Annotated in this window: 50 protein-coding genes (1 of these 50 cut by a window edge); 23 read left to right on the top strand and 27 right to left on the bottom strand. The window is 74.0% G+C overall.

Annotation, left to right across the window (positions count from 1 at the left end; translation table 11 throughout):
* Nucleotides 1–2,638: the 3' portion of a TIR domain-containing protein gene (locus ACIP4P_RS28695; protein WP_400923277.1), read on the top strand. Its footprint begins 3,389 nt before the window's first position; 2,638 of the gene's 6,027 nt are visible here — the last part of the coding sequence; the start codon falls outside the window, past its left edge; its stop codon occupies nt 2,636–2,638.
* Between the two features lie 25 nt (nt 2,639–2,663).
* Here the strand turns inward: ACIP4P_RS28695 and ACIP4P_RS28690 are convergent, their stop codons facing one another.
* Nucleotides 2,664–3,428 (bottom strand): SDR family oxidoreductase, encoded by a 765-nt coding sequence (locus ACIP4P_RS28690; protein WP_400923276.1) that lies wholly within the window; start codon nt 3,426–3,428, stop codon nt 2,664–2,666.
* Between the two features lie 152 nt (nt 3,429–3,580).
* A complete protein-coding gene (locus tag ACIP4P_RS28685; RefSeq protein WP_400923274.1) occupies nt 3,581–5,674 on the bottom strand; it encodes an alkyl/aryl-sulfatase in 2,094 nt (697 codons plus the stop codon).
* A gap of 416 nt (nt 5,675–6,090) precedes the next feature.
* Here ACIP4P_RS28685 and ACIP4P_RS28680 point away from each other — a divergent pair, with 416 nt between their 5' ends.
* Entirely contained in the window at nt 6,091–7,437 is a 1,347-nt protein-coding gene (locus tag ACIP4P_RS28680; protein WP_400923272.1) for an FAD-dependent oxidoreductase, read from the top strand.
* Between the two features lie 52 nt (nt 7,438–7,489).
* Here ACIP4P_RS28680 and ACIP4P_RS28675 read toward each other — a convergent pair whose 3' ends face one another.
* Complete coding sequence (locus ACIP4P_RS28675; protein WP_400923270.1) at nt 7,490–7,909, bottom strand: VOC family protein; 420 nt, start codon at nt 7,907–7,909, stop codon at nt 7,490–7,492.
* Nucleotides 7,910–7,964: 55 nt separating this feature from the next.
* On the opposite strand from ACIP4P_RS28675, the gene ACIP4P_RS28670 reads away from it, so the two are divergent.
* Nucleotides 7,965–8,567, top strand: coding sequence for a TetR/AcrR family transcriptional regulator (locus ACIP4P_RS28670; protein ID WP_400923268.1), 603 nt, complete (start codon nt 7,965–7,967; stop codon nt 8,565–8,567).
* 216 nt (nt 8,568–8,783) lie between these two features.
* Here the strand turns inward: ACIP4P_RS28670 and ACIP4P_RS28665 are convergent, their stop codons facing one another.
* From ACIP4P_RS28665 to ACIP4P_RS28620, 10 genes are all read right to left on the bottom strand, one after another.
* Nucleotides 8,784–9,443 carry a hypothetical protein gene (locus tag ACIP4P_RS28665; RefSeq protein ID WP_400923266.1) on the bottom strand — a complete coding sequence of 220 codons (660 nt, stop codon included), beginning with the start codon at nt 9,441–9,443 and terminating at the stop codon, nt 8,784–8,786.
* 190 nt (nt 9,444–9,633) lie between these two features.
* Nucleotides 9,634–10,629: a sigma-70 family RNA polymerase sigma factor gene (locus ACIP4P_RS28660; protein ID WP_400923264.1), complete on the bottom strand. Its 996-nt coding sequence runs from the start codon at nt 10,627–10,629 to the stop codon at nt 9,634–9,636.
* Nucleotides 10,630–10,642: 13 nt separating this feature from the next.
* Nucleotides 10,643–11,383 (bottom strand): SDR family oxidoreductase, encoded by a 741-nt coding sequence (locus ACIP4P_RS28655; protein ID WP_400923262.1) that lies wholly within the window; start codon nt 11,381–11,383, stop codon nt 10,643–10,645.
* A gap of 142 nt (nt 11,384–11,525) precedes the next feature.
* Entirely contained in the window at nt 11,526–13,019 is a 1,494-nt protein-coding gene (locus tag ACIP4P_RS28650; RefSeq protein ID WP_400923261.1) for an SDR family oxidoreductase, read from the bottom strand.
* A 28-nt stretch (nt 13,020–13,047) separates the two neighbouring features.
* Nucleotides 13,048–13,863 carry a DUF1295 domain-containing protein gene (locus ACIP4P_RS28645; protein WP_400923259.1) on the bottom strand — a complete coding sequence of 272 codons (816 nt, stop codon included), beginning with the start codon at nt 13,861–13,863 and terminating at the stop codon, nt 13,048–13,050.
* On the bottom strand, nt 13,860–15,143 hold the full coding sequence (locus tag ACIP4P_RS28640) for a class I SAM-dependent methyltransferase (protein ID WP_400923257.1): 1,284 nt from the start codon (nt 15,141–15,143) through the stop codon (nt 13,860–13,862). The genes ACIP4P_RS28645 and ACIP4P_RS28640 overlap by 4 nt, the downstream gene beginning before the upstream one ends.
* The gene (locus ACIP4P_RS28635) at nt 15,140–15,922 is read right to left on the bottom strand and encodes a DUF1365 domain-containing protein (RefSeq protein WP_400923504.1); all 783 of its coding nucleotides are present in this window, start codon (nt 15,920–15,922) and stop codon (nt 15,140–15,142) included. Before ACIP4P_RS28635 ends, ACIP4P_RS28640 begins: the two co-directional genes overlap by 4 nt.
* Before the next feature lie 5 nt (nt 15,923–15,927).
* Nucleotides 15,928–17,268 carry an NAD(P)/FAD-dependent oxidoreductase gene (locus ACIP4P_RS28630; RefSeq protein ID WP_400923502.1) on the bottom strand — a complete coding sequence of 447 codons (1,341 nt, stop codon included), beginning with the start codon at nt 17,266–17,268 and terminating at the stop codon, nt 15,928–15,930.
* A gap of 2 nt (nt 17,269–17,270) precedes the next feature.
* Entirely contained in the window at nt 17,271–18,416 is a 1,146-nt protein-coding gene (locus ACIP4P_RS28625) for a MerR family transcriptional regulator (protein ID WP_400923500.1), read from the bottom strand.
* A complete protein-coding gene (locus ACIP4P_RS28620) occupies nt 18,413–19,105 on the bottom strand; it encodes a sigma-70 family RNA polymerase sigma factor (RefSeq protein ID WP_400923255.1) in 693 nt (230 codons plus the stop codon). The genes ACIP4P_RS28625 and ACIP4P_RS28620 overlap by 4 nt, the downstream gene beginning before the upstream one ends.
* Nucleotides 19,106–19,279: 174 nt before the next feature.
* Here ACIP4P_RS28620 and ACIP4P_RS28615 point away from each other — a divergent pair, with 174 nt between their 5' ends.
* The 3 genes from ACIP4P_RS28615 (at nt 19,280) to ACIP4P_RS28605 (ending at nt 22,975) form a co-directional block, all read left to right on the top strand.
* Nucleotides 19,280–19,987, top strand: coding sequence for a type III effector protein (locus tag ACIP4P_RS28615; protein WP_400923253.1), 708 nt, complete (start codon nt 19,280–19,282; stop codon nt 19,985–19,987).
* Nucleotides 19,988–20,061: 74 nt separating this feature from the next.
* Nucleotides 20,062–22,011, top strand: coding sequence for a molecular chaperone HtpG (gene htpG, locus ACIP4P_RS28610; RefSeq protein WP_400923251.1), 1,950 nt, complete (start codon nt 20,062–20,064; stop codon nt 22,009–22,011).
* 202 nt (nt 22,012–22,213) lie between these two features.
* On the top strand, nt 22,214–22,975 hold the full coding sequence (locus ACIP4P_RS28605; protein WP_400923249.1) for an MgtC/SapB family protein: 762 nt from the start codon (nt 22,214–22,216) through the stop codon (nt 22,973–22,975).
* Between the two features lie 82 nt (nt 22,976–23,057).
* On the opposite strand, the gene ACIP4P_RS28600 is transcribed toward ACIP4P_RS28605, so the two are convergent.
* The 3 genes from ACIP4P_RS28600 to ACIP4P_RS28590 form a co-directional block, all read right to left on the bottom strand.
* Nucleotides 23,058–23,222 carry a hypothetical protein gene (locus ACIP4P_RS28600; protein WP_400923247.1) on the bottom strand — a complete coding sequence of 55 codons (165 nt, stop codon included), beginning with the start codon at nt 23,220–23,222 and terminating at the stop codon, nt 23,058–23,060.
* Nucleotides 23,223–23,272: 50 nt separating this feature from the next.
* Nucleotides 23,273–23,476, bottom strand: coding sequence for a CsbD family protein (locus tag ACIP4P_RS28595; protein ID WP_400923245.1), 204 nt, complete (start codon nt 23,474–23,476; stop codon nt 23,273–23,275).
* A gap of 74 nt (nt 23,477–23,550) precedes the next feature.
* Nucleotides 23,551–24,564 carry an SDR family NAD(P)-dependent oxidoreductase gene (locus tag ACIP4P_RS28590; RefSeq protein WP_400923243.1) on the bottom strand — a complete coding sequence of 338 codons (1,014 nt, stop codon included), beginning with the start codon at nt 24,562–24,564 and terminating at the stop codon, nt 23,551–23,553.
* A gap of 66 nt (nt 24,565–24,630) precedes the next feature.
* Between ACIP4P_RS28590 and ACIP4P_RS28585 the strand changes: the two genes are divergently transcribed.
* Nucleotides 24,631–25,212: a TetR/AcrR family transcriptional regulator gene (locus ACIP4P_RS28585; protein WP_400923241.1), complete on the top strand. Its 582-nt coding sequence runs from the start codon at nt 24,631–24,633 to the stop codon at nt 25,210–25,212.
* A gap of 78 nt (nt 25,213–25,290) precedes the next feature.
* On the opposite strand, the gene ACIP4P_RS28580 is transcribed toward ACIP4P_RS28585, so the two are convergent.
* From ACIP4P_RS28580 to ACIP4P_RS28565, 4 genes are read right to left on the bottom strand one after another with little or no spacing between them, the layout of a single operon-like run.
* A complete protein-coding gene (locus tag ACIP4P_RS28580) occupies nt 25,291–26,127 on the bottom strand; it encodes a ketose-bisphosphate aldolase (protein WP_400923239.1) in 837 nt (278 codons plus the stop codon).
* Nucleotides 26,115–27,074 carry a 1-phosphofructokinase family hexose kinase gene (locus ACIP4P_RS28575; RefSeq protein WP_400923237.1) on the bottom strand — a complete coding sequence of 320 codons (960 nt, stop codon included), beginning with the start codon at nt 27,072–27,074 and terminating at the stop codon, nt 26,115–26,117. Before ACIP4P_RS28575 ends, ACIP4P_RS28580 begins: the two co-directional genes overlap by 13 nt.
* The gene (locus ACIP4P_RS28570; protein ID WP_400923234.1) at nt 27,071–28,027 is read right to left on the bottom strand and encodes an ROK family protein; all 957 of its coding nucleotides are present in this window, start codon (nt 28,025–28,027) and stop codon (nt 27,071–27,073) included. The genes ACIP4P_RS28575 and ACIP4P_RS28570 overlap by 4 nt, the downstream gene beginning before the upstream one ends.
* On the bottom strand, nt 28,024–28,899 hold the full coding sequence (locus ACIP4P_RS28565) for an SIS domain-containing protein (protein ID WP_400923232.1): 876 nt from the start codon (nt 28,897–28,899) through the stop codon (nt 28,024–28,026). The genes ACIP4P_RS28570 and ACIP4P_RS28565 overlap by 4 nt, the downstream gene beginning before the upstream one ends.
* A gap of 228 nt (nt 28,900–29,127) precedes the next feature.
* Here ACIP4P_RS28565 and ACIP4P_RS28560 point away from each other — a divergent pair, with 228 nt between their 5' ends.
* On the top strand, nt 29,128–30,210 hold the full coding sequence (locus tag ACIP4P_RS28560) for a substrate-binding domain-containing protein (protein ID WP_400923230.1): 1,083 nt from the start codon (nt 29,128–29,130) through the stop codon (nt 30,208–30,210).
* 31 nt (nt 30,211–30,241) lie between these two features.
* Here ACIP4P_RS28560 and ACIP4P_RS28555 read toward each other — a convergent pair whose 3' ends face one another.
* Nucleotides 30,242–30,640 (bottom strand): VOC family protein, encoded by a 399-nt coding sequence (locus ACIP4P_RS28555; RefSeq protein WP_400923228.1) that lies wholly within the window; start codon nt 30,638–30,640, stop codon nt 30,242–30,244.
* A 343-nt stretch (nt 30,641–30,983) separates the two neighbouring features.
* Between ACIP4P_RS28555 and ACIP4P_RS28550 the strand changes: the two genes are divergently transcribed.
* Complete coding sequence (locus tag ACIP4P_RS28550; RefSeq protein ID WP_400923226.1) at nt 30,984–31,541, top strand: DUF3291 domain-containing protein; 558 nt, start codon at nt 30,984–30,986, stop codon at nt 31,539–31,541.
* 31 nt (nt 31,542–31,572) lie between these two features.
* Here the strand turns inward: ACIP4P_RS28550 and ACIP4P_RS28545 are convergent, their stop codons facing one another.
* Together ACIP4P_RS28545 and ACIP4P_RS28540 are read right to left on the bottom strand one after the other, a co-directional pair.
* Nucleotides 31,573–32,373 carry a sugar phosphate isomerase/epimerase family protein gene (locus ACIP4P_RS28545; RefSeq protein WP_400923224.1) on the bottom strand — a complete coding sequence of 267 codons (801 nt, stop codon included), beginning with the start codon at nt 32,371–32,373 and terminating at the stop codon, nt 31,573–31,575.
* A gap of 11 nt (nt 32,374–32,384) precedes the next feature.
* Entirely contained in the window at nt 32,385–34,298 is a 1,914-nt protein-coding gene (locus ACIP4P_RS28540; RefSeq protein ID WP_400923222.1) for a DUF2264 domain-containing protein, read from the bottom strand.
* Nucleotides 34,299–34,620: 322 nt separating this feature from the next.
* On the opposite strand from ACIP4P_RS28540, the gene ACIP4P_RS28535 reads away from it, so the two are divergent.
* The 12 genes from ACIP4P_RS28535 to ACIP4P_RS28480 all read left to right on the top strand — a co-directional run bounded on the left by ACIP4P_RS28535 (nt 34,621) and on the right by ACIP4P_RS28480 (nt 48,559).
* A complete protein-coding gene (locus tag ACIP4P_RS28535; protein ID WP_400923220.1) occupies nt 34,621–35,952 on the top strand; it encodes an ABC transporter substrate-binding protein in 1,332 nt (443 codons plus the stop codon).
* Nucleotides 35,949–36,908, top strand: coding sequence for a carbohydrate ABC transporter permease (locus ACIP4P_RS28530; RefSeq protein WP_400923218.1), 960 nt, complete (start codon nt 35,949–35,951; stop codon nt 36,906–36,908). Before ACIP4P_RS28535 ends, ACIP4P_RS28530 begins: the two co-directional genes overlap by 4 nt.
* Nucleotides 36,905–37,789, top strand: coding sequence for a carbohydrate ABC transporter permease (locus tag ACIP4P_RS28525; protein WP_400923216.1), 885 nt, complete (start codon nt 36,905–36,907; stop codon nt 37,787–37,789). The genes ACIP4P_RS28530 and ACIP4P_RS28525 overlap by 4 nt, the downstream gene beginning before the upstream one ends.
* A gap of 116 nt (nt 37,790–37,905) precedes the next feature.
* Nucleotides 37,906–38,886 (top strand): hydroxyacid dehydrogenase, encoded by a 981-nt coding sequence (locus ACIP4P_RS28520; protein ID WP_400923498.1) that lies wholly within the window; start codon nt 37,906–37,908, stop codon nt 38,884–38,886.
* 52 nt (nt 38,887–38,938) lie between these two features.
* Nucleotides 38,939–40,090: a Gfo/Idh/MocA family protein gene (locus tag ACIP4P_RS28515; RefSeq protein WP_400923214.1), complete on the top strand. Its 1,152-nt coding sequence runs from the start codon at nt 38,939–38,941 to the stop codon at nt 40,088–40,090.
* Nucleotides 40,090–41,238 (top strand): dihydrodipicolinate synthase family protein, encoded by a 1,149-nt coding sequence (locus ACIP4P_RS28510; protein ID WP_400923212.1) that lies wholly within the window; start codon nt 40,090–40,092, stop codon nt 41,236–41,238. The genes ACIP4P_RS28515 and ACIP4P_RS28510 overlap by 1 nt, the downstream gene beginning before the upstream one ends.
* A complete protein-coding gene (locus ACIP4P_RS28505) occupies nt 41,235–42,113 on the top strand; it encodes a sugar phosphate isomerase/epimerase family protein (protein ID WP_400923210.1) in 879 nt (292 codons plus the stop codon). Before ACIP4P_RS28510 ends, ACIP4P_RS28505 begins: the two co-directional genes overlap by 4 nt.
* Nucleotides 42,110–43,210, top strand: a complete 1,101-nt coding sequence (locus tag ACIP4P_RS28500) for a glycerate kinase (protein ID WP_400923208.1) — start codon at nt 42,110–42,112, stop codon at nt 43,208–43,210. Before ACIP4P_RS28505 ends, ACIP4P_RS28500 begins: the two co-directional genes overlap by 4 nt.
* A gap of 59 nt (nt 43,211–43,269) precedes the next feature.
* A complete protein-coding gene (locus ACIP4P_RS28495; protein ID WP_400923206.1) occupies nt 43,270–45,174 on the top strand; it encodes a glycoside hydrolase family 27 protein in 1,905 nt (634 codons plus the stop codon).
* 286 nt (nt 45,175–45,460) lie between these two features.
* The gene (locus ACIP4P_RS28490; protein WP_400923204.1) at nt 45,461–46,828 is read left to right on the top strand and encodes a Dyp-type peroxidase; all 1,368 of its coding nucleotides are present in this window, start codon (nt 45,461–45,463) and stop codon (nt 46,826–46,828) included.
* The gene (locus ACIP4P_RS28485; protein WP_400923202.1) at nt 46,825–47,973 is read left to right on the top strand and encodes a catalase family protein; all 1,149 of its coding nucleotides are present in this window, start codon (nt 46,825–46,827) and stop codon (nt 47,971–47,973) included. The genes ACIP4P_RS28490 and ACIP4P_RS28485 overlap by 4 nt, the downstream gene beginning before the upstream one ends.
* A gap of 28 nt (nt 47,974–48,001) precedes the next feature.
* Nucleotides 48,002–48,559 (top strand): hypothetical protein, encoded by a 558-nt coding sequence (locus ACIP4P_RS28480; RefSeq protein WP_400923200.1) that lies wholly within the window; start codon nt 48,002–48,004, stop codon nt 48,557–48,559.
* A 19-nt stretch (nt 48,560–48,578) separates the two neighbouring features.
* On the opposite strand, the gene ACIP4P_RS28475 is transcribed toward ACIP4P_RS28480, so the two are convergent.
* Entirely contained in the window at nt 48,579–51,467 is a 2,889-nt protein-coding gene (locus ACIP4P_RS28475; RefSeq protein WP_400923198.1) for an ATP-binding protein, read from the bottom strand.
* An 80-nt stretch (nt 51,468–51,547) separates the two neighbouring features.
* Nucleotides 51,548–52,036: an ATP-binding protein gene (locus tag ACIP4P_RS28470; protein ID WP_400923196.1), complete on the bottom strand. Its 489-nt coding sequence runs from the start codon at nt 52,034–52,036 to the stop codon at nt 51,548–51,550.
* A 293-nt stretch (nt 52,037–52,329) separates the two neighbouring features.
* On the opposite strand from ACIP4P_RS28470, the gene ACIP4P_RS28465 reads away from it, so the two are divergent.
* Complete coding sequence (locus ACIP4P_RS28465) at nt 52,330–53,592, top strand: alpha/beta hydrolase family protein (RefSeq protein ID WP_400923194.1); 1,263 nt, start codon at nt 52,330–52,332, stop codon at nt 53,590–53,592.
* Nucleotides 53,593–53,790: 198 nt separating this feature from the next.
* A complete protein-coding gene (locus tag ACIP4P_RS28460) occupies nt 53,791–54,771 on the top strand; it encodes an NADPH:quinone reductase (protein WP_400923192.1) in 981 nt (326 codons plus the stop codon).
* Nucleotides 54,772–54,953: 182 nt separating this feature from the next.
* Here ACIP4P_RS28460 and ACIP4P_RS28455 read toward each other — a convergent pair whose 3' ends face one another.
* Complete coding sequence (locus ACIP4P_RS28455) at nt 54,954–56,348, bottom strand: cytochrome P450 (RefSeq protein ID WP_400923190.1); 1,395 nt, start codon at nt 56,346–56,348, stop codon at nt 54,954–54,956.
* Nucleotides 56,349–56,501: 153 nt separating this feature from the next.
* Nucleotides 56,502–56,881 (bottom strand): amidohydrolase family protein (locus tag ACIP4P_RS28450; protein ID WP_400923188.1); only part of this gene is annotated, 380 nt, incomplete at its 5' end.

Here is a 56,881-nt window from a genome sequence, read left to right as displayed (position 1 = left end):
CAACGCGCTGCGGATCCTCGCCCGGCTCCGGGTGCCCTCCCGCACCGACCTGCGCGGCGCCCTGCTGGTCGGCGAGGACCTCTCCCACCGGGACCTCTCCGGCGTCGACCTCAGCCACGCCGACCTCACCGACGCCCGACTGGTCGGCACCGACCTGTCCGGCGCCGTGCTGCGCGGCGCCCGGCTGGTCGGCGCCCGGCTCTCCGCCGCGAACCTGTCCGACGCCGACCTGTCCGACGCCGACCTGCGGCGCGCCCGCCTCATCCGCACCGACCTGCGCGGCGCCCGCGTCACCGGCGGCCACTGGCAGCGCGCCGCCGTCATCTCCGCCGACACCGACCCCGCGCTGCTCGCCACCCCCGAACTGCGCGTCGCGGCCGTCGCCCCCGGCCTGCCCGTCGAGGCCGGCTTCCGGCCCTCCGAGGTCGGCGTGCCGTACGGTTTCAGTGCCCGGACCAGCCGGCTGCCCGAGCCCGTCGCGTTCAGCACGGACGGCCAGTTGCTCGCCGTCGGCAGCGACGACGGGACGGTGCTGGTCTGCGACGCCCTCACCGGCACCGCGCTGCGCACCCTGCGCGACCACGTCGGCCGGGTGTACGCGGTGAAGTTCGCCGACGGGGTGCTCGCCACGGGCAGTGCCGACGGCACCGTCCGGCTGTGGGACCCGGTCTCGGGCGCCTGCCGCCACCGGCTGGAGGTGCACCCGGACGGCGTGTGGCCGGTCTCGCTGCGCCCGGACGGCCGACTGCTCGCCACCGGCGACGCCGAGGGCACGGTGACGCTCTGGGACCCGGCCGGGGGCCGCCCCCTGCACCGGCTGCCCGGCCACACCGCCCCGGTGTACACCGCCGTGTACAGCCCCGACGGCACCCTGCTGGTCACCGGCGACGCCGCCGGGGACGTCCGGATCTGGGAGGTCGGCACCGGGCGGCTCGTCACCTCCCTCAGCCGCCACCACGGCCCGGTCTACCGCGCCCAGTTCAGCCCCGACGGCACCCTCCTGGCCACCGGCGACGGCGGCGACCCGACCGGCGGCACCCCGCTCGGCGGCGGACCGGCCGTCGGCGGGCGGCACCCCACCACCGGCGGCGCCGTCCGGCTGTGGAACACCGCCGGCTGGCACCTGCGCCGCACCCTCACCGGCCACACCGGCCGCGTCTACACCCTCGCCTTCCACCCCGAACAGCCGCTGCTGGCCAGCGGCGACACCACCGGTCAGGTCCGGCTCTGGGACACCGCCGCCGACGCCCCGGCCGGGCGGCTCACCGGCTGCGACGGCGCGGTGTACCAGGTCGCCTTCCACACCGGGCCGGAGGGAGCCGGGCCCGGCGGCCTGCTCGCCGCCGGGGACAGCTCGGGGGCGGTCCGGGTCTGGCAGCTCGGCACCGGCGGCGGCGACGGCGAGCCCGCCGTCCTGCTGCGCCGCCAGCCGCAGGAGCACCACGGGTCCGTCTGGGCCTGCCAGTTCCGCCCGCACGGCGGTCCCGAGGGCTCCGACTCCGGGACCCTGCTGGTCACCGGCGGCAACGACGGCGCGGTCCGGCTCTGGGACGCCGCCACCGGGCAGAGCCGGCGGCTGTTGCGCGGACACGGCCGCCGGGTCGGCGCGCTGTCCTTCAACAGCACGGGGAACCTGCTCGCGGCGGCCGGCAACGACGGGACGGTCCGCCTCTGGGACCCGGCCACCGGCCGCCGGGTCCGGGAGATCACCGGCCGAAGCAACCGGCTGGTCTCGGCCGAGTTCGGCCCGTCCGGGCCGGTCCTCGCGACCGCCAGCAACGACGGCGACATGTTCCTGTGGAACGCGGCGACCGGCGAGTACCAGCGGCGCCTGGACGTCGAGACCGAGCACGTCTGGGCCGAGGCCTTCAGCCCCGACGCCACCCTGCTGGCCACCGCCAACGACGACGACACCGTCCGGATCTGGTACCGCTCCACCGGCGCCCACGTCGTGACCCTCGCCGAACACCGGGGCCGGGTGCGCTCGATCGCGTTCGGCGCCGACGGCGAGAAGCTCGCCACCGCGTGCGACGACGGCAGGGTCCGGCTCTGGACCCTCGCGGACGGCCGCCTGCACAGCACCCTGGAGGGCCACACCGACCGCGTCTACGCCGTCGCCTTCGCCCCGGACGGCTCCTGGCTGGCCAGCGCCTCCTGGGACGGCCGCGCCCTGGTCTGGGCCGACGGCCGACCCCGGCACGAACTGACCGGGCACACCGGCCGGCTGTGGACCGCCGCCGCCCACCCCGGCGGCGGCCTGCTCGCCACCGCCGGGGACGACCGGGTGATCCGGCTGTGGGACCCGCGCACCGGCGCCGGGGCGGGCCTGCTCTCCGGCCACACCGGCCGTGTCCTGGCGCTGGAGTTCAGCCCGGACGGCACCCTGCTGGCCAGCGGCTCGGAGGACGGCACCGTCCGGCTCTGGACCGTCCCCGCCGCCGGCTCCCCCGCCCTCCGGGCCACCCTGCTCGCCACCCCCACTGGCTGGGCCGCGATCGGCCCGGACGGCGGCTACAAGTACGAGGGCGACCTCGCCGGGGAGTTCTGGCACGCCGTCGGCATGTGCCGCTTCGAGCCCGGCGAACTCGACACCGACCTGCCCGGCATCCGCCGGCTCCCGCTGGACGCGCCGCTCTGACCACCGACCGTACGGGTCCCGGCCGTCACCAGGGCAGCGGGCCGTCCTCCCCGAAGAAGCCGCCGCTCGGGCCGTCCGGGCCCAGGGTGGCCAGCCGCACGATGACGGCCGCGCCCTGGGCGGCAGTGCGGTCCACCTTGAACCCGGCGTCCTGCAAGTCCCTGGTCAGGTCGGTGTCGCAGGGGCCGGGCGTCACGGCGTTGACCAGGATGCCGTGCGGGCGCAGCTCGTGGGCGTACTGGACGGTCAGCGCGTTGAGCGCGGACTTGGACGCCGGGTAGGCGGCGGTGGGGGGCACCCGGTACAGGGGGCTGTCCGGGGAGCTCTGCATGGTCAACGAGCCCAGTCCGCTGGACACGTTGACGATGCGTGCGGCGGCGGAGCGGTGCAGCAGCGGGAGCAGCGCGTTGGTGACCGTCAGCACACCGAAGACGTTGGTCTCGAAGATCCCGCGGACCGCGTCGAGGTCGGCGGCGCTGGGCAGGTGCCCCGGGTCGTCGCCCTGGCCGGCGTTGTTGACCAGCACGTCCAGCCGCCCGAACCGTTCACCGATCCACCCGGCGGCCTGCCGCACGGTCTCCGGGTCGGTGACGTCCAGCGTCACCTGGTGCACGTCGGCCCCGGCGGCCAGCAGCTCGTCGGCGGCGGCCCGGCCGCGCTCGGGGTCGCGGGCGCCCACCACCACGGTCAGCCCGCGTTCGGCCAGTTGAAGGGCTATCTGGTAGCCGATGCCCTTGTTCGCCCCGGTCACCAGTGCCACCGCACCGGCCCGGCTTGCAGTCTCCGTCATGGTGACAGCCCATCACACCGCACGTGGCACTGGTCAAGACCAGGACGGCGGCGCGGCCTCCGTCCCGGTCCGGTGCGCGGCGGAGGTGGGACCGGGGCGGTCGCCCCGGCCCCACCCTGTTCCCGTCCTACTCCCGTCCTGTTTTTCGTCCGTCAGTTGTGCGCGGGGTCGGGCCGCGGGGTGACCAGCGGGAAGACCGGGTCCGGGAAGGTCAGGTAGCCGAAGACGGTGTCCGGTGCGGTCGGGTCGCCGGTGATCTGGATGCCGGAGTCGCCCTTGTTCACGGCCGCGTCGAAGTTGGCCTTGAAGTCCATGCCCGCCAGCACCAGGCCGTTGAAGGTGTCACGGGTCATGGTGATGGTCGCCGCGGGCTCACCGGCCAGCTCGTACGTGCCGTCCGCGTAGACCAGTACGCCGTTGCGCAGCACCGTGGTGCCCACGTCGGTGCCGCCGCCCTGGGCCGGGTCGTCGGTCACGTTCCAGCGCAGCACGATCGGGGCGAGCTGCCGGGCGCCGGCGGTGGGGCCGTCGATGCTCTTGGCCATCGCGGCGAAGAACAGCGAGAGGTCCATGCTGCGGACCAGGTCGGACGCGCCGGTCGAGGTGGGCCGCTGGGCGTGGCCCATCTGCAGCTCCCAGGCGCCGGTGAGGTAGGCGTTGCGCCAGGTCCCGTTCTCCGCGCCGTAGCCCAGCTGGGTGAGGGTCTGCGCCTGGAGGGCCTTGGCCTGCGTCAGCACGTCGGCGGGCACCGGGGCGCCGGCGTCACCGGCGGCGAAGACGACGTGGTTGAGCAGTTCGGCGGCCCAGCGGTAGTCGTTCGTGTCGTAGGCCTGCTGGGCCAGCTCCACCACCGTGGCGGCGCCGCCCATGGCCCGGAGGTAGTTGACGGCCGCCGGGGTGGGCGGGAGCTTCCACAGGTTGGCCGGGTTGCCGTCGTACCAGCCCATGTACCGCTGGTACACGGCCTTGAAGTTGTGGCTCAGCGAGCCGTAGTAGCCCTGGGTGTACCACTGGGCGGCGAGGTTCGGCGGCAGCGCCTGGAGCTTCTCGGCGATCTCGATGCCGGTGTAGCCGGCGTCGATCATCCGCAGCGTCTGGTCGTTGAGGTAGCCGTACATGTCGCGCTGGTTGCTGAGGAACCCGACGATGTTCTCGGACACCCAGTGCGGCCAGTGGTGGGAGGCGAACTCGACGTCGCTGTACGGGGCGAAGGCCTGGATCGCCTCGGTGAGGTAGGTCGACCAGACGTGCGCGTCGCGCACCTGGGCGCCGCGGATGCTCAGGATGTTGTGCAGGTTGTGGGTGGCGTTCTCCGCCATGCACAGGGCCCGGGGCTCGGGGAAGTAGAAGTTCATCTCGGCCGGCGCCTCGGTGCCGGGCGTCAGCTGGAAGATCATCGGGACGCCGTCGACGGCCCGCGCGTACAGGCCCTGCCGCCACGGGATCACATAGCCGGACGTCCACTCCCGCTGCGGGGTGGCCGGGCCGTCGCCGATGGTGTCGGTCGGGGCTATCAGGGTCACCTCGCCGGTGGAGACGGTCTGCCCGAGGCCGGTGCCGATCTGCCCGCCGGGGCCCTTGTCCAGGGCCGCCGCGTACATGTACTCGGCGCGCCGGGCCATCGCCGGGCCCGCGTAGACGTTCTCGCTGATCGCGTGCTCCAGGAACCCCGTCGGCGCGTACACCTTGAGGGTGGCCGGCACCTGGTCGCCGAGCTCGGCGAACAGGCCGCGCGAGCCGCCGAAGTGGTCGACGTGGCTGTGGGTGTAGATGAGGGTGGAGATCGGGCTCCGGTCGCCGGTGGTCTTCCGGTAGAGCGCCAGGGCGGCCTGGGCGGTCTCGTAACAGGCCAGCGGGTCGATCACGATCAGCCCGGTGTCGCCGTTGAGGATCGTCATGTTGGACAGGTCGTAGCCGCGCACCTGGTAGATCGTCCGGCCGCCCGCACTGATGACCTGGAACAGCCCCGCCTGGGCGGCCAGTTGACCCTGGCGCCAGAGCAGCGGGTTGGCGGTCGGCGGCGCCTGGTTCCACTCGGTGTCGGAGAGGAACTCATAGGCCGTGAAGTCCCACACGACCTTGGCCGGGTCGGTGCGCGAGACGATGACGGAGACGTCCGGGACGGCGATCAGGCCGCGGCTGGTGTCCTCGAAGTCGCTGTTCGGGGACGGCGCGGAGGCGACGGCGGCACGGTTCCGGGCCGCGATGTACGGAGTCGGCTGGATCGGCTCAGCAGTGCTGGTCATTCACGGCTCCTTCGAGGGTGGTGGATGCGCAACGTGAGCGCCGGGTCACGCTAGGCACCCGAACAAGTGCTCCGCAAGACTGCGATCGAGCCAGCACGGCGCGAACGGAGCCTCCGATCCACGTCGTTCGAAGGCGAGTTGGACGCGTGCGGACACCACCACGAGCGCCGTTTCCGCCGGTGCCCGCGCTACGTACAGTGCACGGCTGGTCACCCAAGCGAACACGACCGTTCGATTCCGCGCCCCATGAAACGGCTGTCGAAGCCGAGACGGTCACTTCACGCCTCGGGCATTGCATCTTCGATCGGAACTCGCACCGTTCCGTACACGGAGCGCCTTCCGGCAGGACATCGGCCGGCCGGGCTGGGAATTCGACCACGAACAGGGAACGCTGGCCCGTGACACGAGGGGGCACTATGCCTGACGGCACCCAGATCGGGCGCGCAGTGGTGATCGGAGCGGGCGTGGCGGGTCTCACCGCCGCCCGGGTCCTGGCGGACCACGTCGAGACCGTGACCGTCATCGAGCGGGACACACTTCCGAGCGGTCCAGCGCCACGGCCCGGAGTGCCGCAGGCGCACCATGTCCACGCCCTCCTCGCCCTGGGGGCCGAAGTGCTGGAGGGCCACTTCCCCGAGCTGCGTGCGGAGTTGGAGCAGGCCGGCGCACCGGTGTGGGACTGGGGCGAGCGACTGTTCGCCGCGCTGCCCGGGGGCACTCCGGCGCCGCTGCGCATGGGGTTGCCGATCCAGACCTTCTCCCGCCCTCTGCTGGAGCACGTCCTGCGCGGGCGGGTGACGGAGTTGAAGCCCGTCACGGTCATGGACGGACTGACCGTCACGAGTCTGCGGACGGCCGGCCCCGGCCGGGTCACCGGGGTTCGCGTCACGGGCGACGACGGCGAGGAGGAGATCGCCGCGGATCTCGTCGTGGACGCCTCGGGCCGTTCCTCGCACCTGCCGCGGTGGCTCGTCGGCCTCGGCCTGCCCAGTCCTCGCGCCACGGTGGTCGACGCGCGGATCGGTTACGCCTCCCGCACCTACACCTACCCCGAAGAACGGTCCCGGCCCTCGTGGATGGGCCTTCTGCAGCCCCTGCGGGCCCCCGACTTCCCCAAGGGCTGCTACGCCATCCAGATCGAGGACAACGCGCTCCACGTCACCCTGCACGGCGCCGGCGGCACCCGACTGCCCCGCGACGAGGACGAGTTCCTCGCCTACGCCCGTACCCTGCGCAGCCCGATCGGCGACACCATCGCCTCCCTCACCCCCGCCTCCCCGATCCGCCGCTACGCCCGCACCTTCAACTCCAGGACGGCCTACCACCGACTGCCCCGCTGGCCCCACGGGCTGATCGCCCTGGGGGACGCGGTGTGCGCCTTCAACCCCGCCTACGGCCAGGGCATGACCGTCGCCGCACTGGAGGCCCGGCTCCTGGACCGGACGCTCCGCCGCCGCGGGGCCCTCCTCGACGGACACGGCTTCCAGCGGGCACTGGCCCGCGTCACCGCCTTCCCGTGGCTGATGGCGACCGTCCCGGACCGGGCCTGGGAGCGGTCGGGGACGGCCTGGGCGGTCAAGTCCGCCAACTGGTTCATGAACCGGCTGATCGACACCGTCCCCCACGACCCGCGGACCTACACCACGTTCTCCCAGCTGTTCCACATGACGGGGAGCCCGCTGGCACTGGCGGACCCCCGCCTGCTGTCCCGCGTCCTCGCCCCGTCCCGCCCGGGCGGCACCCTGCGGACGCCCACGCCCTGAGGCCCTCCGGCCATGGTCCCGCGCTTCGAACGGCGCGGGCCTGTCCGGTGCGTCAGGGGCGCGAAGTCTCGATCAGCTCAAGGAGGTTGCCCTCCGGGTCGGCGACGTACGCGTAGCGCATGCCTGCGGTGACGCCGGGACCGGGGGGCGACACCGGGGCCGCGCCGCATTCACCGGTCAGCCGGGCGAACGCGGCGTCGAGGTCGGGGACCTGCAGGGCGAGGTGGGTGAAGGTCTGCACGGCCGTGGCGGTGAAGGGGTCGGCAGGCGCGACCGGGCTCGAACCGGGCCGTTGGACGAACTCCACCCGCAGGCCGGACGCATTGCTCAGCACGACGGTGCGGACGCCCGCCTCGGGCAGCTCCAGGCGCTCGTCCACGCGGGTGAGTTCGAAAGCGCTGCCGTACCAGGCCTCCTGGGCGGAGAGGTCGGCGACCGAGAGGCTGACGTGGTGGAAACGGGCGGAGATCATGGCCACTCCCGTGGTTAATGCCATTCACCTGGTAAGTGGTGTTAACTTTAGCGGCATGAGCCCGCCCGTCAACCGCCGCCCCACCGGCCGCCACCACGGAGACCTGCGCAACGCCCTGCTGCGCGCAGCCCTCGAACTGGTCGGCGAACGAGGGCCGCACGGCTTCACCCTGGCCGAGGCGAGCCGCCGGGCGGGCGTGAGCGTCGCGGCCCCCTACAAGCACTTCGCCGACCGGGAGACCCTGCTGGCCGAACTCGCCACACAGGGATACCGCGAGCAGCTGACCCGCTTCGCCGAAGCCGTCGGCGGCAGCGACGACCCCGGGGAACAGCTGGCCTGCTTCGCCGCCGCCTACGTCCGGTTCGCCGCCGAGGAGCCGGCGCTGTTCGACATCACCTTCCACGCGGGCCTCGACAAGTCCCGCTTCCCCGCGCTGGCTTCGGCCGGTGACGAGGTCAGCGCTCTCCTGCTGCCCGTCGCCCGACGACTGTCCCCGGACCCGGACGACGCGTTCGACCTGCTGCTCCGCGTCGCCGGCGCCGCCCACGGCCTCGCCGTCTTCCTCCGCCAGGGCCTGTTCGGAGCGGGAGACGCGGCCCTCGCCGACACGGCGGAGAGGGCGGCCCGCACCGCCAGGGCGATCACGGGACAGCTGTAGGGCCCTTCTCGCGGCAGCCCGAGCCGGGGTCGGCCCGGGCCGCCGTGTCATCGGGCTGCCGCGTGCGCCTGCCGATCCCGTCGGGACCGCTTCCTCCGGCGGCGGTCCGTGACCTCGCCCCGCGACCCCGGGCTCAATCGGCGATGCCCCGGAGGTGTCCACCCGCCGCGATGAGCGGGTGGGCACCTCCGGGGCGGACGGTCGGCCGCGCCGGCGCTACACCTCGTTGTGGACGTACGCGTTCGCGCAGTCGAGCAGGGCCTTCAGCCCGGCGCCCGCGCCGGCCCGGTTCTTGGCCGCCCGCATCTTGATCCGGCAGTCGTGCACCTGGTTCGACATGAACTTCAGGTCGGCGTACCGGATGACCGGGTCGGACTTGAGGTCGGGCCGCGGGTACCGCGCGGTGGCGACGGCGGAGAAGTAGCTGAAGTCGTCCGCCAGCAGCTTCTTCCCGCAGTAGGCGTGCAGGGAGGTGAAGCTGTCGTGGACCGGGGTCCGGGCGGCGGCGCGGATGTTGTAGGTGTGGATCCCGGTCTCCCTCCTGTGCAGTGCGCCCTGCCCGTCGTGTTCGGTCGCGGTGTAGTCCGAGAGGAAGTGGTCGGTGCAGAGCTCCACGTTCTCCAGTTCCGCGGCGATCGCGTCGATGTCCTCGACGTGGACGTTGCCGATGAACCGGTTGTTGCCCACGAAGATCGCGTCGCGTCCTTCGATGACGATCTTGTCCCCGACGATCGTGTTGCCCTCGAAGATCCCGCCCCTGATGCGGAGCGTTCCGCCGAGGACGCGGAGGTCGTTGCCGAGGAACCTCGCGTTCCGCCTGAGCACGTCCCCGGTCGCGTTGTAGGCGGCCCGCCCGACACCGCAGAACGGGACCACGTCGGGGTCGATCGTGATGTTGGTGGCGCGCAGACAGTTCCCGATGAAGAACGACGATCCGCTGGGGCCGTCACCGGGGTTGGGACCGGGCGGGCCGTCCTGCGGGGCGGCCTGGGCGGTGCCGGCGAAGGCGCCCAGGACGGTCAGCAGCAGGACCCGGCCTCCGATGGGGCTGCGGCAGCTGCTCGGCTCAGGTCACGGGCGCGGGCGCTGGTCCGAACGTCCGCACGAGGCCCGGGTCGTTGAACGCCGTGATGCGGGCGATCCGGTCCCCGCTCACGGTCAGGACCTGGATGCCGTAGGGCGCGTACCGGCCGTCGTCCGTGCGCTTGTGGACGACGAGGGCGGGCTGGCCGTTGGCCCGGGTGGGCACCATCCGCCACCGGTCCCGGCGCAGGACCCGGGCGGCCAGGAAACCGACGACGGCCGGCCGCCCGGTGAACCAGGTCGGGATCGGCGGCATCTCCAGCTCGACGTCGGCCCGCAGCAGGCTCACCAGCGCGTCGGGATCGGCCCGCGTGAACGCGTCCACGTAGCCGTCGAGGAGGGCCCGCCGGGTCCTCTCGTCCGGCTCGGCCAACTCGTCCTCGACCGGTCCGGCTTCGGCCAGGCGGGCGCGGGCACGGCGGAGTGCGCTGTCGACGGCCGCGGTCGTGGTGCCCAGCATCTCGGCGACCTCGGCCGTCCGGAACGCCAGCACGTCGCGCAGGGTCAGCACGGCCCGCTGCCGGGCGGACAGGAACTGGAGTGCGGCGATGAAGGCGAGCCGTACCCCTGTCCGCCCGGCCACGATCGCCGCGGGGTCGGCGGCCCGGAAGAGTGCGTCGGGCGCGGGCTGGAGCCACGGCACGGACGGCTCGCGGTCGGCCACCGCCACCCGGTGATCGTCCGAAGGCGCGCCCAGTCCCGACGGAAGCGGCCGCCGGGAGCGCGCCTCCAAGGCCGTCAGGCAGGCCATGGTGGCGATCTTGTAGAGCCACCGCCGCACCGAGGAACGGCCCTCGAACCGGTCGAACCCGCGCCACGCCCGCACATAGGTCTCCTGCACCAGGTCCTCGGCGTCGTGGATCGATCCCAGCATCCGGTAGCAGTGCGCGAGCAGCTCCGGCCGGAACGGCTCGGCAAGGGCGGTGAACTCGGTGTCGGACGGCATCGCGACGTTCTCCCGGGGGGCGGTGAGGTCCACTGTAGGCGGCGGCTCAGCCGATCGGGCGCAGTCCGGCACCACTGACCCGGTACTCCGCGGCGCTGCCGGGGTCCGCCGCGACGTCCACGACGGCCTCGGCGACCTGCTCCGGCGTGAGGACCGGCTGAAGGCCCTCGACGAAGGCGTCCCGCTCCACGCCCTGCCGCGCGGCGTAGCCCGCGACCCCGACCGACCCGAGGCCGGTGGCCGGGGTCAGGTGCGGGAGCAGCGTGACGAACCGGATGTCCAGCCCGGCCCGCTCCGACTCCTCGGCCGCGTACCCGCGGATGTACCGGATGGCGGCCTTGGCGCTGGCGTACCCGCCGCTGAGCGGGGATCCGGCCAGGGCGGCTCCACTGGACATCGCGACGACCACGGAGCCCGGTGCCAGCGGCTCCCGCAGCGCCGCTCGGGTCCAGCCGAACACGTGCCGCGTGTCGACGTCCCAGTTGCGGCTGAAGGTTTCCCAGCTCTGCTCGTGCACGGGCGCCATGTGCGGCGTGGCCCCGGCGTTGAGGACGAGCAGACCGGGGCGGTGGGTACGGATCACGTCGCGCGCGAGCGCTTCGTCGGTGGCGTCGCCGACGACGGCCGTGAAGCCCTCGCCGAGTTCGTCGCGTACGGCGCGCAGCTCCTGCTCGTCGCGGGCGATGCCGATGACGCCGGCCCCCTTGGCGACGAGCGCGGCGGCGATCGCGCGCCCGAAGCCGCGGCTGGCACCGGTGACGACGGCGGTCTGGAAGGTACTGGACATCGGACGCTCCACGGTGGTGGTCGGATTCGGTCGATATCCAGACCAGCCGCCGGAGGAAAAACCGTCGCCGCACCCGCCACGTCGTGGATCGCCCGGTGATCGGGATCGGGTCGGACCGGGTTCGCCGACCGGGACGGCCGGGTCACGGCTCCCGGCGGGCGCGCTCGGTGATGTTGCGGGCCATGCCGCCGAACACCACCGTGTGGAACGGCGCGACGGACCACCAGTAGGCGTGGCCCGCCAGGCCGTGGGGGTGGAAGAGCGCCCGCTGCCGGTAGCGCGTGCGGTGGTCGCCGTCCGGGGTGACGGACAGCTCCAGCCAGGCCAGGCCGGGCAGCCGCATCTCGGCGCGCAGCCGGAGCAGCCGGCCCGGCTCGATCTCCTCGACGCGCCAGAAGTCGAGGGAGTCGCCGACCCGTAGCCGGGCGGGGTCGCGGCGGCCCCGGCGCAGGCCGACGCCGCCGACCAGGCGGTCGAGCCAGCCGCGCAGGGCCCAGGCGAGCGGGAAGGAGTACCAGCCGTTGTCGCCGCCGATGCCCTCGATGACCTGCCAGACGGCGGCGGGTGAGGCGGTCACGGTGCGTTCCTGGAGGTCCTGGTAGAGGCTGCCGCCGGCCCAGTCGGGGTCGCTCGGCAGGGGGTCGCTGGGGGCGCCGGGCAGGGAGGCGGAGGACCAGCGGGTGGCGACGTCGGCGTCCTTGATGCGGCGCAGGGCGAGGGTCACGGCCCGGTCGAAGCCGGTCAGTCCCTCCGGCGGGTCGGGCACCCACCGGGCGAGGTCGTGCTCGCCGCAGACGACCTCGTGGCGGAGCGACTCGACGAGCGGGCGGGCGATGGAGTTCGGCACCGGGGTCACCAGGCCGACCCAGTGACCGGAGAGCCGGGGGGTGAGGACCGGCACGGGGACGATGAGGCGCCGTGGCAGTCCGGCGATCCGTGCGTAGCGGTGCATCATCTGCGCGTAGGTCAGGACGTCGGGGCCGCCGATGTCGAAGGTGCGGTTCACCTCCGGCGGCAGCTCGGCGGCGCCGGCCAGGTAGCGCAGGACGTCCCGGACGGCGATCGGCTGGATCCGGGTGGCGACCCAGCGCGGCGTGACCATGGCGGGCAGCCGTTCGGTGAGGTGGCGGAGCATCTCGAACGAGGCGCTGCCGGAGCCGATGATCACGGCCGCCCGCAGTTCGGCCGTGGGTACGCCGCTGTCCCGCAGGATGCGGCCGACCTCGGCACGGGAGCGCAGATGGGGTGAGAGCTCCGCCGCGGGCACACCGACGGGGGCGAGTCCGCCGAGGTAGACGATCCGGGTGACGCCGGCGGCCGCGGCGGCGGCCCCGAAGGCGTGGGCGGCCGCGCGGTCGGTGGCCTCGAAGGCCGGTCCGGTACCGAGCGAGTGGACCAGGTAGTAGGCGACGTCGATGCCGTCGAAGGCCGCCGTGAGGGTCTCGGGGCGGCTCACGTCGCCGGCGGCGATCTCGACCTCGGCCCGCCAGGGCTGGTCCCGCAGCCGGCCGGGACTGCGCACCAGGCAGCGGACGGCGTGCCCCCGGGCCAGCAGCTCGGGCACCAGCCGGCCGCCGATGTAGCCGCTCGCACCGGTCACCAGGCAGCGCTTCGGGTCGGGTCTCCGTGGGTTCATGTCGACTCCTCGTCCTCGATCCGGGTCCTCAATCCGGTGCGGCCCGCTGCCGGCGCGGCGGCCGGGGCAGGAAGCCGCTGGTCCGGGCGGCGTACTCGGCCCAGCCCGGCCGGTGCGCGGCCAGCCGCCGTTCCAGCATCGGTTTGCCGCTGCCGAACGCGAGCAGCCAGGTCATCAGGAGCGGGCTCAGGACGAAGGCCCAGCCCACCGGCGTGTCGGCGCCGAGCAGGAACAGGCCCCACCAGACGCAGGCGTCGCCGAAATAGTTGGGGTGGCGGGTGTAGCGCCACAGGCCGCGGTCCATCACCCGGCCGCGGTTGGCCGGGTCGGCCTGGAAGCGGGCGAGCTGCCGGTCCCCCACCGCCTCGAAGAACAGGCCCACCGCCCACAGCGCGGTGCCGGCCCAGGCGAGCGGGCCGGGCGGACGGGGCCCGTACTGGGCGGCCTGGACCGGCAGGGAGACGAACCACACCAGGGCGGCCTGGAGCAGGTAGACGATGCGCAGCGCGTACCGGGTGCGGGGCGGGCCTTCGGGGGCGCGGGAGAGCATCCGGGCGTAGCGCGGGTCCTCGGGGGCGCCCCGGGAGCGCCACCGGAGGTGGGCCGACAGCCGCAGGCCCCAGAGGGTGACGAGCGCGGTGGCCAGCAGCCGGCGCCCGGGGTCGCCGTGCCCGTCGGAGAGTGCGTAGCCGGTGAGCGCGACGGCGGTGAACGCGAGCCCCCAGGCGACGTCCACGCCGCGGTGGCGCCCGGTGCGCACCCCGACGGCGAAGGCCGCGAGCAGGACGGCGAGGGCGACGGCCGCGGTGACCGCGAGGTTGACGGCGAGGGCGGCGGCGTTCACGGCGCCCCCTGCTCCCGCGCCAGCAGCACCTGGTGGACGTCCAGGTAGCCGCTGCGGAAACCGGCCTCGGAGTAGCCGAGGTAGAGCTCCCACGTGCGCCGGAAGACGTCGTCGAAGCCGAGGGCCGCGACCTGTGACGACCGTTCGGTGAAGCGTTCGCGCCACAGCCGCAGGGTCTCGGCGTAGTGCGGCCCGTAGGCGTCCGCCCCGACCACCCGGAGCCGCGTACGGCGGGCGGCCGTCTCCTCGATCGCCCGCAGGGACGGGATGAGTCCGCCGGGGAAGACGTACTTGAGGATCCAGGTGTAGGTGCGGCTGCTGGCCAGCATCCGGGCGTGGGGCATGGTGATCGCCTGGAGGGCGACCCGTCCGCCGGGGGCCAGGACGCGGTCGAGGGTGGCGAAGTAGGCGGGCCAGAAGGGCCGTCCCACGGCCTCGATCATCTCGACGCTGACCACGGCGTCGTACCGGCCTTCGACGGCGCGGTAGTCGCAGAGCCGGACGTCGGCCCGGTCCGTGTGCCCGGCCTCGGCGATCCGGCGCCGGGCGAGGGTGGCCTGCTCCTCGGAGAGGGTGAGGCTGACGACGTGGGCGCCGCGGGCGGCGGCGCGCAGGGCGAGTTCGCCCCAGCCGGTGCCGATCTCCAGCAGCCGGGTGCCGGGGCCGACGCGGGCGAGGTCGAGAAGGCGGTCGATCTTGCGGTGCTGGGCGGCGGCCAGGCCGTTCCAGGCGGCGAGCGGTCGATGGCCCGGGCCGGTCGGGAAGATCGCCGAGGAGTAGCTCATCGTCGGGTCGAGGAACACCGCGAACAGGTCGTTGGACAGGTCGTAGTGCCGGTGGACGTTGCTCCGCGCGTTGACGGTGGTGGCCAGTTCCTCCACCGGCGGGCGCTGGACGTAGAGCCGGCGCAGCCACTGCGCGCCCGTCGGCACCAAGGTCTCGGGGGCGGTGGCGAGTTCGGTGAGGAGGGCGACCAGGTCGGGGCTGTCCCAGTCGCCGGCCTGGTAGGCCTCGCCGAAGCCGATCAGGCCGCTCTCGCCGACGCGGTGGAGGAAGGCCCCGGGACGGTGCAGCCGCAGGACGGGCGCGCCGGGCGGGGCCGGGCGCAGGATCCGGCCACCGGGGAGTTCGACCCGCAGGCCGCGCCGCGAGGCGACCCGGCGCAGCAGGCGTGCGGCGACGGCCGCGCGCAGCGGCACGTCGGGCACCCGGGCGACGTCGGGCCAGCGTGCGGGGTCGACGCCGGGCGCCGGCCGGGTCGGGGGAAGCGTGGTGGTCATGGGGTGGGCACCTCGGTGGTGGGCGGCGCGGGCTTCGGGACGGATCGGGACGGGCGGGCGCCCGGGCGGGGGTGGACGGGCAGTCCGTCGAGCCACAGGCGGATGCCGCGGTAGCGGATGTGCAGGCTGACGGCCCAGGTGGCGAACGGGTGGGTGAGTGCGGCACGCAGCAGGGCCGCGGGCCCGGCCGGCCGGGCCGTGCCGAGCACGGTGGCGGTGAAGGCCGGGTGGCCCCCGCGCTCCAGGTGGACGGTCAGCCGGAGCCGCTCGCCCGGCTCGGGCAGCACCATCCGGTAGCGGCCGTCGACGGGGAAGAACGGTGAGACGGGGAAGTCCTTGGCGGTCTCGCCCCGGCCCTCCGGATCGGGGGGTAGAAGGTAGCGGTGGCGGCCGCCGTAGGTGTTGTGGACCTCGGCGACCGTGCACAGCGGGCGGCCGGATGCGTCGCGGCACCAGTACACGGTGAGCGGGTTGAAGACGTACCCGAGCGAGCGGGCCTGGGTGAGCATCAGCACCTGTCCGTCGCCGAGCCGGATGCCGTGGCCGTCGAGGTAGCGGGCCAGTTCCTGACGGATCGTCAACTCACCGTTCGACCTGCTCAGTTCGTGGTCGCGCGGTCGGAAGCGGGCCAGCGGCCGGAGCGGGCGCGGCAGCGCCGGCAGGTGGTCGAGGTCCACCAGCCACAGGTAGCCGCGGTGCCGGAACGGCGGCCTGCGGGGCGAAGTGCGCACATGGGTGGTGACGGTGTCGTAGAGGACCGCGCCCCAGGGCCCGGGCAGGGTGGTCACGGCGCGCTCACCCCCAGCAGGGAACAGGCCGCCCGCACCCCGGAGCGGCAGCCGTCCTCGTGGAAGCCCCAACCGTGGTACGCGCCGGCGAACGCCGTCCGGCCCGTGGTGAGTTCGGGCAGCCGGCGCTGGGCGGCGACCGTGCGCGCGGTGTAGACGGGGTGCTCGTACACGGTGCGGGAGATCACCAGGTCCTCGGGGACCGGCCGCCCGCTGTCCTCGTTGAGGGTGACGAGGTAGTCCTCGGCGGTGTCCAGCCTCAGCAGCCGGTTGAGGTGGTAGCTGACCCGCACCCGGTCGCTGGGCACGGTGCAGTGCGGCATCCGGTAGTTCCACGAGCCGCGCGCCCGGGGCGCCGTGGGCAGCGCGGACGGATCGCGGTGCAGGACCACGGGGTTGCGCGAGTAGCCGAAGGCGCCGAGCACCTCCAGCTCGGCGTCGGTCGGGTCGGCGAGCAGGTTCAACGCCTGGTCGGCGTGGGTGGCGATGACCACCGCGTCGGCCTCGGTGCGGCGCCCGTCCCCGGTGACCACCGTGACCCCGTCCGGGTGGCGGCGCACCACGCGCACCGGGGCGGACCGGTGGACGGCCGTCAGCCGCTCGGCGATCTTCTCCACGTAGCTGCGCGAGCCGCCGACGACGGTGCGCCAGGTCGGCGAGCCGGTCACGGAGAGCAGGCCGTGGTTGTCGAGGAACGTGAACAGGTAGCGGGCCGGGTAGTCGCCCGCCAGGTCGGGGGCGCAGGACCAGACGGCGGAGACCACCGGGGTCATGAAGTGGCCCACGAAGTACGGCGAGAAGCCCTCGGCGGCGAGGAACTCCCGCAGGCTCGGGTCGCCCGCCCCGGGGTCGACGAGCAGGCGGCGGGCGAGCCGGTGGAAGCGCGGCACCTCGGCGAGCATCCGCAGGTACCGGCCGCGGACCAGGGTGTCGGGTCGGGCGAACAGGCCGACCGGCCCCCTCGCCCCGACGTACTCCAGGCCGCAGCCGTCACAGCGCACGGACATGCTCATCTCGCTGTCCCGGGTGCGGACGCCGAGTTCGGTGAAGAGTCCGACCAGGTGGGGGTAGGTGCGCTCGTTGTGGACCAGGAACCCGGTGTCCAGCGCCACCGGCCGCCCGTCCCGTCCGACGGCGTCCTGGGTGTGGGCGTGACCGCCGAGCCGCCCGTCGGCCTCGAACAGCTCGACCTCGACCCCGGCCCGGGACAGCCCGTACGCCGCGGTGAGCCCGGCGACGCCGGAGCCCACCACCGCCACCCGGCGCGGACGTGCGCCGCCCTCCGCGCCGACGGCGGCCCGGGCGGCGGGTACGGTCCCGGTCACGGTGTCGAACATGGTCACGAAAACCCCTCCCGACGGGGCCGCGACGCGGCCCGCACTCTCCTTGCACCCGGGTCTTCGGAACCGGGTCCCGGCTCGGATTGGCCCGGCTTCCGGTAATCGGTTCCGAGGACCGCACGTTCGAGCGTGACCGCCCGTTCAAGGAGGTCGACGGCGTCGGCGAGGGTACGGGGGCTCGCCGTACCGGCCGGGGGCCCGCCAAGGGCCCAGCCCGGACCGGCGGCGACGACCACCGCCCCGCCGCGGGAGCCGCGCGGGCCCCACCTGCTGGCGCCGATCCGGCCCACCAGGTCCCGGTCCGCGCTGCGCCGGTCCTGGCACCAGATCATCACGGCCCCCGGACCGAGCCGGTGGACGGCGTCGAGCAGGGCCCGGGGCGGGACGGCCGCTCCCAGCATGCGGAACGGAAGTGCGCGTTCGGTCAGCGCCGCGGCCGTGGCCTCCAGCGGGAGCGTGTGCTGTTCGGCCGGGGTCGCGGCCAGCAGGACGGGCGGTACCGGCCGGGTGGCGGCCGTGGCGACCGCGACGCCCCGCAGGACGCTGGAGACGTGCCAGGACAGCAGGTGCTCCACCTCGACGTACTGCTCACCGCCCGCCGCCCACTTGCGGCCGGCCGCGCGCAGCGCGGGCATCATGACCTCCGTCCACGCTTCGACCACCCCGAACTCCTCGACCGCCTCCCGCAGGATCCTGGCGACCTCCGGTGCGTCGAGGCGCACCGCCGCCCGGGCCAGGCCACGGCACTCGGGCCGCACCGTGCCGACCCGCAGGGCCCGGCTTCCTCCCGGCCCGGGGGCGGGCCGGGCGCCGTCGCGGTGCTCCGGTTCCGGCGGGCCGGGCACCGGACTCGGGTGGTCCTCGTAGGCGGCCGGGCTCCGCTCCGCCAGGGCCGCGCGGGCGGCCTCGCCCGGTGGCACCCCGCGGGCGGTCAGCCGGCACATGGCCTCCAGGACGGCGATGTCCTCCCGGCTCCAGCGGCGGTGGTGGCCGGCCTCCCGGCGGGCGGGGCCGATGCCGTACCGGCGTTCCCAGGAGCGGACCGTGGTGGGCGAGACGCCGAGTCGCTGGGCCACGCTCCCGGTCGGCAGGCCGACCTCCTCCAGCGGGTCGGGGCCGGCGGCAGCCGGGTACGCCGTCGTCATCGCCACGCCCCGGCCACCCGGCCCGACCCGGAGGCCACCCCGGTCCGCGGTCGGCCCGGTGCGCCCGGTGCGCCCGGTGCGGGACGGTCGCCCTCGGGCGTGATCGCCGTCCGCAGCCGGATCAGGCCGTCGCGGATGCGGGTCTTGACCGTGCCCAGCGGCACGCCCACCCGGTGCGCGATCTCCCGCTGGGTGTAGCCCCCGTAGTAGGCCAGCACCACCGCCTCCCGCTGGGCCGCGCTGAGGTGCGCGAGGGCGGACCGGACCAGCTGCCCTTCGAGCGAACGGACCGCCTGCTCCTCCGGCGGATCGCCCTGCGACCGCTCCCGGGAACCGGCCTGCCGGTCGCGCTCGGCGGACGCCCGGGCGGAGCGCACGCGGTCCACCGTCCGGTGGTGCGCGATGGTCAGCACCCACGTCAGCACCGACCCGCGGTCGGGGCGGTAGGCGGCGGCGGTGCGCCACACCTCCAGCAGGACCTCCTGGGTGACCTCCTCGGCGTGCGCCGGGCTGCGCAGCATCCGCAGCGCCACCCCGTACACCGGCCCGGCCACCCCGCGGTACACCGCTTCGAAGGCGGTCTCGTCGCCGCGGGCCACCCGTGGCAGGAGACGGGGCAGATCTTCCACCGCCGACCCGGGGCCGCCGGCGAAGCCCGTACCGCTGTCGGTCCTGGTTCGCGAGGTCACGCCTCCACCGTGCAGCGATTCATGCCCGGAGGCCCAGTCGAAGCGTTTTTGCAGCGTTTCACCGGAGCAGCCGCAGGTCCCGGAGAGTGTTCACACCGGTGCGGCGCGACACGAATCACCGTAGGGTGTCATCCAGACGATGACAGGGGCGCGGGTCAGCGGGAGGGGGACGACATGGATGCGCACGACAACGCCGTGAACGCGCGGGACACCGGCGCCGCCGGGGCGGGTCCGGACTCGTTCCTGGCCGCGGCCGCCGCGCTGGGCGCGATGGCGGCCGCCGCCCGCACCGCCCGGCAGGCACCGCCGGACGACGCGGCGCAGCGCGACCCGCAGCAGGCCCTGGCCGCGCTGGTGATCCTGCACCGGCTGCGCGAGGAACTCGCCGACTGGGAGACCGGCCTGATCGAGACCGCCCGCGACGCCGGTGCGACCTGGGCCGACCTCGCCGAGTCGCTCGGAGTCCGGAGCCGGCAGGCCGCCGAGCGCCGCTACCTGCGCCTGCGGCCCGACGCGGACGCCGGCACCGAGCAGGGCAGCACCGGTGAGCAGCGCGTCCAGGCCGTCCGCGGCCGGCGCGCGGCCGACCGCGCGGTGACCGCCTGGGCCCGCGACCACGCCGCGGAGCTGCGCCGCCTCGCCGGACGGATCGGCGCCCTGGACGACCTGAGCGCCTCGGCCGCGCCCGCCCTGGAGCGCCTCATGGAGGCGCTCGGCCACCACGACCCCGCGCGCCTGCTCGCCCCGCTCGCCGAGACCCGGCCGCTGCTCGCCGCGGACCACCCGGCGATCGCCGATCGTCTCGACGAACTCACCGCCCGGACCGACCGGTTGCGCGCCGACAGCGACCTGCGCAGACGCACACCCCCGGCCCGGCCGTGACCGGTCGGGCCGTTCCCGACCCATTGCCGACCCGTTCCCGAAACCCTTACCACCTCTTGAAGGAGACGCCCTCCGTGGCCAGTTCGACCCAGACGCTGGAGTTCCAGGCGGAGACCCGCCAGTTGCTGCAGCTGGTGATCCACTCGATCTACTCGAACAAGGACATCTTCCTGCGCGAGCTGATCTCCAACGGTTCCGACGCCCTCGACAAGCTCCGCCTGGAGTCCCTCAGCGACTCCGACCTCGACGCCGACACCTCCGATCTGCACATCGTGCTGGACGTCGACCGGGAGGCCCGCACCCTGACGGTGCGGGACAACGGCATCGGCATGACCCGTGAGGACGTCGTCGACCTCATCGGCACCATCGCCAAGTCCGGCACCGCCGCGCTGCTGGCGAAGATCAAGGAGGCCAAGGACGCGGCCGCGGCGCAGAGCCTGATCGGGCAGTTCGGCGTCGGCTTCTACTCGGCGTTCATGGTCGCCGACAAGGTCACCCTGCGCACCCGGCGGGCGGGCACCGAGCAGGGGACCCTGTGGGAGTCCGACGGCGAGGGCACCTACACCATCGCGGAGGCCGAGGGCCTGCCGGTGGGCACCTCGGTGACGCTGCACCTCAAGCCGGCGGACGGCGAGGACGGGCTCGGCGACTACCTGGCCGGGTGGAAGATCCGCCAGATCGTCAAGCAGTACTCGGACTTCATCCGCTGGCCGATCCGGATGGCCGCCGAGTCCGTTGCCGAGTCCGCCGGTACGGACGCCGACGCCGAGGCCGCGCCGGAACCGGAGGCGCTGGAGACCCTGAACTCGATGAAGGCCCTGTGGGCCCGCCCCCGCAGCGAGGTCACCGAGGCGGAGTACCACGAGTTCTACCAGCAGATCAGCCACGACTGGCAGCCCCCGGCCGAGACCGTCCACATGCGCGCCGAGGGCACCTTCGAGTACGAGGCGCTGCTGTTCATCCCCTCGCACGCCCCCTTCGACCTGTTCTCCCGCGACACCAAGCGGGGCGTGCAGCTGTACGTCAAGCGCGTGTTCATCATGGACGACTGCGACGCGCTGATGCCGAACTACCTGCGGTTCGTCAAGGGAGTCGTCGACGCCCACGACCTGTCGCTGAACGTCTCCCGCGAGATCCTGCAGCACGACCGCCAGATCAGCGCCGTGCGCCGGCGTCTCGTCAAGAAGGTCCTCGGCGCCCTCAAGGACGTGAAGACCAACAAGGCCGAGGCCTACACCACGCTGTGGGAGCAGTTCGGCCGGGTCCTCAAGGAGGGCCTGCTGGAGGACCGCGACAACACCGACGCGCTGCTGGACCTGGTCTGCGCCGCCTCGACCAACGACCCGGAGAAGCCGACCACGCTGTGCGAGTACGTGGAGCGGATGAAGGACGGCCAGGAGACCATCTACTACCTGAGCGGCGAGAACCGCGCGATGGTGGAGAACTCCCCGCACATGGAGGCCTTCACCGCCAAGGGCTTCGAGGTCCTGATCCTCACCGACCCGGTCGACGAGGTGTGGACCGACCAGGTCCCCGCCTTCGACGGCCACCGCTTCCAGTCCATCGCCAAGGGGCAGGTCGACCTCGACGGCGATGCCGACGGGGAGGGCGGTGACGAGGCGAAGGCCGAAAAGGCCCAGCGTGAGCAGGACTTCGCCCCGCTGGTGTCCTGGCTCCAGACCGCCCTGGCCGACCACGTCAAGCAGGTCCGCCTCTCCACCCGCCTCACCACCTCCGCCGCCTGCCTGGTCGGCGACGCCCACGACCTGACCCCCACCCTGGAGAAGATGTACCGGGCCATGGGCCAGGAACTCCCGGCGGTCAAGCGGATCCTCGAACTCAACCCCACCCACCCCCTCGTCACCGCCCTGCGCAAGGCGCACGAGACCAACGCCGACGACCCGGCGCTCGTCGACACCGCCGAACTCGTCCACGGCAGCGCCCTGCTCGCCGAGGGCGGCGACCTGCCCGACCCGGCCCGCTTCACCCGTCTGCTGACCGACCGCCTCACCCACACCCTGTAGCCCCACCCGCCGGGGGTGCGGCCGGCCCGGCCGGCCGCACCCCGCCGCCGTTCGCGTGCGCACCCACCCCGCCGGGTATGCATCGGTGCGCCGGACGAACCTCCGACCGACAGAGCACTTACCCTCCTGAGCGGCAGCCCGTGGGCCACGGACCCCGCGGTGCCGCGCGGGTGAGGCCGCCGACGACGCGAAGGAGCCATGGGTGCTGGGCATCAACGAACCCTCGGGTCAAGGCTGGCCCCAGTTCGCCGAGTTCGTGATCGCGCTGGTGCTGTCCAGCGCGATCGGCCTGGAGCGGGAGATCCGGCAGAAGGCCGCCGGCCTGCGCACCTACACCGTCGTCGGCCTGGGCGCGGCGCTGTTCACCCTGGTCAGCAAGTACGGGTTCAGCGACGTGCTGCGCACCGGGCAGGTCGAGCTCGACCCGTCCCGGATGGCGGCCCAGATCGTGTCCGGCCTCGGCTTCATCGGCGCCGGGGTGATCTTCGTCCACCGCGGCTCGGTCCGCGGCCTCACCACCGCGGCCACCATCTGGCTCACCGCCGCCATCGGCTCGGCGGCCGCGGCCGGCCTGCCGATACTGGCCACCGTCGCGACGGCCGCCTACTTCCTCGTCGCCTCCGTGCTGCGCCCGCTGACCCACCGCCTGCCCCAGCTGCGGGCCCGCCCCGCCACCTGCCGCATCACCTACGTCCAGGGGAGCGGCCTGCTGCGGGTCCTGATCGCCGGGATCACCGAGGAGGGCTTCTCGGTGACCGAACTGACCACCGTCGTCCCCTCCAACAGCGGGCAGGGCCTGCTCGGACCATCCCCCGAGCAACCGCCGGCGGTGCCGGACGACGACGGCCGGATCACGGTGGTGTCCGTCACGGTCGAAGGCCGCTCCGACCTCGCCGCCCTCACCGAACGGCTGTCCCGCATCCCCGGCGTCCTGACCTGCTCGGTCAGCCGCCCGGAGGACTGACGCCCTCGCGCCGCCCCCGGACGTGGGCACGGCGGGCCGCCGACGAGCGACCCGCCGTGCCGACCGGAGCCACTCCGGCCCCCTACCTGCCTCCGCCCCGGCCGCGGCCCAGCCGCACCCCGCCGAACAGCAGGGCCGCGACGAACAGGACGACGCCGATGACGAGGAGCCACAGCAGGCCCTTCACCAGGACTCCGACGAAGCCGAACACCACCGCGAGGAGCAGGATCCCCAGGATCAGTGCCATGTCCGCTCTCCTCCTTCCGCTCCATCCACTCCTTCCGCGAGCGTTTCCCGTCAGTCGTGACGCTTCAGGGCGCCCTTCACCTGGTCCGCGGCGCCCTTCACGGCGTCCTTGACGTCGTCGGCGGCCCGCTTGACCTTCGACTCCACCTGGTCGGCCTGCCCCTCGCCCTTGAGTTCCCGGTTCCCGGTCAGGTCGCCGGCCTTCTCCTTCGCCTTGCCGGCCAGTTCCTGCGCCTTGTTCGACAGGTCACCCATCGCTTCCTCCAGTTCTCGGTCCGACGGTGCGGCGGCACCGCACTCCCAACACCGTTTGCCCGGTTCTGGGGCTTTCATTCCCCTTCGATCGCTCTCCAGTGCGAGGAACCGGACGGCGGGATGCGGAGCAGATCGGTCGAGACCGCCCAGAGGTGCTCGGCGATGGCGGGGTCGAGTGCCCATTCCTTGACACCGTGCGGGTGGTGCGCGAGGTCCGCGTCGTTCGGCACGGTGTAGGCCTCCTGCGAGTCGTCGAGGTAGTGGCCTCCGGAGTGGGCGAACTGCGGGGCGACGGCCGCGACCAGGGTGGTGGCGGCTCCCTGCTGGACCGTCTTGTACGTGAAGACTCCGGCGGCCTCGGCCGCGTCGAGTGACGCCTTCTGCCGCGCGGTGAAGTTCCGCTGCAGGCCCGTCGCGACGCCGCCGGGGTTGACCGCGTTGGCGACGATGCCGTCGGAGGCCCACAGCCTGGTCGCCTCCACGGCGAACAGGGAGTTCGCCGTCTTCGACTGGGCGTAGGCGATCTGCGGGTCGTAGGCGCGCCGCTCGAAGTGGAGGTCGTCGAAGTCGACACCGGAGCGCATGTGCGCCGTGGAGCTGACCGAGACGATCCGCGCCCCGTCGCGCTCGGACGCGCCGAGGGCCAGCGCGCCGTGCAGGCCGAGGGCGAGGGCGAGGTGCCCCAGGTGGTTCGTCGCGAACTGCAACTCCCAGCCCTCACCGGTTCGTTCGAGGCCGCCGGTGACCACGCCCGCGTTGTTGACCAACAGGTGGAGCGGGCCGCTCCAGGCGGCGGCGAACGACGCGACGGAGGCCCGGTCGGCGAGGTCCAGCCGGACGACCCGGGGGCGGATCCCTCCGGTCGAGCTCTCGATCGTTCCGGCCACGACGTCACCCGCGTCCGTGTTCCGCACAGCGAGCGTCACCTGCGCCCCGGCCGCGGTCAACGCCCGGGCCGTCTCGACCCCGATCCCGGAGGAGGCTCCCGTCACGATCGCCCGGACGCCGGCGAGGTCGACGCCCCGGACCACCTCCTCAGCCGTACTGGACGCGGTGAAGGACGTGGAGAGGGGCACGTGAGCCGTCATGACGGCGAGGCTATACACACTGGACCGAACTTGTATAGTACGACTTCCCGCTCCTATGCTCGCCTCATGAGCAGCCCCGAGGCCGACCCCCTGCCATCGCCCACCACCACCGCCACCACCACCGACCGTCGGACCGTCGTGCTGGACTCCGCTCTGGCCACGTTCGCGCGATACGGCTATCGCAAGACGTCGATGGAGGAGGTGGCGCGGGTGGCGCGCATCTCCCGCCCAGGGCTCTACTTCCTCTTCTCCTCGAAGGAGGCCCTGTTCCGCGCCGCGGTCACCCAGACCCTGTCGCGCGACCTCACGGCGGTCGAACACGTCCTGGCCGACACCGGCCGTCCCCTGGCGACCCGCCTCCTCGAAGCCTTCGACCGGTGGGCGGGCCGCTACGTCGGCCCGCTGGCGCGCGATGTCGTGGTGCTGATCGAGGACAACCCCGACCTCCTCGGGGAGATCGCGGAGACCGCTCCGCGACGCTTCGAGGAACTGATCACCGACGCGATCGCCGCCGAGTCGGGGCGCGGGACGGCCACCGCCGTCGCACAGACGGTGATCAGCGCATCGATCGGCCTGAAGTACCAGGCCGCGTCGCGGGAGTTCTACCTCGAACGCCTGAAGGTCGCCATCGAGCTCCTGGTGCGCTGAAGGCGCGTTCACGGCTGTGGGCGACCACGCCGCCGGGGCCCCTGCGGAGGGGCCCCGGCGGCGTGGGGTGTCGCGGGGTCAGGCGGTGCGGAGGAGGGTGAGGAGGCGGGTGACCTCGGCGGTGACCGCGTCGCGGCCGGCGCCGAGGTAGCGGCGGGTGTCGACCAGGTCCGGGTGGGCGTCGAGGAAGTCGCGGACGGCGGCGGTGAAGGCCTTGTTGAGGTGGGTGGCGATGTTGACCTTCGTCATGCCGTGCCGTACGGCGGCCGCGAGGTTGTCGTCGGCCACGCCGGAGGAGCCGTGCAGCACCAGCGGCACCGGGACGGCACGGTCGAGGGCGGCTATCAGGTCCAGGTCGAGGACGGCGTCCCGGGTCAGCATGGCGTGCGAGCTGCCGACCGCCACCGCGAGGGCGTCCACGCCGGTGCTCGCCACGAAGGCGGCGGCCTCGGCCGGGTCGGTGCGGGCTCCGGCGGCGTGGACGCCGTCCTTGCCGCCGACCTCGCCGAGCTCGGCCTCGACCCAGACGCCCTCCGCGTGGCAGCGGGAGACCACCTCGGCCGTGGCCCGGACGTTGTCCGCGTAGTCGAGCGTCGAGGCGTCGAACATGACGGAGGTGAAGCCGAGTCGGACGCCCTCGCCGACCAGTTCGACGGAGGTCACGTGGTCCAGGTGGACCGCGACCGGGACGGCGGCCGCCCGGGCGACGGCGAGCGCGGCCTGGCCGATCGGGGCCAGGGCGCCGTGGTAGCGCACGGCGTTCTCGCTGATCTGCAGGATCACCGGGGCTCCGGCCCGCTCCGCGCCGGCGACGATCGCCTCGGCGTGTTCCAGCTGGATGACGTTGAAGGCGCCGACGCCGTGCCGACTGCGGACGGCCGGGCCGACGATCGAACCGGTGGCTACGAGGGGCATGGTGCTCCTTCAGGGGCGGAGGGGGGCGCCGGGTACACCGGGTGGACCGTCACCCGGGGCAGCAGCCGCAGGTGGTCGGCCGGGTCGAAGCCGCCGGCGAGCGGGGCGAGGACGGTGGCCGCGGACAGGGCGACGGCCTGGGCCAGGCGTTCGGGCCAGGGGGTGCCGGCCACCAGGCCCGCGGTGAGGGCGGCGACGGCGGAGTCCCCGGCCCCGGTCGGGTTGCCGCGCACGTCCTGCGGGGGCCGGGCCCGCCAGTCGCCCTCGGGGCTGCTGAGCAGCAGTCCGCCGGGTCCGAGGGAGACGGCCACCGCCCGGGCACCGGCCGCGCGCAGCTTGCGGGCCCCGGTGAGCGGGGTGACCGGGCCTGCGGTGGCGACGAGTTCGGCCGCGTTGGGCTTGACCAGCGCCGGGCCGGCGGCCAGTCCGGCGAGCAGGGCCGGGCCCTGCGCGTCCAGGACGGCGGGGACGCCCGCCTCGGTCGCGAGGGTGATGAGGATGCCGTAGGCGTCCTCGGGGACACCGGCGGGCAGCGAGCCGGAGAGCACGACGGCCTCGGCGGTGCGCAGCAGCCGGCGGTAGCGGTCGGTGAAGTGGGACCACTCGTCGGCGCTGACGACCGGCCCGGGCTCCAGGTAGACGGTGGCGTCGCCGGCCGCCTGCTCGACGACGGTGACGGTGCGCCGGGTCGTTCCCCCGATCGGGACGAACTCCTCGCGCAGGCCGGCTTCGGCGAGGTCGGCGCGCAGTTGCCGCCCGGTGGCGCCGCCCGCGAAGCCGGTGGCGACGGTGTCGTGACCGAGCGCGGCGAGCACCCGGGCGACGTTGACCCCCTTGCCGCCGGCCCGCTCGGCCACCGCCGCGACCCGGTTGCTGCCGTGCGGGACCACCCGGTCGAGGCGGTAGGTGGTGTCGATGGCCGCGTTGAGCGTGACGGTGAAGATCACCGGGCACCTCCGGACGGGGAAGCGGCGTCGACGTCGAGGTCGAGGTCGAGGTCGAGGTCGACGGCGAGCAGTGCCGCGCCCAAGCACCCGGCCCGGTGGCCGAGTTCGGCCCGGACCAGGCGCGGCGCGGGCCGGAAGGTCAGCCGGTCGGCGAGCGCCCGGCGGAGCGGGCCGAGCAGGTCCTCGCCGGCCCGGGCCAGGCCGCCGCCGAGGACGATCCGTTCCGGGTCCAGCAGGGTGGTCGCGGCGGCCAGTCCGTCGGCCAGCGCGTCCACCGCCTCGACCCAGATCCGTACGGCCGTCTCCTCACCGTCGCCCAGCCCGCGGTGCACGGACTCGGCGGTGGCGTCGGGGCGGCCGGTGAGCCGGGCGTAGCGGCGGGCGAGGGCGGCGGCCGAGGCGACGGTCTCCAGGCAGCCCCGGTTGCCGCAGGCGCAGCGGTCGCCGTCGGGGCGGACGACCAGGTGGCCGAGTTCCCCGGCCGCGCCGATGGCGCCGGTGAGGGCCCGGCCTTCGTGCAGGACGGCGGCGGCGATGCCGGTGCCGACCGGGACGAAGAGGAAGGAGTCGCTGCCGCGGCCGGCGCCGAGCCTGGCCTCGGCGAGGCCGCCGGCCCGGACGTCGTGGCCGAACGCGACCGGCAGGCCCAGGTGTTCGGCCAGCCAGGGGCGGATCGGGACGTCCTGCCAGGCCAGGTTGACGGCGCGGAGGACCGTCCCGGTCCGCTCGTCGACCACGCCGGGGACGACGATTCCGGCGGCTCGGGGCGGGGTGTCGGCCTGGCGGGCGAGGTCGACGAGGGCGGTGGCGCAGCCGAGGACGGTGTCGATGACGGCGCCGGGGCCGCGCTCGGCGCGGGTGAGCCAGCGTTCGGACCGCAGGACGGTGCCGTCGTCGGCAACGACGGCACCCTTGATCTCGGTGCCGCCGACGTCGAGGGCGATGACGGTCACGGCTGGGCGAGGATGATCGAGCGGGTGAGGTTGCGGGGCTGGTCCGGGTCGACGCCCCGGGCCTCGGCCAGGGCGACGGCGAGGCGCTGGGCGCGGATCAGTTCGGCCATCGGGTCCAGGTCGGAGCCGGTGACGGCGGTCGCCCCGGTCGCCTCGACCTGGGCGAGCAGGCCGGCGGGCGGTTCGCCGAGGAACCAGACGACCCGGCCGGGGGCGCTGATGCTGACCGGGCCGTGCCGGTACTCCATGGCCGGGTAGGACTCGGTCCAACTGCCGGACGCTTCCCGGACCTTGAGGGCCGCCTCGTGGGCGAGGCCGGTGGTCCAGCCGGTGCCGAGGAAGGTGAACTGCTCGGCGTCGACCGCGCCCTCGGGCAGGTCCTGGCGCAGGGCCCGGGCCGCCTGCTCGGGCAGGTCGGTGGCGACGAGGCCGAGGTGGCCGCGGAGCAGGGCCAGGGTGGTGGTGGCGAAGCGGGTCTGCACGACGGACTTCTCGTCGGCGAAGGAGAGGTCGACGATCGTGTCGGCCGCGCCGGTGATCGGGGTGTCGAGGTCCCCGGTGATCGCCGTGGTCGGGGTGCCGGAGGTGCGGTGGAGGGCGTCGATCACCTCGGTGGTGGTGCCGGAGCGGGTGATCGCGAGCACCCGGTCGTAGCGGCGGGTGTGCGGGAAGGCGGAGGCGGCGAAGGCGTCGGTCTCGCCGAGGCCGGCCTCCTCGCGCAGGGCGGCGTAGGCCTGGGCGATGTAGAGGGAGGTCCCGCAGCCGAGGACGGCGACGCGCTCACCGGGCCGGGGCAGGCCTGCGGGCTTCAACTCCAGGGCCCGGGACCAGCATTCGGGCTGGCTGGCGATCTCCGCGGAAACGTATGACATGAAGACTCCTGCACAAAGTTGCAGCGTTCTGCTTGAAGATGAGCACAACATAGACCAATCAATCAGAAATGAACACAGGTGATCGAGTGGTCATCGCCTGCGATCACCGACACACAGAGGTCGCGACCAGGCCTTTGATCGAATTTCGATCGTGCGATACGATTCGATCGACATTCGGCCGACCATCGGACGCTGGTCGCCGGCCAGGAACGACCAGGAGGAGACCTCGTGGCCATCGCGGCGGAGGAGCGTCGGGCCCGAATCCTCGACGTGGTGCGCGAGTCGGGATCCGTACGGGTGACCGATCTCGCCGAGCGCCTCGGCATGCCCACCGTCACGGTCCGCCGGGACGTCGCGGCACTGGCCGACAGCGGCCTGCTCCAGCGCTCCCACGGCTCCGTCTCACTGCCGCAGGGCGCCGCCGGCCACCGCCGCCCCGGTGGCGCCGGCGCGGTCGTCGGCCTGCTGGTCCCGACCGTGGGCTCCTACTTCGACGAGATCATCGAAGGCGCGCGGTCGGCCGCGACGGCGGCCGGCGCCCGCCTGGTGCTCGGCATCTCCCCCTACGAGGCGCAGGACGACCGCGCCCAGGTGGAACGCATCCTCGGCTCCGGCGTCGACGGCCTGCTGTTCACCCCGAACTGGCGCCCCGGCACCCCGGACGAGGGCGACTGGCTCACCAAGCTCCCCGTCCCCACCGTGCTGGTCGAGCGCCGCGCGGCCGCCGGGGCGGTCGCCGCCGACCTCGACGCGGTGGTCTCCGACCACCGGCACGGCGTCCTGCTGGCCCTGCGCCACCTCGCGGCCCTGGGCCACCGGTCAGTGCTGCTCGCCGCCCGCAACGACACCTGGACCGCCCACGAGGTGCGGGCCGGCTACCAGGAGGCCGCCCGGCTGCTCGGCCTGGAGACCCACCCCGTCGTCGAGGTGCACCCCTGGGGCACCGACCCGATGGCCCCGGCCGACCCCGAGTGGCTCGCCGACCGGGTCGCCGAACACGCCGAACAGGGCGTGCGGGCCGTCCTGGTCCACAACGACCGGGACGCCATCCAGCTGCCCCAACTGCTGCGCGCCCGGGGCCTGCGGGTGCCCGACGACCTGGCCCTGATCTCCTACGACGACGTGTTCGCCTCGCTCACCACGCCCCCGCTCACCGCCGTGGCCCCGCCGAAGCAGGCCGTCGGCACCGTGGCCCTGGACCTCCTGCTGCGCCGTCTCTCCACCGGCGCCGACCTCCCGGCCCACCACATCGGCCTGCTGCCGTCCCTGGTCGTCCGCTCCTCCTGCGGCGCCCTGCCCACCCAGCGCTGACCCCGCCGGGCGCCAGCCACCGTCCTCGCGCTCAGACGTCGGCTTCGAGGGCGAAGGTGTTGCCGTCCGGGTCCCGGAACCAGGCGATGCGTCCGCCGCCGGCTCGGGCGGTGATGCCCCTGGCATCGTGCTCCACGCCGTCGTAGCGGGCGAAGTCGACGCCGGCGGCGGCGAGTTCGTCGACGACCTGATCGATGTCGTCGACGTACCAGACCGCCACCGTCGCCCGGCACGTCCCCGCGGTGACCGACTGGTACACGTTCAGCGCCGGGCCGCCGCCGGAGCCGTAGACCCGGCTGCCGTCGGGGACGGCGGCGCTGGGGCCGCTCCGCAACGCCCGTAGGCCCAGCTTTCCTTCGTAGAACGCGATCGCCCGCCGGATGTCGGACACGGCGACCGAAGCGCGCAAGTGGAACTCGCTCAAGGGCATGAGGCACCCTCCCACATGCGGAGTTCGCGTTCACGCACCTCGGCGGCCCGGCGAACGGGAGCCGACAGGACTCCCGGGTCTCCGCCGCACGCACCAGTAGGGTCACTGCTGTGAGCCGCCAGGACCGGTTGCTGCTGCGGCCGGTCAGCGGAGAGACGGGCGCACAGGCCGACCGAGGGGCCGTCGGAAGTGCCCAAGGGGCTTGTGCCAGAGGGCATTTGAGCAGGGAATTTGCAACTTCGACACCGGTCGGAGAAACGGCTACCGTCACCTGACCATCGGTGGTCGCCCACGGCCCACCGCATCGGGTCCACGCCAGGCAGCCCCCATCAGGGAGAGACGCATGCCCCAGCTTGCTCTGTACACGTTCGGCACCCTGAAGTCGCCGCTCGCCGATCCCGCGCCTCTCACGCGCGAGTTCCACGACAGCGCCGAGCCCATCTACCAGACCATCAGCGAGCACCCCGGCTACCTCGGTCACGCCGTGGCCGCCGAAGGCGCCCGGGGCACCCACTTCGAGCTGGACTGGGGCGCCTGGGGGACGTTCGCCGTGCCGACCTGGTACGGCAAGGGCCGCACGCCGGAGACCATGGCCTTCGCCGCGTCCCTCTCGCGCTGGACCGACCTGCGCCTCACCTTCGACGCCATCTACACCGGCCTGCACCGCGCGGCGCTGAACAGGCGTCACGACTGGTTCGAACGGACGGAACACCCGCCCTACGTGCTCTGGTGGGTCGCCGACGGCGAGGTACCCACCTGGCAGGACGGGGTCTCCCGGTTGGAGCGCCTGCACGGCGAGGGCTCCGCGCCGGACGCCTTCTCCTTCCGCCACGCGTTCGCGCCGGACGGGACTCCGGTCAGGGTCAAGGACCTCGCGCCGAAGGGCGGGGACGCTCACTGACGGGACGGGCCTGAACGACCGGATTCGCCTGTCAGACCGCTCGGTCGACCGACGGCGAACACCAGGACGTCAGTAACCGCGCCCCCCGCGCGAGAAGCGGCGGTAGCGGGGCCGCCGTCGGGTGCCAGGGCGCCTCGTACTCCCAGCAGACCCAGGCGCCCGGCGGCAGCAGCCGCAGGCAGTCGGCGATCGGCAGCCGGCCCGCGCCGAGCGCCAGCGGGGTGAGGTCGTCCGGGCCGGCGACGTCCTTGACCTGGACGTGGCCGAGCCGCCCGCCGAGCACGGTGTAGGTGTCGGCCGGGGTCTCCTCGGCCAGCCAGGTGTGCAGCAGGTCCCAGAGCGCGCCGGCCGCGTCGGGCGGGACGCCGTCGAGCAGGCGGGCCACATCGCGCCCGGCGCGGTGCGAGTCGTGGGTCTCCACCAGCACCCGGACGCCGAGCCGCCGGGCCTCCTCCGCGACCGCCGTCAACCGGCGCGCGGCGCGCCGGTCGGCCTCGGCCGCCGGGCCGTCGCCGCCGCGCGGGAAGACCCGGACGGCCGGGCAGCCCAGGTCGGCGGCGAGGCGTAGGGACGCCCGGAGCTCGTCCAGCACCGGCCGGTCGTCGCCGGGGGCGGCCACCCCGACGTAGCCGGCGAGCGCGATCGGGGCGATCCCGGCCGCTGCCAGGGTGGCCGCAGCGGTGCGGCGTTCGGCCGGCGTCATCGCCGGATGGACGGACTCGCCCTCGGCGCAACGCAGTTCGAGCCCGTTCCAGCCGGTGTCGGCGGCGAGTCGGGCGGCGGCGGGGAGGGGGAGCCCGGGCAGGCCCAGGGTGGAGAGGGCGAGCGGCATGGCGGCCTTCCTCAGACGGCGCGGACGGAGACGGAGCCGGCGGCGAGTTCGGCCCGCTGGACGCTGCCGTCCGGCCAGGCCACCGTCAGCCGGTGACCGTCCCGGGTCGGCTCGGCGCGCAGTCGGGGCTGTTCGTCGATCGCGACGGCCACTGCGGCGAGGCGGCCCACGGACACGAACAGGGACGCCCCCTCCCCCGTGGCCCCGGTCAGGACGGGCACCGCCGCGGCGGGCCCGAACGCCGTACCGCCCGGGACCGGTTCGACGGACGCCCGGGTGTAGCCGTGGGCCCCGCCCAGTTCGGCGCTCAGCCGACCGTCCGCGCGGACCCGGGCCGTCAGCCGTTCCGTACCGGCCTCGACACCCGCGCCGGCCACCGCCCAACCGGCCTCCCGCACCACGCTCCCGGGTTCGGCGCCGGCCACCAGGTGGGCGCGCACCTCGTGGTGGCCCCGGGTCAGGGTGAGCGAGGTGATGCCCACCCCGGTGAGCGGCTGCCCGCCGCTGCGGGGGCGGTGGGCCGAGGCGGCCCAGCCCGGGCCGGTGCCCAGCGGGCGGATCCGGCCGCGTTCGGTCGGCCGTCCGGCCACCACCAGGCCGAAGTGGTTGTCGGCCGGGCCGTCGTGGACGGGGGCGGTCGCGGTGGAGTGGGCGAGCCGGGCGTACAGCGGGTCGTCGGCGTGCACCTGGTCGGCGGGCTGGTCGTCGCTGCCGTGGTTGTGCAGCCGTACCAGGCCGTCGGCGGCGGTGGACTGGACCAGCCAGCCCGGCTGCGGCAACGGCACGACGGCGTCGGCCCGTTCGGCCGGGCCGGGCTCCTCGGTCGCGGTCCAGACCGGGTGGTCGGCGGGGAGCAGCAGGCCGAGGAAGCCCTTGCTGGCCCAGTAGGGGGAGGCCGGGCCGGAGTACTCCTGGACCAGCGGCGGGTACGCACCGTACCAGCCGAGCGGCAGCAGGCCGTCGGGGGTCACGGCGCCCCGGTCGAGGAAGTGGCGCAGCGTGCCGGAGGCGAGCCGGCGGGTGGTGCCGGGGCTGAGCGGGGTGTGGCCGGTGAGGGCGCCGGCCCACAGCGGGGCGGCGGCGGCGAACCGGTAGGTGAGTGAGCGGCCCTGGTGGACGGGGGCTCCGTCGGCGCCGAACAGCCGGGCGTAGCCGGTGAGATGGGCTTCGAGGCGGGCGCCGTAGCGGGCGAGGAGGGCGCGGTCGCGGGAGAGGTGGGCGTGCAGGACGGGGTAGAGGTGCAGGGCCCAGCCGTTGTAGTGGTCGAAGGCGCGCGGGCGGCCGTCGGTGTACCAGCCGTCGCCGAGGTACCAGCGGTCGATCCGGTCCAGGCCTCGGTCGACGGCCGCCCGGGCGGCTTCGGTCTCGATGCCCACCTCGGCGAGGAAGCCGCCGACGGTGAGCGGGAAGAGCCACCAGTTGTTGTCGACGGGGGTGTGCCGCAGGGCGCCGGCCAGCCAGTGGCCGGCGTGTTGGCGGACGGCGTCGTCGAGCCGGTCCCAGAGCCAGGGGCGGGTCAGCCGTAGGGCGAGGGCGATGGAGGCGGCCTCGACCATGGGTTGGGAGCGGTCGGTGACGGCGCCCCAGGACTCCGGGTCGCCGTCGGCGAGTTCGCGTTCCAGGGTGGGGTACCGGGTGCCGGCGTCGAGGCCGGCGGCGTAGCGCTCCAGCAGGCCGTGCGGGTCGGCGCCGTCGGCTCCGGCTACGCGGAGGGCGGCGAGCAGGAAGGTGCGGGCGTAGCCCTCCAGTCCGTCGGAGCGCGGTCCGGAGATGCTCGGGCGGGGGCCGGGGAGGTGGATGAGGCCCTGGCCGGGGCTGGCGTACGGGCGGACGGCGGCCAGCAGGCCGTCGGCGGCGGCCTCCCAGTGGGATCTGGTCCAGCCGGTGTACGGGCTGGTGCGGCGGTCCTCGGGGGGCAGGTGCATGGGGGATCCTTCGTCGGCCGGCTGACGCGCCGCCGAATCTAGGCAGATATCGATCACTCGTCAATGTTTCTGATCGAATGATCAATCGGGGAGATCGGCCGAGAACCTCCGGGGGCCCGGCCGATCGGCGATAGCAGCAGCTCAGCCAGGAGGAACCGGTCCTGACGACCGACCCTGGAGAGTTTCGGGAAATCTGGATCATTCGATCAAACGGTCTTGACGGCGATCGAATGCCGGGGTCAGGATGTCCCCGCCCCGCTCGGCCCGTGCCGAGCCCTCGGGTTCCCTCCGGCGTCTGCCACCTTCACCCTGGAGCTGAACCATGCTCTCCCCCACACCCCGCCGCAGAACTCCCCGGCTCACCGCCGCCGCCGTCATCGCCCTCTCCACCACCCTGCTGGCCGGCTGCGGCGGCAGCGGAGGCCACGACGGGCCCGCCGCCGACGGAAAGCCCGTCACCATCACCTTCTGGGGCTGGGCCAAGGGCACCAAGGAGGTGGTCGCCGCCTTCAACGCCTCCCACACCGACGTCCAGGTCTCCTTCGAGGAGATCCCCTCCGGCGTGGCCGGCGGCTACGCCAAGATCTCCAACGCGGTGAAGGCCGGCAACGCCCCGGACGTCTTCAACACCGAGTACCAGCAGTTGCCCGACTTCGTCAGCCAGGGCGCCGTCCAGGACATCGGCAAGCTCGTCCCGACCGAGCTCCGGAACAAGTACCTGCCGCAGGCCGTGGAGCTCACCACCCTCGGCGGCAAGACCTGGGCACTGCCGCTGGACGCCGCACCCCAGGCCTTCTACTACCGCAAGGACCTCTTCGAGCAGGCGGGTGTCACCGTCCCCAGGACCTGGGACGAATTCCGCACCGCCGCACAGAAGTTGAAGCAGGCGAACCCCGCGACCCGGATCGCCACCTTCTTCCCGGACGACCCCAGCCCCTTCGAGACCCTGGCCTGGCAGGGCGGCGCCCACTGGTTCGGCACCGCCGACGGCGCCTGGAAGGTCGACATCGACTCCCCCGCCACCCGGCACGTCGCCGACTACTGGCAGCAGCTGATCGACGACGACCTGGTCCGGGTCCAGCCCTCGTTCAGCCAGCAGTGGACCGCCTCCCTCCAGAAGGGCGAGACCGCCGGGTACGTGGGCGCCTCCTGGGGCGCCGGCGTGCTGAAGAGCTCGCTCCCGGACGCCTCCGGCAAGTGGGCCGTCGCCCCGGTGCCGACCTGGGACGGCACCCCGGCCAGCGGCATGCTCGGCGGCACCACCTTCGCCGTGTCCAAGGACAGCAAGAAGGCCGCGGCCGCCGTCGAGTTCTCCACCTGGGCCACCACCACGCCCGAGGGCATCAAGGCCCGGATCGCCTCCGGCACCTCCTCCGCCTACCCGGCCGCGCCCGACCTGGTCCCGACCGCCAAGGCCGCCTTCAACACCGACTTCTACGGCGGCCAGGACGTCTACGCGCTCTACGCCGACGCGGCCAAGTCGATCCGCACCGACTGGACCTGGGGCCCGACCATGGGCGCCACCAACAACTCCCTGAAGGACTCCTTCGCCAAGCTGACCGGCGGCGGCACCATCGCCCAGGCCGACGGTACGGCCCAGCAGGCCACCACCGCCGAGCTGAAGAACCGCGGGCTCAAGGTCGCCCAGGGATGACGACCGGCACCACCTCCACGGCGGACGACCGCCACGGCTCCGTCCGCGCCGCCACCGTCAGGCGGCGCGGACGGCTCGGGGCGCCCGTCCTGCTCCTCGGGCCCTTCCTGCTGCTGTTCACCGCCTGCACCCTCGTCCCGATCGGCTACGCCGTCTACCTGAGCCTGTTCACCGAACACCGCGACGGCCTCGGCTTCGGCGACGCCGAGACCGTCTTCACCGGCCTGGGCAACTACGCCCGCGCCCTCGGCGACGACGCCTTCCGCAACGGACTGGTCATCACGGCCGGCTACTGCCTGCTGTACATCCCGCTGATGGTCGGCCTCTCGCTCACCCTCGCGCTGCTGCTGGACTCCACGCTCGCCCGGGCCCGCCGGTTCTTCCAGCTGGCGCTGTTCCTGCCGCACGCCGTACCCGGCATCATCGCCGCGCTGGTCTGGATGTACCTGTACACCCCCGGCATCAGCCCGGTGGTCGACGCCCTCGGCTCGGCCGGCCTCCAACCGGACCTGCTCGGCCACCCGCTGCCCGCCGTCGTCAACATCGCGCTCTGGGAGTGGACCGGCTACAACATGGTCATCTTCTACGCCGCGCTGCAGGCCGTGCCGCGCGAGGTGCTGGAGGCGGCCGTGGTGGACGGTGCCGGGCCGCTGCGCACGGCGCTGGGCATCAAGGTCCCGCTGATCCGCGCCTCGATCGTGATGGTCGCGCTGTTCACCCTGATCGGCTCGCTCCAGCTGTTCACCGAACCGATGATCCTGCACGGCGTCGCCCCCGGCGTGATCAGCACCTGGACCCCCAACATGTACGGCTACACGGCGGCCTTCGACCGCAACGACTACAACCTCGCGGCCGCCTCCTCGGTCCTGCTCGCCCTGCTCGCGGCCGGCCTCTCCTTCGTGGTCACCCGCCTCACCGGCGGCTCGCGGCCGAAGCGCAAGGAGACCCCGGCATGACCGCGATCGCCCCTCCCCCGGGCAGCCCCGCACCGGCCCGCCGCCGCCCCTGGAGCCTCTCCAAGGCGGCCGTCAACGGCGCCCTGTTGCTCGCCACCGCCTACACCCTGCTGCCGCTCGGCTGGCTGCTCACCGCCGCCGCCAAGAACACCGGCGACCTGCTCGGCGGCGTGGCCCTGAGCCCCTCCCGCTGGCACCTGGGCGAGAACCTCCACCAACTCGCCACCACCGGCGACGGCATCTACTTCCGCTGGTACCTCAACTCCCTGCTCTACGCCGGGTTCGGAGCCCTGCTCTGCGCCCTGCTGTGCGTCGCGGCCGGCTACGCCTTCCACGTGTACGCCTTCCCCGGCAAGGAGAAGCTGTTCGGCCTGGTGCTGGTCGGCGTGCTCGTGCCGACCACCGCGCTCGCCCTGCCGATGTACCTGCTCGCCTCGAAGCTGCACCTGGTCAACACCTTCTGGGCGGTGTTCCTGCCCTCCCTGGTCAACCCCTTCGGCGTCTACCTCGCCCGGGTGTTCTGCGCGGGCTACCTGCCCGGCGAGGTGCTGGAGGCGGCCCGGATGGACGGCGCCGGCGAACTGCGCACCTTCCGGTCGATCGGGCTGCCGATGGTCATGCCGGGCTTCGTCACCGTCTTCCTGTTCCAGTTCACCGCGATCTGGAACAACTTCTTCCTGCCGCTGGTGATGCTCTCCGACAACCGGCTCTTCCCGGTCAGCCTCGGCCTCTACAGCTGGAACAGCCAGACCCGGGCCTTCCCCGAGTACTACCCGCTGGTGGTCACCGGCTCGCTGCTCGCCGTGCTCCCGCTGGTGGTCGCCTTCACCGTCCTCCAGCGCCACTGGAAGGCCGGACTGACGGCGGGGAGCGTCAAGTGAACCCCCGCGAAGCACAACACCCCACTGTCGAACGGGAGTCCCCGGTGCCCACCGCACCCGCCACACCGCCCGACCCGCCCGAGCACCGCACCCGCCGCCCCCGCGCGCTGCTCGCCATGGAACCCGGCCTGGTCGAGCGGCTGATCGACCCGGCCACCATGGCCCGGCTGACCGAACTCGCCGACCTCGACCCGGCCCTGGTCGCCGCCGACTTCGGCACACCCGCGGCCGCCACCGCACTGCGCGAGACCGAGGTGCTGATCAGCTCCTGGGGCTGCCCGCCGCTGGACGCCGCCGTCCTCGCCGCCGCACCCCGGCTGCGGGCCGTGGTGCACGCCGCCGGATCGGTCAAGCACCATGTCACCGAGGCCTGTTGGCGGCGCGGCCTGCGGATCAGCTCGGCCGCCGCGGCCAATGCGCTGCCCGTCGCCGAGTACACCGTCGCGGCCGTCCTGTTCGCCAACAAGCGGGTCCTGCAGCTGAGTTCCGCCTACCGGCGGCAGCGCGACCGGTTCGACTGGCAGTCCGCCCCCGAGGCCCCCGGCAACTACCGGCGCACCATCGGTGTCGTCGGCGCCTCCCGGATCGGGCGGCGGGTGCTGGAACTGCTACGCCCGTACGACCTCGACCTGCTCCTCCACGACCCGTACGTCGACCCGGAGCAGGCCGCCGCGCTCGGCGCCCGGGCGGTCGGACTGGACGAACTCTGCGCCGCCGCCGACGTGGTGAGCGTCCACGCCCCCGAACTGCCCGAGACCAGGCACCTGATCGACCGCGCCCGCCTGGCCGCGATGCGTGACGGCGCCACCCTGGTCAACACCGCCCGCGGCTCGCTGGTCGACCAGGACGCGCTCACCGCCGAACTCGTCACCGGACGCCTGAACGCCGTCCTGGACGTCACCGTGCCCGAGCACCTGCCCGCCGACTCCCCGCTGTACGAGCTGCCCAACGTCCTGCTCACCCCGCACGTGGCCGGTTCCCTCGGCGGCGAACTGCACCGGATGGCGGCCGCCGCGGCCGACGAGCTGGCCCGGTACGCCGCCGGCCTGCCCTTCGCCCACCCCGTGCTGCCCACCGACCTCCCCCGCACCGCCTGACCGACCCCGGCACCACCCCGTACCACCCCCGTACCACCAGAGGAGAACTCCCATGTCCCGCAAGGTCATCGGCATCGTGATGAACGGCGTCACCGGCCGGATGGGCTACCGCCAGCACCTCGTCCGCTCGATCCTCGCGATCCGCGAGCAGGGCGGCCTCCCGCTGCCGGACGGCCGGACCCTGTGGCCCGAGCCCATCCTGGTCGGCCGCAGCGAGGCCAAGCTGCGCGCCCTCGCCGAACGGCACGACCTGGCCCACTGGACCACGTCCCTCGACGAGGCCCTGGCCCACCCGCTCGCCGAGATCTACTTCGACGCCCAGGTGACCCAGGCCCGCGAGCCGGCCATCAAGGCCGCCATCGCGGCCGGCAAGCACGTCTACACCGAGAAGCCGACCGCCGAAACCCTGGACTCCGCCCTGGAGTTGGCCCGACTGGCCCGCGAGGCCGGGGTCGCCAACGGCGCCGTGCAGGACAAGCTCTTCCTGCCCGGCCTGCTCAAGCTCAAGCGCCTGGTGGACGGCGGCTTCTTCGGCCGGATCCTCTCGGTCCGCGGCGAGTTCGGCTACTGGGTCTTCGAGGGCGACTGGCAGCCCGCCCAGCGGCCGTCCTGGAACTACCGCGCCGAGGACGGCGGCGGCATGATCCTCGACATGTTCCCGCACTGGCGCTACGTGCTGGACAACCTGATCGCCCCGGTCCGCTCGGTCTACGCCCACACCGCCACCCACCTGCCGCAGCGCCACGACGAGCAGGGCCGCCCGTACGACGCCACCGCCGACGACGCCGCGTACGGCATCTTCGAGCTGGAGGGCGGCATCACCGCCCAGATCAACTCCTCCTGGGCGGTCCGGGTGGACCGCGACGAGCTGGTCGAGTTCCAGGTCGACGGCACCGAGGGCAGCGCCGTCGCCGGACTGCGCAACTGCCGTGTCCAGCACCGCGCCACCACCCCCAAGCCGGTCTGGAACCCCGACCTCCCGGTCACCGAGCCGTTCCGCGACCAGTGGCAACCGGTGCCCGACAACGACGAGTTCGACAACGGCTTCAAGGTGCAGTGGGAGCTGTTCCTGCGCCACGTCGCCACCGGCTCCCCGTACCACTGGGACCTGCTGGAGGGTGCCAAGGGCGTCCAGCTCGCCGAACTCGGCCTGCGCTCCGCCCGCGAGGGCCGCCGCCTCGACGTCCCCGCGCTGGAGCTGTGATGACGGAGATCCTGCTGCCCGGCCACGGACCGCTGCGCCTGCGCGACCCCGAGCCGCTCGACCTGCCCGCGCACCCGCCGCGCTCGCGCACCGCCTTCGCCGCCGCCCACGTGGTCGCCGACCCGCTCGGCGACAACGCCCCCGGCGCCCCGGCCGCCGTCGACTGGGACACCACCCTGGCCTTCCGCCACCACCTGTGGTCGCTCGGCCTCGGCGTCGCCGACGCCATGGACACCGCCCAGCGCGGCATGGGCCTGGACTGGCCCGCCACCCGCGAGCTGATCACCCGCTCCGGCGCCGAGGCCCGGGCCGTCGGAGGGCTGCTCGCCTGCGGGGTCGGCACCGACCAGCTCGCCTCCCCCGCTCCCTCGCTCCAGGAGGTCACGGCCGCCTACGAGGAGCAGCTCGCCGTCGTCGAGGCGGCCGGCGCCCGGCCGATCCTGATGGCCAGCCGGGCCCTCGCCGCCACCGCCACCGGCCCCGAGGACTACCTGACCGTCTACGGCGGACTGATCCGGCAGTCCGGCCGGCCGGTGATCCTGCACTGGCTCGGTGAGATGTTCGACCCGGCCCTGGCCGGGTACTGGGGCTCCACCGACCTCGACCGCGCCACGGCGACCGTGCTGGACCTGATCCACGCCCACGCCGACCGGATCGACGGCATCAAGGTCTCCCTGCTCGACGCCGACCGGGAGATCGCGCTGCGCCGCGCCCTGCCCGCCGGGGTGCGCCTCTACACCGGCGACGACTTCCACTACCCCGAGCTGATCAAGGGCGACGAACTGGGGCACAGCCACGCCCTGCTCGGCGTCTTCGACCCGCTCGCCCGCCGGGCCGCCGCCGCCCTGCACGCCCTGGACGCGGGCGACGTCGAACGCTACGACGCGCTACTCACCCCGACCGTGCCGCTCGCCCGGCACCTGTTCGGCGCGCCGACCTACCACTACAAGACCGGGATCGTCTTCCTCGCCTGGCTGACCGGGCACCAGGAGCACTTCACCATGGTCGCCGGTGCCCAGAGCGGCCGTTCCACCCGCCATCTGATCGAGCTGTTCCGGCTCGCCGACGCGGCCGGCCTGCTGCCCGACCCGGAGCTCGCGGCCGACCGGATGCGCGCCCACCTCCGGCTCGCGGGGGTGACCGCATGAGCAGGCTGTCGCTGAACCAGATCACCACCCGGGAGTGGAGCCTCGCCGAGGCCGTGGCGGGCTGCGTCGCGGCCGGGATCCCGGCGATCGGGCTGTGGCGCGACAAGGTCGCCGAGATCGGCGTCGCGCACGCCGCAAGGATCGTCCGCGAGGCCGGGCTCGCCGTCAGCAGCCTCTGCCGGGGCGGCTTCCTCACCGCCACCGGGCCGGAGGCCGCCCGGGCCGCGCTCGCCGACAACCTCGCCGCGCTGGAGGAGGCCGCCGAACTGGGCACCGACACCCTGGTGCTGGTGGTCGGCGGGCTGCCCGAGGGCAGCCGCGACCTCGCCGGTGCCCGGGTTCGGGTCGCCGAGCTGCTCGGCCTGCTCGCCCCGCACGCGGGCGACCTGGGCGTCCGGCTGGCGATCGAGCCGCTGCACCCGATGTTCTGCGCCGACCGCGCGGTGGTCTCCACCCTCGGCCAGGCCCTGGACCTCGCCGAGCCCTTCCCCGCCGAGCAGGTCGGCGTGGTGGTGGACAGCTACCACGTCTGGTGGGACCCGCAGCTCGACGCCCAGATCGAACGCGCCGGGCGCACCGGCCGGATCGCCGCCTACCAGGTCTGCGACTGGACGCTCCCGCTGCCCGCCGACGCCCTGTTGGGCCGCGGCCACGTCGGCGACGGCCACATCGACTTCGCCGCGCTCACCACGGCGGTCGGCGCGGCCGGCTACACCGGCTGGATCGAGGTCGAGATCTTCAACGAGCGAATCTGGCACACCCCCGGGGACCGCACCCTGGCCCTGCTCGCCGAACGCCACCGCGCCCACATCGAGCCGCACCTCACGCCGCACCTCGCCCCGGCGGCGGGCCCGGCCCCGGCGGACGGCCCGTGAAGGTCGTCCTCGCCCCGGACTCCTTCAAGGGCACCGCGGCGGCCGCCGAGGCGGCCACCGCCCTCGCCGTCGGCTGGCACTCCGTCCGGCCGCAGGACGAGCTGCTCACCCGGCCGATGGCCGACGGCGGCGAGGGCACCATGGCGGCCGTCGTCGCGGCCACCCCGGGGGCCGTCCTCCGCCGGGTGCGCGGCTGCACCGGACCGGACGGACGCCCCGTCACCGGCGCCTACGCCCTGCTGCCGGACGGCACCGCCCTGGTCGAACTGGCCGTCGCCAGCGGCCTGCCGCTGATGGCCGCCCCGGCCCCGCTCACCGCCACCACCCGCGGCACCGGGCAGCTGATCGCCGCGGCGCTCGCCGCCGGTGCCCGTCGGGTCACCGTCGCCCTCGGCGGCTCCGCCTCCACCGACGGCGGCGCCGGGCTGCTCACCGCGCTCGGCCTGCGCCTGCTGGACGGGCAGGGGGCCCAACTGCCCGACGGCGGGGCCGCCCTGGCCGGCGCGCGCCGGGCCGACGTGAGCCGGCTGCTCCCGCCGCCGCCCGGCGGGGTGCGGCTGCTCACCGACGTCACCAATCCGCTGCTCGGCCCGGACGGCGCCGCCGCCGTGTACGGCCCGCAGAAGGGCGCCGGACCGCGCGAGGTCCGGCTGCTGGAGGCGGGCCTGACCCGGCTGGCCGCGGTGCTCGGCGGCGACCCCGCGGCCCCCGGCGCCGGTGCGGCCGGTGGTACCGCCTACGGGCTGGCCGCCGTCTGGGACGCCGTCACCACCCCGGGCGCGGGCGCCGTCGCCGACCTGCTCCGGCTGGACGAGGCGCTCACCGGCGCCGACCTGGTGATCACCGGCGAAGGCCGGTTCGACGCCACTAGCCTGCGGGGCAAGGCCGTCGGCGAGGTCCTGCGCCGCACCCGCCGGGCCGGTCGGCCGACCGTGGTGATCGCCGGGGAGGCCGCCGAGCCCGCCGTGACCGCCACGGAGTCCGCCGACCCGGCGGTCCACACCCTGACCCGGCTGGCCGGATCGGCCGAGGCGGCCCGTAGCCGTCCGCTGCACTGGCTGCGCCGCGCGGGCGCCCTGCTGGCCGCCCGGTACTGACCGCACCATCGCCCTCCCGCACCACCTCCCTCCCCGCACCCCACTCTCAAGGAGCCCCCGTGCGCCGCACCACCCTGCCCGCACTCGCCGCCGCGGCCCTCGTCGCCGCGGCCGCGACGGTGACCACGCTGCCCGCGCAGCCGGCCGCCGCCGAGTCCGCCCCCGGCAACGTCGCCGACCACACCCTCCAGCCGACCCCCACGATGATCATCCGGCCGGGCAGCTGGCGGCAGACCAATGACGCCCTGGTCCGCGCCGACACCGACGCCGCCGTCGCCGACGGCCTGGCCGCCAAGGGCTGGAACACCGTCGCCGTCGACGACGACTGGATGATCAAGGACAACGGCCAGGACTGGAACGGCACCCAGGTCGTGCCCGCCGCCCAGCACGGCCGCGACGCGAACGGCAACCTGATCTCCTCCCCCAGCAAGTACCCCCAGGGCATCAAGGCCACCATCGACTACGTCCACGCCAAGGGCCTCAGGTTCGGCATCTACGAGGACGGCGGCGACCTCACCTGCGACGGCGGCTCCGGCAGCTACGGCCACTTCGCCCAGGACGCCGAGTACTTCGCCTCGCTGGGCGTCGACTACATCAAGATGGACTACTGCTACCCGCACGGCCGGACCTCCACCTCCGGCCTGCTGCTCACCACCGACCACGACGCCGACGTCGCGATCGACGCCTACCGCCAGGCCGCCCGGGCCATCGCCGCGGCCAACGCCGCCCACGGCACCCACATGGTCCTCAACTGCTCCGCCCCGGCCTACTTCAACTGGGACAACCGGAGCACCGGCTCCCCGGTCTTCCAGAAGGTCATGGCCGGCATCGGACTCTCCTCCCAGGAGTGGCGGATGGCCGCCGACGTCGGCGGGAACAACTGGTCCGCCGCCCTCACCAGCATCGACCAGACCGACGCCACCGCCGGCTACGCGAAGGCCGGCCACTTCAACGACCCGGACCAACTCGCCCTCGGCCAGAGCTCGATGACGGTCGCCCAGCAGCGCGCCCAGCTCAGCATGTGGGCGATGTACGCCGCGCCGCTGAACATCAAGCTGGCCGGCGCCGCCGCCTTCACCCCGCAGGTCGTCGCCGACGCGGGCAACACCGACGTCATCGCCGTCGACCAGGACCGCCTGGGCGTCCAGGCCACCCAGGTCTCCGGCGACGACGACACCGCCGTCTACGCCAAGCCGCTGGCCGACGGCGACCTCGCGGTGGCCCTGCTCAACCGCTCCGCCACCGCACGGACGATCTCCACCACCGGCGCCCAGGTCGGCACCTCGGCCTCCGGCTTCACCCTCAAGGACCTGTGGAGCAAGGCCGTCACCACCAGCTCCGGTGACATCGCCGCCACCGTCCCGGCCACCAGCGCGGTGCTCTACCGGCTGCACCCCGACGCCGGTGCGACGTACGCCGACTGGACCACCGCCCTGAACGCGACCTCGATCAGTGACGACGACGCGGCCACGGCCGGCGCCTTCGACCGCGCCGGGGACAGCTTCTCCTCCGACGCCCTGGCCGCAGCCGGTGTGACCCGCGGCTCCACCGTCGAGGCCGGCGGCCAGAGCTTCAGCTGGCCGGCCGGCGGCCCGGGGCAGTTCGACAGCATCGTCGCCCGTGGCCAGACCCTCGCCTACCCGACCGACAGCACCACCATCGGCTTCCTCGGCGCCTCCAGCGGCGGCGACGCCTCCGGGACGCTCACCCTCCACTACACCGACGGCACCAGCAGCCGCGCCACCCTCGGCTTCCCCAACTGGCTGACCGCCCACCCGACCGCCTTCGGCGACAGCACCGCGATCACCACCACCCACCGCGACACCCCGCACGGGCCCGACCGGTTCGGCAGCCGGTACGTGGTCTCCTACGCCTCGGTCACCGTGCCCGACAGCAAGACCCTCCAGTCGATCACCCTGCCCGACGACCCGGCCCTGCACCTCTTCTCGCTGACCGACTCCTGAGCCCCTGGGCCCCCGCCCTGACAGGGGGCCCAGGTTCCACCGACCCCCGGCCACCCCTGACACCGCCCGCACGCGGTGCGGCCGGGCCAGGAGGGCGGCACCGCTCCGGCGGTGCCGCCCTTCGTCGTCCCCGTCCCCGGGCCACGCCCGTCGGCCGGGCCCCGCACGACACGTCCGCCGGGTTCCCACGGGCATCCACCTCCGTCTTGCAGAGTTGTGTCCGGTTTTGTCACAGTTCAGAGGAGGTTCCGATGTCCCTGACCACCCGGCCCCCCGCCCCACCGGGGTGAGCGAGCCCACCACGGGCGCGGTGCCGACGCTCGAACTCGCGGACATCCAGGGCACCGTGCTGCGTCGCCGCCCGGACGACTACCACGGCACCTACCTGCTCTACCGGATCGACGACCCGGCGGCGACGAAGCGCTCCCTGCGCGACGTCCTGCCGAAGATCACCAGCGCGGCGGACTGGGAGACACCCCGCCCGTTCACCCTCAACATCGCCTTCTCCCACCGGGGCCTGGCCCGGCTGGGCGTCCCACCGGAGTCGCTGGCCTCCTTCGCCCCGGAGTTCCGGGCCGGCATGGCCTCCCGCAAGGAGGTGCTGGGCGACTCCGGCGCCAACGACCCCGCCCACTGGACCCCTCCGCTGGGCGGACCCGAGGTGCACATCGGGGTGATGATCATCTCCGGCCGTCCGGACGGGCTCCACGAACCGGTGGAGGCGGCCCGGCAGCTGGCCGGGGTGAGCCTGGTCTACCGGCTCGACGTCGGCGTCCCGGTCACCGGCCGCGAGCACTTCGGCTTCCGCGACGGCATCTCCGGTCCGTACCTGATCGGCAGCGTCGAGGAGCCGCTGCCCGGCCAGGACCACGTCCAGCCGGGCGAGTTCGTCTTCGGCTACCCGGACGAGACGGGGGTGCTGCCGAAGGGCCCCGCCCCGGACGCACTCGGCCGCAACGGCTGCTACCTGGCCTTCCGCCAGTTGCACGCGGACGTCGCCGCGTTCCGCCGCTACCTGCGCGAGCACGCCCGCTCCCCCGAGGACGAGGAGCTGCTCGCCGCCAAGATCGTCGGCCGCTGGCGCAGCGGTGCGCCGCTCGCCCTGGCGCCGGAGCACGACGATCCGGACCTGGGAGCCGACCCCCGGCGCAACAACGACTTCCGCTACCGGGACGACCCGCGGGGCCTGCTCGTCCCCTGTGGCTCGCACATCCGGCGGGCCAACCCGAGGGACGGTCTCGAAGACACCGTGGTGCAGACCCGGATCCACCGGGTGCTGCGGCGCGGGGCGGCGTACGGGCCGCTGCTGCCGGAAGGCGTCCTGGAGGACGACGGCGCGGAGCGCGGGATCATCTTCGTCTTCATGGGCGCCAGCCTGTCCCGGCAGTTCGAGTTCGTGCAGCAGGTGTGGCTGAACGACGGCGACTTCGCCGGCCTCGGCTCCGAGCAGGACCCCCTGGTCGGCAACCACGACGGCGCCGGTGTGCACACCGTCCCCGCCCGACCGGTCCGACGCCGGCTCACCGGGCTGCCCCGGTTCGTGACCGTGCGCGGCGGCGAGTACCTGTTCCTGCCCGGCCTCAGCGCACTCCGGTGGCTCACCACGCTGCCCGACCCCGCCGAGCCCCCATCCACCCCGGAGGACACCAAGTGACGGCCCCAGAGCTGGACTTCACCCCCGTGCGGTACTCGCCCGAGATCGACCCGCCGGAACCCGACTTCGAGCGGAGCCTGGCGAAGTGCCTCGACGTCATCGAGACCTTCGAGCGGGGTTCGGTCGAGGGGGAGGGCGAGAACCGGGCCGTGCGCTTCGCCCACGCCAAGGCCTACGGACTGGTCCGCGGCACCTTCGAGATCCTCGACGGCGTACCGCCCGCGTACGCCCAGGGCGTCTACGCCGTACCCGGGACGCACGACGCGCTGGTCCGCTACTCCAACGGACTCTCCCACCTGGGCGCCGACCGGATGCTGGGCAACGTCGTCGGCATGGCCACCAAGGTCTTCGGCATCGACGCGCGGACCACCCTGCCGGACGAACCGGTCAGCCGCACGCTGGACTTCAACATGATCAACGGGCCGATCTTCTTCTGCAACACCGCGGCCCACTACACCTTCCTCTCCAAGCTCTTCATCGACCTGCCCAAGTACCGCCTGGACGGCCGCCGGGGCAACCACCAGATGTACTACGACTGGGTCACCGGCTACGGCACGCTGCCCCCGGACCAGTGGGCCTGGGACGAACTCGGCGCGCTGCTGCGGCTCGGCGCCCGGGCCCGCTGGCAGAACCTGCTGCTCTCCTCGTTCTTCTCGATGGGCGCGGTGCGCCACGGCGACCACGTGGCCAAGCTCCGGATCCGCCCGACCGACGCCTCGGCGGCCCGCGTGCGGCTGCGCGACCTCGACCCGAACAGCCGGGACGAGGTGTTCCGGCCCGCCCTGGTCGACGAACTCGCCCGCACGGACCATGAGTTCGACTTCCAGGTGCAGCTGTGCGCCGACCTGGGGACGATGCCGGTGGACGACCTCACCGTCGAATGGGAGGAGCACCGATCCCCGTTCGTGACGGTCGCCAGGCTCCGCTTCCCCCGCCAGGACATCGGCGACGCGGACAACCTGGCCGCCGCGGACGGCCTCTCCTTCACGCCGTGGCGCTGCCCGCCCGAGCACGTGCCGATCGGCCCGATCCAGACCGTCCGCAAGGAGGTCTACCGGCGCTCCTCCGTGCTGCGCCACGACCTGAACGGCCAGCACCGCGCCGAGCCCGCCTCGGTCGCCGACGTGCTGCCCGGCCATGAATGACGACCACGACCGACCGAAAGGCAACCGCATGTACGACTTCGACCCGAAGACCTACCAGCCGATCTCTCCCGACGTCCCGGTCGAGGAGATCGCCAAGGCGTTCCAGCACCCCCGTCAGCAGACCGAGGGGGTCGGCCTGCGGGCGGTGAACCGCTCGGAGTTCACCCTGATCGCACCGGTCATCCAGCCGACCGGACCGGCCGTCTTCCGGGAGCGCGCCGAGAAGGCCTGCATCGAGGCGCCCTACTGGGAGAACCGCCTCGGCACGGTGCACGACCTGCGGGTCGCCCTGGTCAACGACGGGCAGCAGGTGCTGTTCTGCGCGACCTACAGCGACGAGTTCAAGCCCTACGTGCTGGACGTCATCCGCTTCGCCACCCCCTGGATCGACCACATGTTCACCGATGTGGCGCTCGGCTACCCGGGCCTGCAGTCCGAGGACGCCATCCCCTACATCGCCAAGTACCAGGTGCAGGCCGGCGTCTGGTACGGCGGGCCGAACCCGGAGGCCACGCCACGGGACATCGGCAAGGCCATCGCGGTGGCCAGGGCCTTCGACAACCTCCTGGACGCCGCCCAGAGCTGACCCGCCCCCGCCGCCGGGCTCACCGGTCGGCCGGAAGCGCCTTGTGGACGTTGGCCCTGGTCGTGCGCAGCTTGCGGAGGACCTGGGCCACGTGCTTCTCGACGGTCCGTTGGGACAGCACCAGGCTCCGGGCGATGTCCTGGTTGGTGGCGCCCCCGGCGAGCAGTCCGGCCACCTCCCGCTCGCGCGGGGAGAGTTCGTCCCCGTAGCCGCGGTGGCCGGACGGCTCCGGCCCACCGGCCAACCCGAGGTCGCGCACGGCGCGGCGGCAGCGCGCCGCGTCCTCGGTGGCGCCGAGGTCCGTGAAGGCGTCCAGTGCTTCGGCCAGCCGTCCGGACGCCTCGTCGGGCTGTTGCGGCGCGAGGGCCCGGCCCACCTGCTCGGCCGCGTCGGCACTTTCGTACGGGCGACCGATCTCCTGCCAGCGCCGACGGGCGTCCTCGAAGTGCGCGGCCGCATCCTGCGGGGCGTCCACGCGGAGCAACAGGCCTCGGGCCAGGGCGAGTTCCGCGCGGCCCGCCGGCGCGACCCGCCCCACGAGACCCTCCTCGGCGTCCTCGACGAGGCGCCGGGCGAAGTCCCGGCGCCCGGCGGCCAGGGCGGCCTCGACGGCCGTGCGGATCAGGCCGACCGTCCTCGCCCAGGTGCCGGCCTCGCGCAGTGCGGCGACGGCCGGGACGACGGCGGCGAACGCCCCCTCGGTGTCCTGCCGGGCGAGCCGGACGGTGGCCAGGCCCGCCGCGACCCACAGCACGTCGCTGACCTGGGCGTGCCGCTCGGCGTACCCGGAGGCTGCCTTGAGGTGCTCGGCACCCTGCCGGAACTTGCCTCTGGCAATGGCGAGTCGGGCGAGTATCTGTTCTTCCTTGAGGTCGAAGAGCGGCGCCATGTCGGGATACTCGGCGCGCAGCCCGGTCAGTCGCTCCTCGATGCCGGTCCAGCGGCCGGCCAGGAACTCCAGCTGCAGGAGCGCGAGCCGGCTGAAGCAGGTCAGGCTCGTCAGGCCCAACTGTTCGGTCAGGGACCGGCATTCGGCCAGCAGCCGCCCCGCGCGCCGGTCGTGCCCGGTCTCGATGGCCATCCTGGCCGAGTTGTACAGCGCCCGGGCGGTCTGCCGGAGGACCTCGCCGTCCTCGGCGCCGCGCGGCAGCCGGTCCAGCTCCTCCCAGGCGCCGGGCTCGCCGTCCCGGACCAGCAGGCTCAGCCGGGTGGCCAGCACGGCGGCCCGGGCCGCTTCGTCGGCACTCCCGCCGAGCGTCCGCTCGGCCCGGTCGAGCCAGTCCCGGGCCCGTACGGTGGCACCGTCCCGCTCGTTCACCGCCAGCCCGGTCATCGCCCGCGCGGCCAGCACCGGCCGTTCGGCCAACTCCCGGACGGCTTCCTCCAGTTCGCCGAACCCCGAGCGGTCGCCGAGCTGGTTGATGGTCAGCAGCCCGAGGGCGAGCCGGATCTCGCCGCGCACGGGGACTGGCAGGTGTGCGTCCGCCAGGAGCCGCCGCAGCAGCCCGGCGCTCGCGGTGAAGTCCGCGCCGTTCACGGCGAGTCGCGCAAGTGCGAGCGCCACCCGCTCCCGGCGTTCCCCGTCCAGCTCCGGCCGGTCGAGGAGGCGACGCAGCAGGGTCGCGGCCGTGCCGGTGTCGCCGAGCGCGGTGGCCTCCTCGGCGGCCTCCTCCGCCCGCTCGTACCAGGCGGCGAGGTCGCCGGCGGCGAGCGTGTGGTGGGCGATCTGCACCAGCGGGGGCGGGGACCAGCTGCGCAGCTCCTCGACCGCCCGCTCGTGCAGCCTGGTCCGGGTCGGTGCCGGTACGTGCCGGTAGGCGACCTGCTGGGCCAGGACGTGCCGGAAGACGTAGCGGCCCGGCTCGCCCTCGCGCAGCACGGCCGCCCGGATGGCGGCGGCGAGGCCCTCCGCGCCGAGGCTCGGTTCGACCCCGGCGACCCGGGCGAGCACGGGCTCCGTACTCGGGACGGCCAGGACGGCGGCGGCCGCGACGATCGAGGCCCCCGCCGGGGGCAGGGCGTCGAGCCGCCCGGTGACCGCCTCCCGCAGCCCGGCCGGTACGGCGGCGCGGCACAGCCGGGCGACGAGGTCGCCGCGCTCCCGGCCACCGGCCCGGTCGCACAGGGTGATCAGGTCCTCCTCGGCGACCAGCGGCAGGCCCTCGCTGCGGGTGTACAGCGCATCGCCGAGCTCGGCCGCCCCGGAGCGCCCGAGCGCGGCCGTGGCCAGCTCCAGGACGTCCCGTCCGGCGAGGCGCTCGATGCGGACCGTCGTACCGCCGACCCCGGGCGGGCGGCTGTAGGCGGCGCCCAACACGGTGGCCCCGGCGGGCAGGTCCTCAGCCCGGTAGGTCAGCACCAGGCTCAGCTGCCCGGGTGCGTCCCGGGCGAGCAGCAGGAGCAGCTCGCGGGTCGCTTCGTCGGCCCAGTGCAGATCCTCGACCACGAGGACCACCGGCCCGACGGCGGTGAGCAGCGAGCGGACCGCCTGGGCGATCTGGTGCCGGTGGAGCCGTGCCTCCCCCGGTGTGCCCTGCGGCGGCGGGGGCAGCCGGTCCGCGAGGTCCGGCAGCAGCGGCGCGAGCGCCCCGGCCGTGGGCGGGATGCGTCCGACCGGCGGGAGCAGCGGTCCGGCCCCGCGCAGCGCGTCCACGACGGGCCCGTACGGGAACGGTTCGCGCAGCGGATGGCAGAGCCCGGTGAGCACCGGGCGGCCCTCGGCGGTCAGGACCGCCGCCGCTTCGCGGAGCAGCCGGGACTTGCCGATGCCCGCCTCGCCCTCGACCAGGACGACCGCGGGCGGGCGGCGGACCGCGTCGAACAGCACCCGGAGCTCGCGCTCCCGGCCGACGAAGGCGAAACCCCGGCCGAGCCCTCGGACGTCCCCTGGACCGGCAGTCCGCGTCACGCGATCACCGCCTCTCCCGGTCACGCTAGCCCGCGCCCCGACCCCGGGCAAACACGGGACCGGCCGGGCGAAGCGGCCGGTCAAGCGCGTGCGGAGGGCACGGAGAGGGTGGCCACGACCGTGGTCCCGGTAGCGGAGAGGAAGGCCAGCCATCCGCTGGTGGCGTGCGCCACCAAGTCCAGCCCCCGCCCGAAGGCCGCTCCGGCGTCCTCGGGCACCCGGCGCGGCGTCTGCCGGACCCGCCACCGGCCGGAGTCCTTGACCTCGACCGTCAGCTCCCGGCCGCGGTACGTGACCAGCACCGTGACGTCCGGGCTGCCGCTGTGCAGCACCGCATTGGAGACCAGTTCGGTCACCACCAGCTCCAGCGCGTCCACGGTCGTCCGCGGCACCGACCAGCGCAGGGCGGTGTGCCGGGCGAACCGCCGCATCGCGGGGACCGCCCGCTCGGTCGCGGGCATGCTGCTGGCCGCGATCGTCACCGGCGGTGGCGGGGTCGCACCCCGCCGGCGGGAACGGACGGCGGGACGGACGGCGGGGCGGGACGAGGCCTCGACGGTGAGCACCATGAAACTCCTGGATCATCCCGCCGTCGCTGTACCGGCGGGCTTGCTTCGACCGTGCGCCACACCGGGCGCCCGGGGCAACGGGTACGGCCCGGAATGCGTATACCCAAACCCGGTCACGGGCCGGCCGGACACCGCCCCTCCCTTCGGACGTCCCGGGGGCGTGGCCCTCCGCTCGGTCTTCCGGGTGAGTCCGATCGACGGCTCCCTGCCGACCTCGCCCTCTGCCGTTAGGTTCCGACCAGACGGGACACGGCCCCGATCTGACCCGTTCCTCTCGATGGGAGACACCCCTGATGACCGCTGATCCGTCGGAACCGCTCGACCCCTTCTACCGGGTGACCGCCGAGGACCTGCGCGGCGACCCCGGCGACGTGATCCGCTCCAGGCCGCTGACCGGCTCGGCGGCGCTGGAATCCGCCGACAGCACCCACCTGGTCGTCTACCGGTCGACGAGCGCGATGGGCGGGGACCGCCACGGCGAGCCGATCGGCGTCTCCGGTCTGGTCGCGGTGCCCAAGGGCCCCGCTCCCGTGGGAGGTTGGCCGGTGGTCAGCTGGGCGCACGGCACGGTCGGCAGCGCCGACAAGTGCGCGCCGTCGATGGACTCCGACGAGCTCGGGCCGCCCGCCGACAGCGGCATCGGCCTGCTGCGGAAGATCAACAAGGCGCCGCACACCCTGCTCAACGCCTTCCTGGAGGCCGGCTGGGTGGTCGCGATGACCGACTACGAGGGCCTGGGCACCTACGGCAACCACCCGTACCTGCTGGGTGAGTCCGAGGGGCGGGGCATCATCGACATCGCCCGGGCGGCCGGCCGCCTGCCCGGGACGGCCGGTCGGATCTCGGACCGGTACGTGATCGTGGGCCACTCCCAGGGCGGCCAGGCCGCCCTGTTCGGCGCGCACCTGGCCTCCACCGGCCGCTACCCCGGCGGCGGCACGGTGCTGGGCGTCGCCGCCCTCGCCCCGGCGTCCAACATGAAGGACGGCCTGTGGGTGGCCTACCAGAGTCCGGTCCCCATCGAGGACCTCGGCGGCTTCATCCCGCTGTTCTGCAACGGCGTCTTCGGCGGCGACCCCACCATCGACAAGTCCCAGATCTTCCAGGACCAGGCACTGGAGAAGTACCTCGCCGACCACGACACCAAGGCCCGCGTCGAACTGAGCGAGGACCCCTTCTGGGCCGACCGCCCGCCGCTGGCCGCCCTCGACAAGCCCCGCGGTCTCTTCCGCACCCAGGTGCTGGACGCCGCGCGGGCCGAGGCGTGGGCCAGGTACTGGGCCCAGGTCGACGCCTTCAACCCGGCCAAGGAGATCCGGGTGCCCATCCGCGTCTCGCTGGCCGAGGGCGACACCCGGGTCCTGCCGCTGACCACCCGGAAGCTGATCGAACAGCTCGACGGCATCAACACGGACAACCCCGTCCGGGTGGTGGCCTACGAGAAGGGCACCGTCGCAACCCCTGAACCCGCCCTGCTCGGCGAGCACTTCGGCCTGCTCGTCGACCCGGACGAGGTCGCCGCGCTCGTGCGGTGGAGCGGAACGCTGCTGACGTAGCAGTCCCCGACGTCGACCTGCTCGCCGGGCGCCCTGCCCCGGTGCGACGTTCCGGCCCGCTCCCGGCAGACCGGACCCGGCGGCGACACGCCGCTGCGCGCCGCGCCGGGCGGGGTCCGCGGCCGACACGGCATGATGCTCGGGGCCCGGGCACCGGCCGAGCCCCACTCGCTACCCCGTGATCGGGAGGGATGACACATGCTTGCGTCCTGGTACGACGAGCAGGGCCCGGCGGCCGACGTGCTGAAGGTCGGTGAGCTGCCCGACCCGACGCCCGGCCCCGGGGAGGTGCGCGTCCGGGTCACCGTCTCCGGGGTGAATCCCGGCGACACCAAGAAGCGGCGCGGCTGGATCGGGTCGGCCATGCCGTACCCGCGCGTGATCCCGCACAGCGACGCCGCCGGGGTCGTCGACGCCGTCGGCGAGGGGGTCGAGGCCGGCCGCGTCGGGCAGCGCGTGTGGGTGTACGGCGCCCAGTCCTACCGGCCCTTCGGCACCGCCGCCCAGTACACCGTCGTCCCCGGCGACCTCGCCGTCCCGCTGCCCGACCACCTCGGGGACGACCTCGCGGCGAGCCTGGGCATCCCCGGAATCACCGCCCACCGCACCGTCTTCGCCGACGGACCCGTGGACGGCAGGATCGTCCTGGTCAACGGCGTCCTCGGCGGCGTCGGCTCCCTCGCGGCCCGGCTCGCCCGCTGGGGCGGCGCCACCGTCCTCGGAACCGTGCGACGCACCGCCGACCTCGACCGCGTCGACCGCGCCGTCGTCTCCCACGCCGTCGCGCTGGACACCGGAGACCCGGCCGGCGCCATCCGCCGCCACGCCCCCGCCGGGGTCGACCGGATCATCGAGGTCTCGCTGTCCGACAACGCCGACCTGGACGCGGCCGTCGCCGCGAACGACACCGTCATCGCCGCCTACGCCACCCGCGCCGACCGCACCGAACTCCCCTTCTGGACCCTGCTCTTCAACAACGTCACCCTGCGCCTGTTCGGCAGCGACGACTTCCCCGCCGAGGCCAGGCACCAGGCCGCCCGCGACCTCACCGCCGCGAGCGCCGTCGGCGCCCTCACCGTCGACGTCGGTGCGCGTTTCCCGCTCACCGACATCGCCGCGGCCCACGACCGGGTCGACGGCGGCGGCCGGGGCCGCGTCCTGATCGACGTCCCCCGATAGGTTCGTCGCGGCGCCGACCGCTCCACCGCCTGCCAGAACCGGGTCAAGTCCGCCGCCCACCGCGCCCGCTCCCAGGGCGCCTGAGCGGGCCGGTGGCGGGCGGCGGACATGACCGTGCCCCGGAGACCCGCATCAGCCTGACCGACTCCGCATCCGACAACGGGTGAGCGAGGTCCGTACCGTCAGCCCGCCGCAGGCCCCCGGGGGCGGGTCACCGTCGCGGTCAGGCGGGTCGGGTTGAGGGTGAGGCTGGGGAGGTGGGGCCGTTTCAGATCGTGCGGCCCGATGTGCAGGTCCCAGCGGGCGGTGATGGTGGCGAGCATCAGCACGCCTTCGGTGAGGCCGTACTCGTCGCCGATGCACTTGCGGGCACCGCCGCCGAAGGCCGCGGCGGGAACGGCCGGACCACCGGCCTCGGGGGCCCAGCGGTCCGGGTCGAAGCGTTCGGGGCGCTCGTGCAGGGCGGGGTCCTGGGCGAGGACGTACGGGCTGTAGGCCAGGGTGCTTCCGCGCGGGACTCGGTACGGGCCGAGCGTCGCGTCGGCGGCGGCCGTGCGGGTCAGCAGCCAGCCCGGCGGCTTGAAGCGGACGGCTTCGAGGAGGGTCTGCCGGGCGTAGCGGAGGCGGGGCAGGTCGTCCCAGCCGGCCGGGCGGGTGCCGAGCACCGAGCGGCATTCCTCGGTGAGTCGCCGTCCCGCCTCGCGGTCGCGGGCGGCGAGGTAGAGCGCCCAGCAGACGACTCCGGCGGTGGTCTCGGTACCGGCCGCGTACATGGTGACGGCCTGGTCGACGAGTTCTTCGTCGGTGAACGGCCGGTCCGTTCCGTCGGCGCCCCCGGAGGCGTCCCCGGCGGCGAGGAGGGCACCGAACATGCCGTCTCCCGGATTCCGACGCAGCGTGCGGACCAGCTCGGCCATGGTCTCCCGCGCGCGTCGGCCGGCGCGCCGGTAGCGCAGGTTTCCCGGCGTCGGCAGCGCGGCCAGCGGGGCGGGCAGCACGGCTCGCCGCATCACGGCGGTCAGGAGGGTCTGCAGGTCCTCGTCCAGGCTCCGGACGGCCTCCGCCGCCAGGGCGGTTCCGAAGATCGTGGACAGCAGCACCTCGGCGGCCACCGACCTGGTCGCGCCCACGAGTTCGATCCGTCGACCCGGCTGCCAGCTGCTGACCACCGCGTCGATCCGCTCCGTCATGGTCTCGGCGTACCGGGGCAGCTGCGCGCGGTGGAAGGCGGGCTGGATCAACCGGCGCTGGCGGCGGTGGTCCCGGGCCGGGCAGGTGACCAGTCCGTTGCCCGCGACGTCGCGCATCCGGTCGAACAGTACGCCGCCCTTGTCGAACACCCGGTCGTGGGTGAGGACTTCGCGGGTGAGGGCGGGGTCGCAGACGACCAGCAGGCGCTGCGGGCCGAGCCGTACCTCCACCAGGCCCCCGTGCGCGGGTAGGCCGCGCAGGAACGCCAACGGCGAGGCGAGGAAGGCCCCCAGGTGCCCGATGACCGGCCGGGCACCCGGGGCCGGGAGCGCCCTCGCGGACCCGCTCGCCGACGGTGGTGGGCCAATCGGATCGGCACTCGACACGATGCGGACCTCCTGGCGTCAGAACCATGGATCGGGGATCAGGGATCAGATATCAGAGATCAACTTGCAGGTTACGAGACAACTTTGACGATATATCAGATATCTGCAGGCCGGCAGGCCTTCCGCGGAGGTGACTGCGGCTGCGGCCCGTCCTCAACGACCGGGAACCGCGGGGAACCTGTCGCCGCCGACCGCCCAGCGGCCGCGGCGCATGACGGCGACCAGGTCGTAGCTCTCGGAGTCGACCACGACCAGGTCGGCGAGCTTGCCGGTCTCCAGCGAGCCGATCGAGTCGGCGAGGCCGAGCAGCCGGGCCGGAGTGGTGGACAGGGACTGGACGGCCTGCACCAGGGTCGATCCGTGGACCAGCAGGGCTCTTCGGAAGGCCCGGTCGAGGGTGAGGGTGGAGCCCGCGATGGAGCTGCCGTCGGGGAGCATGGCGACGCCGTCCTTGACCTCGACCTGGAGGGGGCCGAGGGGGTAGAGGCCGTCGCCCATGCCGGCGGCGCCCATGGCGTCGGTGATCAGGGCGA

Origin of the sequence: Kitasatospora sp. NPDC089509 (assembly GCF_044749365.1) — a bacterium.
Lineage (GTDB): Bacteria > Actinomycetota > Actinomycetes > Streptomycetales > Streptomycetaceae > Kitasatospora.
Note: the sequence above shows the minus strand (reverse complement) of the source record. Positions and strands in the feature narration are given on the sequence as shown.

What these genes read in the sequence shown, in the direction of transcription:
- ACIP4P_RS28690 (WP_400923276.1), bottom strand. Translation starts at nt 3,428, where the DNA reads ATGACGGAGACTGCAAGCCGGGCCGGTGCGGTGGCACTGGTGACCGGG.
- ACIP4P_RS28685 (WP_400923274.1), bottom strand. Translation starts at nt 5,674, where the DNA reads ATGACCAGCACTGCTGAGCCGATCCAGCCGACTCCGTACATCGCGGCC.
- ACIP4P_RS28680 (WP_400923272.1), top strand. Translation starts at nt 6,091, where the DNA reads ATGCCTGACGGCACCCAGATCGGGCGCGCAGTGGTGATCGGAGCGGGC.
- ACIP4P_RS28675 (WP_400923270.1), bottom strand. Translation starts at nt 7,909, where the DNA reads ATGATCTCCGCCCGTTTCCACCACGTCAGCCTCTCGGTCGCCGACCTC.
- ACIP4P_RS28670 (WP_400923268.1), top strand. Translation starts at nt 7,965, where the DNA reads ATGAGCCCGCCCGTCAACCGCCGCCCCACCGGCCGCCACCACGGAGAC.
- ACIP4P_RS28655 (WP_400923262.1), bottom strand. Translation starts at nt 11,383, where the DNA reads ATGTCCAGTACCTTCCAGACCGCCGTCGTCACCGGTGCCAGCCGCGGC.
- ACIP4P_RS28650 (WP_400923261.1), bottom strand. Translation starts at nt 13,019, where the DNA reads ATGAACCCACGGAGACCCGACCCGAAGCGCTGCCTGGTGACCGGTGCG.
- ACIP4P_RS28640 (WP_400923257.1), bottom strand. Translation starts at nt 15,143, where the DNA reads ATGACCACCACGCTTCCCCCGACCCGGCCGGCGCCCGGCGTCGACCCC.
- ACIP4P_RS28630 (WP_400923502.1), bottom strand. Translation starts at nt 17,268, where the DNA reads ATGTTCGACACCGTGACCGGGACCGTACCCGCCGCCCGGGCCGCCGTC.
- ACIP4P_RS28625 (WP_400923500.1), bottom strand. Translation starts at nt 18,416, where the DNA reads ATGACGACGGCGTACCCGGCTGCCGCCGGCCCCGACCCGCTGGAGGAG.
- ACIP4P_RS28615 (WP_400923253.1), top strand. Translation starts at nt 19,280, where the DNA reads ATGGATGCGCACGACAACGCCGTGAACGCGCGGGACACCGGCGCCGCC.
- ACIP4P_RS28600 (WP_400923247.1), bottom strand. Translation starts at nt 23,222, where the DNA reads ATGGCACTGATCCTGGGGATCCTGCTCCTCGCGGTGGTGTTCGGCTTC.
- ACIP4P_RS28595 (WP_400923245.1), bottom strand. Translation starts at nt 23,476, where the DNA reads ATGGGTGACCTGTCGAACAAGGCGCAGGAACTGGCCGGCAAGGCGAAG.
- ACIP4P_RS28590 (WP_400923243.1), bottom strand. Translation starts at nt 24,564, where the DNA reads ATGACGGCTCACGTGCCCCTCTCCACGTCCTTCACCGCGTCCAGTACG.
- ACIP4P_RS28585 (WP_400923241.1), top strand. Translation starts at nt 24,631, where the DNA reads ATGAGCAGCCCCGAGGCCGACCCCCTGCCATCGCCCACCACCACCGCC.
- ACIP4P_RS28580 (WP_400923239.1), bottom strand. Translation starts at nt 26,127, where the DNA reads ATGCCCCTCGTAGCCACCGGTTCGATCGTCGGCCCGGCCGTCCGCAGT.
- ACIP4P_RS28565 (WP_400923232.1), bottom strand. Translation starts at nt 28,899, where the DNA reads ATGTCATACGTTTCCGCGGAGATCGCCAGCCAGCCCGAATGCTGGTCC.
- ACIP4P_RS28555 (WP_400923228.1), bottom strand. Translation starts at nt 30,640, where the DNA reads ATGCCCTTGAGCGAGTTCCACTTGCGCGCTTCGGTCGCCGTGTCCGAC.
- ACIP4P_RS28550 (WP_400923226.1), top strand. Translation starts at nt 30,984, where the DNA reads ATGCCCCAGCTTGCTCTGTACACGTTCGGCACCCTGAAGTCGCCGCTC.
- ACIP4P_RS28545 (WP_400923224.1), bottom strand. Translation starts at nt 32,373, where the DNA reads ATGCCGCTCGCCCTCTCCACCCTGGGCCTGCCCGGGCTCCCCCTCCCC.
- ACIP4P_RS28540 (WP_400923222.1), bottom strand. Translation starts at nt 34,298, where the DNA reads ATGCACCTGCCCCCCGAGGACCGCCGCACCAGCCCGTACACCGGCTGG.
- ACIP4P_RS28535 (WP_400923220.1), top strand. Translation starts at nt 34,621, where the DNA reads ATGCTCTCCCCCACACCCCGCCGCAGAACTCCCCGGCTCACCGCCGCC.
- ACIP4P_RS28530 (WP_400923218.1), top strand. Translation starts at nt 35,949, where the DNA reads ATGACGACCGGCACCACCTCCACGGCGGACGACCGCCACGGCTCCGTC.
- ACIP4P_RS28525 (WP_400923216.1), top strand. Translation starts at nt 36,905, where the DNA reads ATGACCGCGATCGCCCCTCCCCCGGGCAGCCCCGCACCGGCCCGCCGC.
- ACIP4P_RS28520 (WP_400923498.1), top strand. Translation starts at nt 37,906, where the DNA reads ATGGAACCCGGCCTGGTCGAGCGGCTGATCGACCCGGCCACCATGGCC.
- ACIP4P_RS28515 (WP_400923214.1), top strand. Translation starts at nt 38,939, where the DNA reads ATGTCCCGCAAGGTCATCGGCATCGTGATGAACGGCGTCACCGGCCGG.
- ACIP4P_RS28510 (WP_400923212.1), top strand. Translation starts at nt 40,090, where the DNA reads ATGACGGAGATCCTGCTGCCCGGCCACGGACCGCTGCGCCTGCGCGAC.
- ACIP4P_RS28505 (WP_400923210.1), top strand. Translation starts at nt 41,235, where the DNA reads ATGAGCAGGCTGTCGCTGAACCAGATCACCACCCGGGAGTGGAGCCTC.
- ACIP4P_RS28480 (WP_400923200.1), top strand. Translation starts at nt 48,002, where the DNA reads ATGTACGACTTCGACCCGAAGACCTACCAGCCGATCTCTCCCGACGTC.
- ACIP4P_RS28470 (WP_400923196.1), bottom strand. Translation starts at nt 52,036, where the DNA reads ATGGTGCTCACCGTCGAGGCCTCGTCCCGCCCCGCCGTCCGTCCCGCC.
- ACIP4P_RS28465 (WP_400923194.1), top strand. Translation starts at nt 52,330, where the DNA reads ATGACCGCTGATCCGTCGGAACCGCTCGACCCCTTCTACCGGGTGACC.
- ACIP4P_RS28460 (WP_400923192.1), top strand. Translation starts at nt 53,791, where the DNA reads ATGCTTGCGTCCTGGTACGACGAGCAGGGCCCGGCGGCCGACGTGCTG.